Annotated in this window: 37 protein-coding genes and 2 tRNA genes (2 of these 39 only partly in view); 24 read left to right on the top strand and 15 right to left on the bottom strand. The window is 60.6% G+C overall.

Going from position 1 to position 57671, the window contains the following annotated elements; all coding sequences use genetic code 11:
* From QWI20_RS06435 to QWI20_RS06415, 5 genes are all read left to right on the top strand, one after another.
* Positions 1-474: the 3' portion of a class II glutamine amidotransferase gene (locus QWI20_RS06435; RefSeq protein WP_192170911.1), read on the top strand. Its footprint begins 300 nt before the window's first position; 474 of the gene's 774 nt are visible here — the last part of the coding sequence; its start codon lies beyond the left edge, outside the window; the stop codon is at positions 472-474.
* Between the two features lie 13 nt (positions 475-487).
* Entirely contained in the window at positions 488-1012 is a 525-nt protein-coding gene (locus QWI20_RS06430) for a DUF2937 family protein (RefSeq protein ID WP_369304717.1), read from the top strand.
* Between the two features lie 253 nt (positions 1013-1265).
* Entirely contained in the window at positions 1266-2030 is a 765-nt protein-coding gene (locus QWI20_RS06425) for a 5-oxoprolinase subunit PxpA (RefSeq protein ID WP_369304716.1), read from the top strand.
* The gene (locus QWI20_RS06420) at positions 2027-2731 is read left to right on the top strand and encodes an allophanate hydrolase subunit 1 (protein WP_369304714.1); all 705 of its coding nucleotides are present in this window, start codon (positions 2027-2029) and stop codon (positions 2729-2731) included. The genes QWI20_RS06425 and QWI20_RS06420 overlap by 4 nt, the downstream gene beginning before the upstream one ends.
* Positions 2728-3654: a biotin-dependent carboxyltransferase family protein gene (locus QWI20_RS06415; protein ID WP_369304713.1), complete on the top strand. Its 927-nt coding sequence runs from the start codon at positions 2728-2730 to the stop codon at positions 3652-3654. The genes QWI20_RS06420 and QWI20_RS06415 overlap by 4 nt, the downstream gene beginning before the upstream one ends.
* Before the next feature lie 211 nt (positions 3655-3865).
* On the opposite strand, the gene QWI20_RS06410 is transcribed toward QWI20_RS06415, so the two are convergent.
* Both QWI20_RS06410 and QWI20_RS06405 read right to left on the bottom strand, forming a co-directional pair.
* Positions 3866-5044, bottom strand: coding sequence for a VWA domain-containing protein (locus QWI20_RS06410; RefSeq protein WP_369304712.1), 1179 nt, complete (start codon positions 5042-5044; stop codon positions 3866-3868).
* A 46-nt stretch (positions 5045-5090) separates the two neighbouring features.
* Positions 5091-5936, bottom strand: a complete 846-nt coding sequence (locus QWI20_RS06405; protein ID WP_369304711.1) for an AAA family ATPase — start codon at positions 5934-5936, stop codon at positions 5091-5093.
* 206 nt (positions 5937-6142) lie between these two features.
* Between QWI20_RS06405 and QWI20_RS06400 the strand changes: the two genes are divergently transcribed.
* Both QWI20_RS06400 and QWI20_RS06395 read left to right on the top strand, forming a co-directional pair.
* Positions 6143-6373, top strand: coding sequence for a DUF4160 domain-containing protein (locus tag QWI20_RS06400; protein ID WP_369304710.1), 231 nt, complete (start codon positions 6143-6145; stop codon positions 6371-6373).
* The gene (locus QWI20_RS06395) at positions 6370-6918 is read left to right on the top strand and encodes a hypothetical protein (RefSeq protein ID WP_369304709.1); all 549 of its coding nucleotides are present in this window, start codon (positions 6370-6372) and stop codon (positions 6916-6918) included. Before QWI20_RS06400 ends, QWI20_RS06395 begins: the two co-directional genes overlap by 4 nt.
* A gap of 103 nt (positions 6919-7021) precedes the next feature.
* Here QWI20_RS06395 and QWI20_RS06390 read toward each other — a convergent pair whose 3' ends face one another.
* Positions 7022-8095, bottom strand: a complete 1074-nt coding sequence (locus QWI20_RS06390; protein ID WP_369304708.1) for a DUF748 domain-containing protein — start codon at positions 8093-8095, stop codon at positions 7022-7024.
* 126 nt (positions 8096-8221) lie between these two features.
* Here QWI20_RS06390 and cysK point away from each other — a divergent pair, with 126 nt between their 5' ends.
* The 4 genes from cysK to QWI20_RS06370 all read left to right on the top strand — a co-directional run bounded on the left by cysK (position 8222) and on the right by QWI20_RS06370 (position 13054).
* Positions 8222-9196 carry a cysteine synthase A gene (gene cysK / locus QWI20_RS06385; protein WP_369304706.1) on the top strand — a complete coding sequence of 325 codons (975 nt, stop codon included), beginning with the start codon at positions 8222-8224 and terminating at the stop codon, positions 9194-9196.
* Positions 9197-9354: 158 nt separating this feature from the next.
* Positions 9355-10293 (top strand): aspartyl/asparaginyl beta-hydroxylase domain-containing protein, encoded by a 939-nt coding sequence (locus QWI20_RS06380; protein WP_369304705.1) that lies wholly within the window; start codon positions 9355-9357, stop codon positions 10291-10293.
* A 186-nt stretch (positions 10294-10479) separates the two neighbouring features.
* Positions 10480-11802, top strand: coding sequence for an OprD family porin (locus tag QWI20_RS06375; protein ID WP_369304704.1), 1323 nt, complete (start codon positions 10480-10482; stop codon positions 11800-11802).
* 397 nt (positions 11803-12199) lie between these two features.
* Positions 12200-13054 (top strand): DMT family transporter, encoded by an 855-nt coding sequence (locus QWI20_RS06370; RefSeq protein WP_369304703.1) that lies wholly within the window; start codon positions 12200-12202, stop codon positions 13052-13054.
* Positions 13055-13270: 216 nt separating this feature from the next.
* Here the strand turns inward: QWI20_RS06370 and QWI20_RS06365 are convergent, their stop codons facing one another.
* The gene (locus QWI20_RS06365) at positions 13271-16744 is read right to left on the bottom strand and encodes a NahK/ErcS family hybrid sensor histidine kinase/response regulator (protein WP_369304702.1); all 3474 of its coding nucleotides are present in this window, start codon (positions 16742-16744) and stop codon (positions 13271-13273) included.
* A gap of 468 nt (positions 16745-17212) precedes the next feature.
* Here QWI20_RS06365 and QWI20_RS06360 point away from each other — a divergent pair, with 468 nt between their 5' ends.
* Positions 17213-18361: a TDT family transporter gene (locus QWI20_RS06360; RefSeq protein ID WP_369304701.1), complete on the top strand. Its 1149-nt coding sequence runs from the start codon at positions 17213-17215 to the stop codon at positions 18359-18361.
* A gap of 122 nt (positions 18362-18483) precedes the next feature.
* Positions 18484-20355, top strand: a complete 1872-nt coding sequence (locus tag QWI20_RS06355) for an MFS transporter (protein ID WP_369304700.1) — start codon at positions 18484-18486, stop codon at positions 20353-20355.
* Between the two features lie 241 nt (positions 20356-20596).
* On the opposite strand, the gene QWI20_RS06350 is transcribed toward QWI20_RS06355, so the two are convergent.
* Both QWI20_RS06350 and rdgC read right to left on the bottom strand, forming a co-directional pair.
* Complete coding sequence (locus QWI20_RS06350) at positions 20597-21559, bottom strand: bile acid:sodium symporter family protein (RefSeq protein WP_369304699.1); 963 nt, start codon at positions 21557-21559, stop codon at positions 20597-20599.
* Between the two features lie 81 nt (positions 21560-21640).
* Complete coding sequence (gene rdgC, locus QWI20_RS06345; RefSeq protein ID WP_122537474.1) at positions 21641-22561, bottom strand: recombination-associated protein RdgC; 921 nt, start codon at positions 22559-22561, stop codon at positions 21641-21643.
* Between the two features lie 158 nt (positions 22562-22719).
* Here rdgC and QWI20_RS06340 point away from each other — a divergent pair.
* Positions 22720-22795, top strand: a tRNA-Val gene (locus tag QWI20_RS06340).
* A gap of 19 nt (positions 22796-22814) precedes the next feature.
* A tRNA-Asp gene (locus QWI20_RS06335) sits at positions 22815-22891 on the top strand.
* 476 nt (positions 22892-23367) lie between these two features.
* Here QWI20_RS06335 and nirD read toward each other — a convergent pair.
* Entirely contained in the window at positions 23368-23745 is a 378-nt protein-coding gene (nirD, locus tag QWI20_RS06330) for a nitrite reductase small subunit NirD (protein WP_369304698.1), read from the bottom strand.
* A complete protein-coding gene (nirB, locus tag QWI20_RS06325; RefSeq protein ID WP_369304697.1) occupies positions 23742-26303 on the bottom strand; it encodes a nitrite reductase large subunit NirB in 2562 nt (853 codons plus the stop codon). The genes nirD and nirB overlap by 4 nt, the downstream gene beginning before the upstream one ends.
* Before the next feature lie 595 nt (positions 26304-26898).
* Between nirB and QWI20_RS06320 the strand changes: the two genes are divergently transcribed.
* From QWI20_RS06320 to QWI20_RS06300, 5 genes are all read left to right on the top strand, one after another.
* A complete protein-coding gene (locus QWI20_RS06320) occupies positions 26899-30699 on the top strand; it encodes a molybdopterin-dependent oxidoreductase (RefSeq protein ID WP_369304695.1) in 3801 nt (1266 codons plus the stop codon).
* Between the two features lie 192 nt (positions 30700-30891).
* A complete protein-coding gene (locus QWI20_RS06315) occupies positions 30892-31680 on the top strand; it encodes an FKBP-type peptidyl-prolyl cis-trans isomerase (protein ID WP_237254062.1) in 789 nt (262 codons plus the stop codon).
* Between the two features lie 428 nt (positions 31681-32108).
* Complete coding sequence (locus tag QWI20_RS06310) at positions 32109-32558, top strand: YkvA family protein (protein ID WP_369304694.1); 450 nt, start codon at positions 32109-32111, stop codon at positions 32556-32558.
* A 145-nt stretch (positions 32559-32703) separates the two neighbouring features.
* Entirely contained in the window at positions 32704-33066 is a 363-nt protein-coding gene (locus tag QWI20_RS06305) for a multiprotein-bridging factor 1 family protein (RefSeq protein ID WP_369304692.1), read from the top strand.
* Positions 33063-33437, top strand: coding sequence for a hypothetical protein (locus tag QWI20_RS06300; RefSeq protein ID WP_133773105.1), 375 nt, complete (start codon positions 33063-33065; stop codon positions 33435-33437). Before QWI20_RS06305 ends, QWI20_RS06300 begins: the two co-directional genes overlap by 4 nt.
* A gap of 303 nt (positions 33438-33740) precedes the next feature.
* Here the strand turns inward: QWI20_RS06300 and QWI20_RS06295 are convergent, their stop codons facing one another.
* Both QWI20_RS06295 and QWI20_RS06290 read right to left on the bottom strand, forming a co-directional pair.
* Positions 33741-35531 (bottom strand): bifunctional diguanylate cyclase/phosphodiesterase, encoded by a 1791-nt coding sequence (locus QWI20_RS06295; RefSeq protein WP_369304691.1) that lies wholly within the window; start codon positions 35529-35531, stop codon positions 33741-33743.
* Between the two features lie 120 nt (positions 35532-35651).
* Positions 35652-37733 (bottom strand): carboxy terminal-processing peptidase, encoded by a 2082-nt coding sequence (locus QWI20_RS06290; protein WP_175514174.1) that lies wholly within the window; start codon positions 37731-37733, stop codon positions 35652-35654.
* Between the two features lie 145 nt (positions 37734-37878).
* Between QWI20_RS06290 and QWI20_RS06285 the strand changes: the two genes are divergently transcribed.
* The 4 genes from QWI20_RS06285 to QWI20_RS06270 all read left to right on the top strand — a co-directional run bounded on the left by QWI20_RS06285 (position 37879) and on the right by QWI20_RS06270 (position 45942).
* Positions 37879-38841 (top strand): NAD(P)H-quinone oxidoreductase, encoded by a 963-nt coding sequence (locus QWI20_RS06285; RefSeq protein WP_369304690.1) that lies wholly within the window; start codon positions 37879-37881, stop codon positions 38839-38841.
* A gap of 259 nt (positions 38842-39100) precedes the next feature.
* On the top strand, positions 39101-40357 hold the full coding sequence (locus QWI20_RS06280) for a hypothetical protein (protein WP_369304689.1): 1257 nt from the start codon (positions 39101-39103) through the stop codon (positions 40355-40357).
* Between the two features lie 60 nt (positions 40358-40417).
* Positions 40418-42448 (top strand): hypothetical protein, encoded by a 2031-nt coding sequence (locus QWI20_RS06275; RefSeq protein WP_369304688.1) that lies wholly within the window; start codon positions 40418-40420, stop codon positions 42446-42448.
* 269 nt (positions 42449-42717) lie between these two features.
* Positions 42718-45942, top strand: coding sequence for an autotransporter outer membrane beta-barrel domain-containing protein (locus tag QWI20_RS06270; protein WP_369304687.1), 3225 nt, complete (start codon positions 42718-42720; stop codon positions 45940-45942).
* A 39-nt stretch (positions 45943-45981) separates the two neighbouring features.
* Here QWI20_RS06270 and QWI20_RS06265 read toward each other — a convergent pair whose 3' ends face one another.
* The 5 genes from QWI20_RS06265 to QWI20_RS06245 form a co-directional block, all read right to left on the bottom strand.
* On the bottom strand, positions 45982-50472 hold the full coding sequence (locus QWI20_RS06265; protein WP_369304686.1) for a hypothetical protein: 4491 nt from the start codon (positions 50470-50472) through the stop codon (positions 45982-45984).
* Between the two features lie 218 nt (positions 50473-50690).
* Complete coding sequence (locus tag QWI20_RS06260) at positions 50691-53222, bottom strand: hypothetical protein (RefSeq protein WP_369304685.1); 2532 nt, start codon at positions 53220-53222, stop codon at positions 50691-50693.
* A gap of 358 nt (positions 53223-53580) precedes the next feature.
* Entirely contained in the window at positions 53581-56100 is a 2520-nt protein-coding gene (locus QWI20_RS06255) for a hypothetical protein (RefSeq protein WP_369304684.1), read from the bottom strand.
* 159 nt (positions 56101-56259) lie between these two features.
* Positions 56260-56913: an HAD family hydrolase gene (locus QWI20_RS06250; protein WP_369304683.1), complete on the bottom strand. Its 654-nt coding sequence runs from the start codon at positions 56911-56913 to the stop codon at positions 56260-56262.
* Between the two features lie 135 nt (positions 56914-57048).
* On the bottom strand, positions 57049-57671 hold the 3' portion of the coding sequence (locus QWI20_RS06245; protein ID WP_369304682.1) for an ABC transporter ATP-binding protein. It continues 364 nt past the right edge of the window; the window shows 623 of its 987 coding nt (coding positions 365-987); its start codon lies off the right edge, out of view — the gene reads right to left on this strand; its stop codon occupies positions 57049-57051.

Raw genomic sequence — 57671 nt, 5'->3', positions numbered from 1 at the left:
CGCAACTGGTGTTTCGCCCACAACGGTCAGCTCGCGGATTTCAATCCCGGCGCAACGTTTTATCGGCCGGTGGGCGATACCGACAGCGAAGCGGCGTTCTGCGATCTGCTTAACCGGGTGCGCGAAGCGTTCCCCGAGCCGGTCGAGATCGAGCAATTGCTGCCGACCCTGGTCGAGGCCTGCAACGAATACCGCAGCAAAGGCGTGTTCAATGCGCTGCTCAGTGATGGCGACTGGCTGTTTTGCTACTGTTCGACCAAGCTGGTGCACATCACCCGCCGCGCCCCGTTCGGGCCGGCGCGCCTGAAAGACGTCGATGTCATCGTCGATTTTCAGGCGGAAACCACGCCCAACGATGTGGTAACGGTGATTGCCACCGAGCCGCTCACCGAAAACGAGACCTGGAACCGTTACGAGCCGGGTCACTGGAGTCTTTGGCGCCGCGGCGAATGCGTTGCCGAAGGCTCGGCCTGAAAGAGAGGGATCTATGCTGCGCAGCTATATACGACTGGTGTTGTTCACGGCAGGCCTGTTGGTAGGCGTGCAGATTCCAGGCTTCATCAGCGATTACAGCAAGCGCGTCGAAGCGCACATGCTGGAAGCGCAGCAAAGCCTGCGCGGCTATAACGAGACCGCCCTGCGGTTCTTCAATGGCGACGTCCAGGCGTTGATCCAGCACTACCGCACCAGCGACGACCCGGTGTTCCGTACCGACGCCGACAACATCAATAATTTGCTCAGCCGCAATCAGACCCTCGACCGCGAATGGCTGGCCCTGCAAGGCCCGTGGTATGCCCGCGCCTGGCATGTGCTGACCGCCGCCGACACCAACATCCGCACCGAAACCTGGAATGGTTACACCTGGCAGGTGCTGCTGTCGCCGGAAGTCATCGGCTGGGGCCTGATGTGCGCGCTGCTGTTCTCGCTGGTCATCGAAAGTATTGTGGTGTTCATTGATTGGGTGTTCGTCGGTCGACACCATGTGCGACCGGTGGGGCGCGACTGGCGCTGAGGCGGGTTGCCCGGTCACCGCGTTACCAGTGGGACCGGCTTCAGCCGGGAAGGGGCCGTTCCGGTCAGCAAAGATTCCCCGCACCGTTCACTTTTTCTTATCCTGCCCCCGCGCTTTAATTAGTTGGACGCTCGAGCCATTCCCGCCGAAGAATGCTCCCAACGCACAGCCCTGTGTTCCCGCGCTGCCAACCTGACAACCCCGCGCGTACACTCGAGCTTCTCCCCGTTTCAATCGCACAGGAGTCACGCCCTTGAGCCGCCTGTTATTGAATTGTGATATCGGCGAAAGCTACGGCGCCTGGACCATGGGTCTGGACGCCGAGGTCATGCCCTACATCGATTGCGCCAATATCGCCTGCGGCTTTCATGCCGGTGATCCGAGCATCATGCGCAAAACCGTCGCGCTGGCCCTGGCCAACAATGTCACCATTGGCGCGCACCCGGCTTATCAGGATCTGGTGGGTTTCGGCCGTCGCTCGATGGCCTGTTCTGCGCAAGAGATTCAAGACCTGCTGCATTACCAGATCGGCGCACTCGACGGCGTTTGCCGAGCCCAGGGCGGTCACGTCAGCTACGTCAAACCACACGGCGCGATGTACAACGACATGATGGCCAACCCGACGCAGTTGCGCGCGGTCATCGAAGCCATCGCCCGTTACAACCCGGAACTGCCGCTGATGCTGCTGGCCATGCGGGACAACTCGTCAGCGCAGGCCATTGCCGATGAATTCGGCGTCACGCTCTGGTTCGAGGCCTTCGCCGATCGCGCCTACGACAGCGTCGGGCGTCTGGTCTCCCGCAATCTGCCGGGAGCTGTGCATCACGATGCGGAAGTCATCATCGCCCAGGCCATGACCTTGTCCCGAGGCGAAGCGTTGATTGCCAGCGATGGCAGCGAGCTGCGACTGCACCCCCACACCCTGTGCGTGCACGGCGACAACGCCAGCTCCATCGACGCGGTCCAGCGCATTCGTCAGGCGTTGAACAGCGCTGACACCGGACCATCCCCACTGTGAACCTGCGCATTGAAGTCGTCGCCATCGATTGCCTGATGGTCCGCCTGTTCGACGTCATCGACGAGGCCAACATGCCGTGGATGCTCGCCGCGACGTTGCGGTTGCGTGAGGGTTTCGCTGCGCATTTGATTGATCTGGTGCCGTCCTACACCACGCTGATGGTGCATTACGATCTGTTGGCGCTGAGTCCCACACAGGCTCGGGCCATCATTACCGATGCGCTGACTGATCTTGCACCCGACGCCGCCCAAAGCGGTCGGCAGCATGTGTTGCCGGTCTGGTACGACCTCAGCGTCGGGCCCGAGTTAAACCTGCTATCGACGCGCAGCGGGTTGTCGGTCGACGAAGTGATTCGCCGCCACAGCCAGCGAGAGTATCAAGTCTTCGCGCTGGGCTTCGCGCCGGGGTTCGCGTTCATGGGGCTGGTGGAAGAAATCCTCGCCGCGCCGCGTATCAAGACGCCCCGCAAGCGCGTGGCGGCGGGAAGTGTCGGCATCGCCGAACGGCAAACCGCGGCCTATCCGCTGGCGTCGCCCGGGGGCTGGAACATCCTTGGCCGCACCCCCGCCAAACTCTTTGACCGCGAAATCGACGGCTACAGCCTGATGCAGCCCGGCGATACCGTGCGTTTTGCCGCCGTTGATCACGCCGAGTTTATTCGTCTGGGCGGCGACGATACGCCGCTGGAGGGCTTGGCATGAGCGCGTTGACGGTAAAAAGCAGCACGCCGCTGTGCCTGTTGCAGGACGCGGGGCGGTTTGGCGTGAGACACCTCGGCGTCACCCAGGGTGGCGCGCTGGATTGGGTGTCGATGTCGTGGGCCAACAAGCTGCTGAATAACCCGCTGAACGCTGCCGTTATCGAAGTGACGCTGGGCGGCCTGACGCTGCTGGCCGAATCCGACTGCTGCCTGGCGCTGGCGGGTGCGGATCTGGGCGTTATGCTCGACGACCGACCGATTGCGCCGTGGCACAGCTTCTTCGTTCGCAAAGGCCAGCAGCTGCGTTTTACCCGGCCCATCACCGGTGCCCGCGCATATCTCGCTGCCCCCGGCGGATTTGCGGCGGTCGATGTGCTCGGCAGCTGCGCCACCGTCACACGCGAAGGGCTGGGCGGGCTCGAAGGAAGCGGCAAAGCGCTGGCTGAAGGCGATCAACTGACTTATTCAGGGACGTCATTTGCGCTTCACGCGCTTCCCGGTCACCTCATCCCCGACTTTTCCGATCAGCGTCCGCTGGACGTGGTGCTGGGCGCGCAGATCGGGCAGTTCAGCGGCTTGAGCCTGTTCGACGCGTTCAACAGCGAGTGGACCCTCGACAGCCGCGCCGACCGCATGGGCATGCGCCTGCTGGGGCCGGAGCTGGTTTATCAGGGCAAACCGATGATCTCCGAGGGCATCCCGCTCGGCGCTATCCAGGTCCCGCCGGACGGCCAGCCGATCATCCTGCTTAACGACCGTCAGACCATCGGCGGCTATCCAAGGCTCGGCGCGCTGACGCCGCTGTCACTGGCCCGGCTGGCGCAGAAACTGCCGGGGAGTGTGGTGCGGATGAGGGCAGTGGTGCAGGAGGTAGCGCATCGGGAGCAGGTGCGGTTTTTGAAGCTTGTCAGCGGTCTTCTTTAGGAGGTTTCAGTTGTCCAGGCGCCGCGCAATCATGCGGCAAACACCGTCCGTGTGGGAGTGACCGGGGTGGCGCTCCACCTTGCTCACGAAGGCGGCATTTCAGTCGCTAAAGATTCAGTGAATGTACTGGCCTCTTCGCGAGCAAGCTCGCTCCCACAGTCTGCCACCTGCGGGAAGATCCGCGACGTCGCCCTTAGTTGAGATTTCAGCATCACTTCGCCAGATACCGCATGCCTTCCTCCAGCCCGCGCAGCGTCAGCGGGTACATCTGATCTTCGATCAGGTCGCGCACGATGTTGGTGGAGGTGGTGTAGGCCCAGGCGTCTTTTGGGTGAGGATTGATCCAGATGATCTTCTTGAACTTGGCCATGAACCGCTGCATCCAGACGTAGCCCGCTTCTTCGTTCCAATGCTCCACGCTGCCGCCCGGTTGGGTGATTTCGTAGGGCGCCATGGCGGCGTCGCCGATGAAGATCACTTTGTAATCCGCACCGTATTTATGCAGCAGGTCTTGGGTGGCGGTGCGCTCGGAGGTGCGGCGCTGGTTGTTCTTCCACACCGACTCGTAAACGAAGTTGTGGAAGTAGAAATACTCCATGTGCTTGAACTCGGTCTTGCAGGCCGAAAACAGTTCTTCGCAGATCTTCACATGGGCGTCCATCGAGCCGCCGATGTCGAACAGCAGCAACAGCTTGATGGTGTTGCGGCGTTCGGGGCGCATCTGGATGTTCAGCAAGCCGGCGTCGCGAGCGGTGTGGTCGATCGTGCCGTCGATGTCCAGTTCGTCCGCCGCACCCTGACGCGCGAACTTGCGCAGACGCCGAAGGGCCACTTTGATGTTGCGCGTGCCCAGTTCAACCCCGTCATCGAGGTTCTTGTACTCGCGCTGATCCCAGACCTTCGCGGCCTTGCCCTGACGTTGGCCGGCGTCACCCACCCGGATGCCCTCGGGGTTGTAACCGCCTGAACCGAACGGGCTGGTGCCGCCGGTGCCGATCCATTTGTTGCCGCCGGCGTGGCGCTCCTTTTGCTCTTCCAGACGCTTCTTGAACTCTTCGATCAGCTTATCCAGGCCGCCCAAAGACTGGATTTGCGCGCGCTCTTCAGCCGTCAGCGAACGCTCGAACTCCTTGCGCAGCCAGTCTTCGGGGATCAACGCCTGCAGGTGATCGTCGAGCTTTTCCAGGCCATTGAAGTACGCGCCGAACGCCCGGTCGAACTTGTCGAAATGGCGCTCGTCCTTCACCAGAATCGTGCGCGACAGGTAATAGAACTCGTCCATATCAGCGAACGTCACGCGCTGCTTCAGCGCGTTGATGAGGTCGAGCAGTTCACGCAACGAAACCGGCACTTTGGCAGCGCGCATTTCGTTGAACAGGTTGAGCAACATAGTCGGCGTCCCGCGCTTGATCTAAATAAGCTTGACCAAAAAAGGCTCAGCGATTGCCGCGACGGCTCATGAACGCCAGGCGTTCAAGCAGATGCACGTCCTGCTCGTTCTTGACCAGCGCGCCGGCCAACGGCGGGATGGCCTTGGTGGGGTCGCGCTCGCGCAGTACCGCTTCGCCGATGTTGTCGGCCATCAGCAATTTGAGCCAGTCCACCAGTTCGGAGGTCGAGGGTTTTTTCTTCAGGCCCGGGACTTTGCGCACATCGAAGAACACGTCCAGTGCTTCGCTGACCAGGTCCTTCTTGATGTCTGGATAGTGCACGTCGACGATCTTTTGCAGCGTGCTGCGATCGGGAAATGCGATGTAGTGAAAGAAGCAGCGGCGCAGAAAGGCGTCCGGCAGTTCTTTTTCGTTGTTGGACGTAATGATGATGATCGGGCGCTTTTTGGCCTTGATCGTCTCGTCGATCTCGTAAACGTAGAACTCCATTTTGTCGAGTTCTTGCAGCAGGTCGTTGGGGAATTCGATGTCTGCCTTGTCGATCTCGTCGATCAGCAGAATCACCCGCTCTTCGGATTCAAAGGCTTCCCAGAGCTTGCCCTTCTTCAGGTAATTACGCACGTCGTGGACTTTGTCGACGCCCAGTTGCGAGTCGCGCAGGCGGCTGACCGCGTCGTACTCGTAGAGGCCTTGGTGCGCCTTGGTGGTGGACTTGATGTACCAGGTGATCAGCCGCGCACCGAAGGATTCGGCCAGTTGCTCGGCGAGCATGGTCTTGCCGGTGCCGGGCTCGCCCTTGACCAGCAGCGGGCGCTCCAGGGTGATGGCGGCATTGACCGCAAGCTTCAGATCGTCAGTGGCGACGTAGGCGTGGGTGCCTTCGAATTTCATCGGGAAAATCCTCGAACAGCGCGAACAGGCCGTAGGCCTTAACCGCGCAAGATAGGGCGCAAAGAGTGCAGCGACTATACCGCGCACCCCGCGCGACTGTGAACGCAGACGCTTTATTCAGTATCTGAATGGGGCGTCACGACCTGACCGGCTAAAATTTGTAACGACCGTTGAGGTATCGCCAAAATAGCGATACCTTATTTTCCATGTCGACCAAATACAGATTCAGGGACAAATACAGGATTCAACTGCGGGAAAAGGATCACCTGCCGCCCCACGTACACCTGACCGGTGGCGGGCTGAACGTGTTGATCTGTCTGCAGTTGGTTGAACCCATGCTCGGCCACGCCCCGGCCGCCGTACTCAGGGAGGCGCTCGACTGGGTAAGAGCCCACCAAACAGAATTGCTGGAGGAATGGAAACGATGGCATCCATGAAACGTCCGCGCCTCAAAACCGTAGAGGCGCTGGCTCATCAACAATTGGCGCTGACATTCATCAACGACGTGAGATACGTCCTCGACCTGAGCAGCGACATCGCTGCATTTCCGGGGCTGCAACCGCTCAAGGACCCGAACGTGTTCAAGCAGGCGCAGATCGGCGACGACGGCTGGACCGTCGAGTGGGCCGAGCCCGACATCCAGATCGGCGCCGACACCCTGTATCTGGACGCCAAGGCGCAGGCCGCCACCGACGAGAACACGCGGATATTCATCGGCTGGCGTGCGCGCACCGGCTTGCCGCTGGCCATGGCGGCCGAGGCGCTGGGCGTCAGCACCCGCAGCATCACCCGCTACACCAACGGCAGCGAGGCGGCACCGCGCACCTTGGCGCTGGCGTGTCTGGGGTGGGATGCGTTGCAGAATCAGTCAGGCAGCGGCGTGTTGCTGGCCGAGAAGCGTGCGGCTTACGGAGTTGACAAAGGGAGCGGCGTTGACAAGACGAGCGGCGTTGGCAAGGGGGCAGGCGAAGATGGCGAGTAAGCTGACTCGCGAGCGAGGAGTGTCAGCGATCAAGGTCATCGCTGACTAAACGCTTCGCGAGCAAGCTCACTCCTACAGCGCTGTGCCAGTCAAAACGCTACGCTCACTTCGCCTCGTCCTTGCCACTGTCATAGCGCGTATTGAATGCCTTCACGAAGGCGTTACGCAGGATCTGCAAAAACGCTTCGAACGCACTGATGTCCTGTTTGTGAACACTGCCGCTGAGTTCCACGCGGGTGGCGAACTGGTTCTTCCCCTGGTTCTTCAGCACGGTTTCGCTGCCGCCGACCACGGCTTCCCAGATCGAACGGAAGAAGCCTTTGTTCTGGTTCTCCACGTCCTGCTGCCAGTCAAATACATCGACGTTACGCAGCAGGGGCTTGATGTAGCCACTGAGCTGGCCGTTGGTGGCCTGGGCTTCGATGACCACATCGCCGTCGCCCGCGTTGAAGTCGAATTTGCCATACGCCGACGCGAAGTCGTTCAGGCGCTTGAGCTGGATACCGGTCGCGCGCAGCTTGAAGTCGAAGTCCTCCAGGCTGAACGGGTCGAACGTCGCGGTGCTTTCCAGTGGCGCATGGCCCAGCAGCATGGCCTTGCCCTCGAAGCGGGCATCGCGCTTGCCGGCTTTGTCTTCGACGTTGGTCAGGTTGTAGATGCTGGCGTTGATGTTGTCGGCATCGATTTTCACTTTCGGCGTGGAGTTGAAGTTGTTGAAGGTAATCTTGCCGTCCTGGATGCGCATCTCGTTGAGGGTGATGGGCAGCAGCTTGTTCAACTGGGCGCGCCAGTCAGTGCCCGCACCGGTCTGGGACTGGCGCTTGTCCGGGCCACCGTCGACGAAGTTGAGTTCGGGGCTGGCAAACGCGACCTCTGCGACCACGGCATGGTCGTACCAGAGCGAATGCCAACTGACAGCAATGTCGATGACCGGCGCGTTCAGCAGTGGCACCGGCACCTTGCCATCGACCTTGACGATTTTCAGGCCGTTGATCCGGTACGCCCCGCGCCACAGGGCCAGGTCCACATCCGTGACCTGACCGCGGTAGTCGCCCATGTCGGCAAGTTTGTCGTTCAGGTAATTGCGCACCACATACGGCAGCGCGATATGGACTGCGATCAGCAACACCACCAAGCCAACAATTGTCCATAACGGCCAGCTGTAACGACGTTTCATGTTTCAACCCTCCAGTGACGTAGTTTTGTTGACTGCTGGCGATGTGATCGGTTCGCTTCGACTGGACGTTGCACCGGCTCAAGGCATAGGCTTTGAGCTTTTCCAAACCTGCACAAGGACCCGGTCATGAGCCGTATTTACGCAGATAACGCCCATTCCATCGGCAACACGCCACTGGTGCAGATCAACCGAATCGCGCCGCGCGGGGTCACCATCCTGGCCAAGATCGAGGGGCGTAATCCGGGGTATTCCGTCAAGTGCCGGATCGGCGCGAACATGATCTGGGACGCCGAAAGCAGCGGCAAACTCAAGCCCGGCATGACCATTGTCGAACCCACTTCCGGCAACACCGGCATCGGCCTTGCGTTTGTTGCCGCGGCCCGTGGCTACAAGCTGACCCTGACCATGCCGGCCTCCATGAGTATAGAGCGGCGCAAGGTCCTCAAGGCCCTGGGCGCCGAACTGGTGCTGACCGAGCCGGCGCTGGGCATGAAAGGCTCCATCGCCAAGGCCGAGGAACTGCTTGCCAGTGATCCCGCCACGTACTTCATGCCGGCGCAGTTCGAGAACCCGGCCAACCCGGCCATTCACGAGAAAACCACCGGCCCGGAAATCTGGAACGACACCGACGGCGCCATCGACGTGCTGGTCGCGGGCGTCGGCACCGGCGGCACGATCACCGGCGTCTCGCGCTACATCAAGAACGCCATGGGCAAGCCAATCATTTCGGTGGCCGTCGAACCGCTGGGCTCGCCGATCATCACCCAGGCGATGGCCGGCGAAGAGATCAAACCCAGCCCGCACAAGATTCAGGGCATTGGCGCGGGTTTCATCCCGAAAAACCTCGACCTCTCGATTGTCGACCGCGTCGAGCTGGTGAGCGATGAAGAAGCCAAGGCCATGGCCCTGCGCCTGATGCAGGAGGAGGGGATTCTCTGCGGTATTTCCTGTGGCGCCGCCATGCACGCAGCGGTGCGGATGGCCGAGAAACCGGAAATGCAGGGCAAGACCATTGTGGTGGTACTGCCGGATTCCGGTGAGCGCTACCTGTCGAGCATGCTTTTTAGCGACCTGTTTACTGAACGCGAGCTGACTCAATAGTCGTGTCCGCGGCCGCTTCGGCTTTTTACCCGGCGGACTAAGGCTTATGATGGCCGCCATTCGAAACCCGCCGGAAGATTGTCCCAGGTCATCCGGCGGCGGTTTCAGCAGCGTAAGCTTCGGGCCGCGCGGTTCGGCCCTGTTCCAAGGAGAGTTTCATGACCCTTTCTTTTGCTGTCAAAGCAGCGATTCTGCTGTTGTTTGTCGGCAGCACGCTGTACGTGCATCTGCGCGGCAAGGCGCGTTTGCCGGTATTGCGCCAGTTCGTGAATCACTCCGCACTGTTCGCCCCGTATAACGCCTTGATGTACCTGTTTTCCAGCGTGCCGTCCAAGCCGTATCTGGACCGCAGCAAGTTTCCCGAGCTCGATGTGCTGCGCGACAACTGGGAAACCATCCGCGATGAAGCCATGCACCTGTTCGACGAAGGCTATATCCGTGCGGCCGCCAAGGACAACGACGCGGGTTTCGGTTCGTTCTTCAAGAAAGGCTGGAAGCGTTTTTACCTGAAGTGGTATGACAAACCGCTGCCGTCCGCCGAGGCGTTGTGCCCCAAGACGGTGGAACTGGTCAGCCGTATTCCCAACGTCAAAGGCGCGATGTTCGCCCTGTTGCCCGGCGGTAGCCACTTGAACCCGCATCGCGACCCGTTCGCCGGCTCCCTGCGTTATCACCTGGGCCTGTCAACGCCGAACTCCGACGATTGCCGCATCTTCGTCGACGGTCAGGTGTACGCCTGGCGCGACGGTGACGACGTGATGTTCGACGAAACCTACGTGCATTGGGTCAAGAACGAAACCGACGTCACCCGCGTGATTCTGTTTTGCGACATCGAGCGGCCGCTGAGCAATCGTTTCATGATCGCCGTCAACCGCCGCGTCAGCGCGTTTCTGGGCCGGGCCACCGCGCCGCAGAACACTGATGACGAACGCGTCGGCGGGATCAATCAGGTCTATGCGTTCAGCAAGCGGTTCAGCAACAGCTTCAGCGGCAAGGTCAAGCAGTTCAAACGCGCCAACCCCAAGGCCTATCGCATCCTGCGTCCGGTGCTGGCGGTGATCGTGCTGACGCTGCTGGGCTACTGGCTGTTCGGCTGAATACCCGCAGTTATCCAGGCGCCGCTGCACCTTGTGCAGCGGCGCTTTTTTGTTTCTGGCGGACGGCCATTCACGGCTAATAGCACGCCCATTCAATCCCGCGAACCACCCTGCGCCGACCATTGATCGCCCCTGGTTGTCGTCATCACGCCTTTTTGCCAGGAACACTTTGAAGAAGGCAGATCCATGGCAAGCCGAATATCCCTGTTGTCCCTCGCGTTACTCTCGTGCTCCAGCAACCTGATGGCGGCCACTGCCGATGAGGAACATGGTTTTCTCGCCGATACCTCGCTGAATGTGCTGGCGCGCAACTTCTTTCTGGATAACGACTACCGCACAGGGCACTCCGGGCAGAGTTACCGCCAAGAGTGGGCGCAGGGGTTCATCGCCAATCTGCAATCGGGGTTCACCCAAGGCACTGTCGGGTTCGGCGTCGATGCGCATGCGTTCTACGGCCTGAAACTCGACAGCGGAAAGGGACGGGCCGGAACCGGACTGTTGCCGCTGGGCGATGACGGGCGAGCTGCCGACGATTATTCCGATGCGGGCGGCGCGCTCAAACTGAGGATTTCAAAGACCACGCTGAAGTTTGGCGAAATGGAAGTGGAAACCCCCGTGCTCGATACCGGCGACAAGCGCCTGCAACCGGAGTACGCCACGGGGTTTTATCTCGACAGCCGCGAAGTCGATGGCCTGAAGCTGGTGGCCGGGCACTTTACCGCCTTCAAGAACGAAAACGCTTCGACAGCCAAGGGCGACTTCGATGGCTACGGTGCCAGCACGCGCGGTTCGTCGCTGAGTCTGGTGGGCGTCGAGACCACTGACGATTCCGCATTCGGCGGCTCGGTGTACGCCTCACAGCTCGCTGACACCTGGCGGCAGTACTACACCAATCTGCATCACTTGAGCGTGCTGTCGGACAACCGTTCGTTTTTGCTGGACGCCAATCTCTACCGCACCCTGGATCAGGGCGACGCAAAGGCAGGCGCGCTGAATAACACCGCTTACAGCCTGCTGGCCAAGTACAGCGTTGGTCCGCAGGGATTCTCCCTTGGTTGGCAGAAAATCGACGGCGACACGCCGTTTGACTTTGTGGGGGGCGACTCGATCTACCTGGCCAATTCGATCAAATACGCCGACTTCAACGGCGCGCACGAGCAGTCGTGGCAAGGGCGCTACGACCTTTCGTTCGCCGCCCTTGGCATTCCCGGCCTCACGTTCATGACCCGCTATGTGCGCGGCAGCGGCATTGATGGCACCCATGCGCCACGGGGCGCGGTGTATCAGCCGTTAGATGACGTCACCGGACGTTATCAGCCGATTCAGGGCAAGGACGGACGTCACTGGGAGCGCGACATCGACCTGAAATACGTCGTTCAGTCGGGACCGGCCAAAAACCTGTCGTTCGACGTGTCCCATGTTTCGCACCGGGGTAACGACGCTCAGGGGGGCGACGATATCGACCGCTTGTATATCGTGATGCAGTATCCGCTGAAGCTGCTGGACTGAGTCGTCCGGTCAAATTGGCCGACGTGCAAAACGCTGTTGCGCGAGACCTCGTCGGCTGTTTATAGTCGGCCTCAGTGTTGCAACATACTGCAACGCTGAGTCATTCCTCCTTGAGAAGACGAGCACGATGCCTGCATCCAGCCCACATTTCGCGTTCCGTGCAACAGCCTGTGCTGTCGCTGAACCGCGCGGTTGCATGCAAATCGCCTTCATCACGCGTTACCCGCCACCCCCACCTGTGAACAGCCCTGTCGTGTGCGCCGTTGCACCGCCAGGGGTCGTTGCGCTCGGCTGATCGACTGCGTCAACGCTGTCGACCGAAGCCTGCAAGCGCTCGCAAAACATCCGTGAATCCGGTTCGTGCCGGGTCCGATTTTGTCTGAATCACAGGTGACTCATGTTCGCTAATAAAGCCTTGGCCTCAATGGCCACGACGACGCTTTTCGTCCTGCTCTGGAGCAGCGGCGCAATTGTTTCCAAGTGGGGCCTGACCCACGCCTCGCCGTTTGCGTTTCTGCTGTTCCGTTTCCTGCTGGCGCTTGTGGCGCTGGCAATCCTGATCCCGGCCTTGGGTTACAAGCTTCCCGCCACCCGCGCGTCGATGGGCTTCGCGTTAATGACAGGCGCCGTGCTACTGGGGGCTTATCAGATCTGCTACCTGCTGGCGCTTGACATGAAAGTCGCGCCCGGCGTCATGGCCACGATCATGGGCGTGCAACCGATACTCACGGCCGTGCTGGTCGAACGCAGTCGCTCGGGGTCCCGCATGTTTGGCCTGAGTCTGGGGCTGGCCGGCCTGGTGCTGGTGGTCTGGCAAGGCATCGGCGACGGCGGATCGCTGGCCGGCATGGCCTTCGGCGTACTGGGCATGTTGAGCATGACCGGCGGCTCGATCATGCAGAAACGCATCACCGAGAACCCCCTCGGCACGTTGCCGGTGCAATACCTCGCGGGGACGGTGGTGTGTGCCGTGTTCGTGCCGTTTCAGCCCTTTCATTTCGAGCACAGCGTCGGCTTCTACGTGCCGGTGCTGTACATGGGGCTGGTGGTGTCGGTGCTGGCGACGTTTCTGCTGTATCGCCTGATCGCCCAGGGCAATCTGGTCAATGTCACCAGCCTGTTTTACCTGGTGCCCGGCGTCACCGCGATCATGGACTACCTGATCTACGGCAACCGGCTCGCGCTGATGAGCTTGCTGGGGATGGTGCTGATTGTGGTGGGGTTGGTGTTTGTGTTCAGGAAGGTTGAATAGAACCGTCCACGGCTGCGGCGAATGCTGCGGGCGATGCGGATGAAAACTGTAGGAGTGAGCTTGCTCGCGATCTGGCACGCAGAGGCAGCAAACCGGTGCATGCCGTGTGTCAGGCATTACCGGGGTGTCGGGTTTCACGACTGCTTCGCAGCCGATCGCGAGCAAGCTCACTCCTACAGTGGATCATCGTTCCCATCGTGACGATACCGGCCAGCCTCAACCCAACCGCACATGCCGGCTCAACAACGCCCGCAGCGCGGCGGGCTTCACCGGTTTGGCCAGATACTCAAGGCCGGCGGCGTGTACCTGGGCGATCAGCTCCGGGCGGCCGTCGGCGCTGATGACCACGCCAGGGACCGGCTCGCCCAGTTGCGTGCGCAGCCAGGCCATCAATTCGGTGCCGATTTCGCCGTGGTCCAGGTGGTAATCCACCAACGCCAAGTGCGGGCGAATGCCGTCATTCAGCAAGGCCTGGCATTCCTCACGATTGCGCGCCGTCCAGACCTGACACCCCCAGCGGCTGAGCAGGCTGTTCATGCCGATCAGAATGCTGTCTTCGTTATCGACGCAGAGAATCTGCGTGCCGTTGAGCGCAGCACGCGAAGGTTCGGTCGGCGCAGCGGCCGGCGTTGGCAACGCAGGCGCCAGCGGCACCGTGACGCTGAACACGCTGCCCTGGCCCGGCCATGAACGCACTTCCAGCGAATGACTAAGCACGCGGCACAGACCATCGGCGATCGCCAGCCCCAAACCCAGGCCCTTTTCGGCGCGGGTCTGATGGCTGTCCAGCCGCTTGAACTCCTCGAAAATCACCTGGCGCTTGTCCTCGGGAATGCCCGGTCCACGGTCCCAGACTTCCAGACTCAGCTGCCCGTTGCGGCGCCGGACCCCCAACAGAATCGGCCCTTTGGCGTAACGAAACGCATTGGTCAGGAAATTCTGCAGCACCCGCCGCAGCAGCTTGGCGTCGCTGGCCACGCGCAACGTGCTGCCGCGCACTCGGAAATCCAGACCCTGCTCCTGGGCGATGGCCTTGAATTCGGCGCCGAGGGTTTCAAACAGGTTGTTCAGCGCGAACGGCGTGATGGTCGGCGTGAACTTGCCGTTCTCCAGCCGCGAAATATCCAGCAGGTCGCTGATCAGGTCTTCGGCCGAACGCAGCGAGCTGTCCAGATGCTGGATCAGCTGTTTCGCTTCCGCCGGCACGTTGTCGTCGTTGTGCAGCAGGGCAGCGGAGAACAAACGCGCGGCGTTCATGGGCTGCATCAGGTCATGGCTGACGGCGGCGAGAAACCGCGTTTTCGACTGATTGGCGGCTTCCGCGTGGGCCTTGGCTTCGCTCAACGCCGTGTTCAGCTGCGACAGCTCCCGCGTGCGTTCAGCTACGCGCTGCTCAAGACTTTCGTTGGCGCCCTTGAGCGCATGCTCGGCCTCGCGGAACGCGGTGATGTCAGTGAAGCTCATGACGAAGCCGCCGCCGGGCATCGGGTTGCCGATCAGCTCGATCACCTGCCCATTGGGAAACAACCGCTCGGACGTATGCGCGCGGCCCTGACGCATCCAGTGCAGGCGCCGGGCGACATGCACTTCGGCCTCGCCGGGGCCGAGCAAACCGCGCTCGGCGTTGTAGCGGATGATGTCGGCGATGGGCCGGCCCACGCTGATCAGGCCTTCGGGGTAATTGAACAGCTCCAGATAGCGCGCGTTCCAGGCCACCAGCCGCAGGGATTGATCCACCACGCTGATGCCCTGAGTAATGTTCTCGATGGCGCCTTGTAGCAGCGCGCGATTGAACTGCAGCACCTCGGAAGCTTCGTCGGCGATGCGCACCACATCTTCGAGCTGCATGTCGCGGCCTTCGATGGCCGCCTTGACCACCGCCCGCGTCGACGACGTGCCCAGCACCCCCGCCAGCAACCGTTCGGTATGGGCGATCCAATCGCCGTTGGCGTTCTGGTTGGGGTTGAAACCTTTGCCCTGCCGGTAGGCGAAACGGATGAAGCTCTGTTGCGCCCGTTCCTCGCCGACGAAACGCGCCGAGAGCTTGAGCAAGTCCTCGATCTGTACCGCCAGCAGCGAGCGATTGTTGGGCCGCGCCTGCAACTCCTGACCGATGAAACGGCCCGCCTGCCAGTGTTCGGACACCCGCGTTCGCGACAGCAGCGAGACCCACACGAACAACGCCAGGTTGCCGAGCATCGACAAAACCACCCCTTGGGTCAGCGGGCTGATCGGCAGATTGAAGGGGTTGCTGTGCAGCCACGCCAGCAGTGGAAAACTGCTCAGCGACCAGCCCATGCTGTGGGCAGTGATCGGCAGCACCAGGGTGTAAAACCAGATGAACACCCCGGCAGCGAGCCCTGCAAACACCCCGCGCCGATTGGCCGGCTTCCAGTACAGCGCGCCGATCATCGCCGGCATCAACTGCGTGATGGCGGCGAAAGCGATCTGGCCGATGGTCGCCAGGCTGGCCGTAGAGCCAAGCAGCCGGTAGCTGACGTAGGCGAGCAACAGAATGACGACGATGCTGACCCGGCGTACCGAGAGCATCCAGTGGCGGAACACCTCGAACGGGCGCTCGGCGGTTTGGCGCCGCAGCAGCCACGGCAGCAGCATGTCGTTGGAGACCATGGTCGACAGCGCGACGCTGGCGACGATCACCATCCCCGTGGCGGCCGAGGCGCCGCCGATGAACGCCAGCATGGCCAGCGCCGGGTGCGCGTGGGCCAATGGCACGCTGATCACGAACGAGTCCGGCAGCACCGAGGCGGGCAGCAGCATCTGCCCGGCCAGCGCAATCGGCACCACGAACACCGCGGCCAGCAGCAGGTACGCCGGGAACACCCACTTGGCCAGGCGCAGGTCCTGAGGCTCGATGTTTTCCACCACGGTGACGTGAAATTGCCGGGGCAGGCAGATGATCGCCATCATGGCGACGCCGGTCTGCACCACCATCGATGGCCAGTTGACCGTTTCTTTCCAGTACTCCTCCAGACGCGGTGCGAGCATGGCCTGGTTGAACAGGTCATCCACGCCGTCGTACAGGCCGAAGGTCACGAACGCGCCGACGGCCATGAAGGCGAACAGCTTGACCAGCGACTCGAACGCAATCGCCAGGACCATGCCCCGGTGGTGCTCGGTGGCGTCGAGGTTGCGCGTACCGAAGACGATGGTGAACAGCGCCAGCACCAGCGACACGATGAGCGCGGTGTCCTGGGCGCGAGTCCCGGTCGCGTCGGCGCCGGCACCGATCAGAATGTTCACCCCCAGCACGATGCCTTTGAGTTGCAGCGCGATGTAGGGCAGCACGCCGATCAGGCAGATCAGCGCGACGACGACGGCGAGGGTTTGCGACTTGCCGTAGCGGGCGGCGATGAAGTCGGCGATTGAAGTGATGTTTTCCTGTTTGCTGATCAGCACCATTTTCTGCAGCACCCACGGCGCCAGCAGCATCAGCAGAATCGGCCCCAGGTAGATCGGCAGGAACGACCACAGTTGTTCAGCGGCCTGGCCGACTGAGCCGAAAAACGTCCAGCTGGTGCAATAAACCGCCAGCGACAGGCTGTACACCCAGGCGCGCAGGCACGGCGGCAGCGGTTTGCTGCGACGGTCACCGTAAAAGGCGATGGCGAACATGATGGCCATATAGGCCAGGGCGACGGCAGCGATCAGCCCGCTGGACAGCGACATGGGAACTCCAGAGACAAACGGCTAGCGGTTTCGGTGGCGATCCCTCGCCGGCCGGACAGTCTCGCACGCCAAGTGGGGTTCGTCTGTTACGACCAAGGTCTGAGCGGCGGGGTGTCGCAGGGCCGACAAGCATCCGCCGGCAAGCGTGTTGTCAAAACACGACAACCCCACAGATGTACTTGCCCACAGCTGCATTGTGGGAGCGACCGGAGTGGCGCTCCACCTTGCTCGCGAACGGGTGGGTACAGCCGCCCTATTTTCAGCGGCTGATATACCGTCTTCGTGAGCAAGCTCACTCCCACAGTGACTGTGTTTCCTGCGTAACAGCGCGGCGTCCGACAACGAGGTAACGCTCGCAAGGCGGTTTATATCGGGGAAATCTATGAGGTATAGCGAAATTACCCGCTTAGTCGATATCAGCTCCCGATCTACTATGGGGACCACCTCACACGAGGACAGGAGCAAGCCATGACCCACGCCATGTTCATCCCGCAAAGACCCTTCAGCCAACTGAGCCATCCACGGGAAGTCATCCGCCAATTCACCCCCAACTGGTTCGCCGCGACCATGGGCACCGGCATTCTTTCGGCCGTGCTGGTGCAGCTTCCGGTGACCATCCCCGGTGTGTTCCAACTGGCCGAAGCCTTGTGGATGCTGAACATCGTGCTGTTCCTGACCTTCAGCGCCCTCTACATCGCCCGCTGGGTGATGTTTTTCGACGAGGCGCGGCGGGTGTTCGGGCATTCAACGGTGTCGATGTTTTTCGGCACGATTCCCATGGGGCTGGCGACGCTCATCAATGGGCTGCTGACTTTCGGCCTGCCACGCTGGGGCGACGCCGTACTGCCGATTGCCGAGCTGTTGTGGTGGCTGGACGTGACGATGTCCCTGGCCTGCGGCGTGGTCATCCCGTTTTTGATGTTCACCCGCCAGGACCACCGTATCGATCAGATGACCGCCGTCTGGCTTCTGCCCCTGGTGGCCTGCGAAGTGGCGGCGGTGAGCGGCGGGCTGCTGGCGCCGCATCTGGCCGACAGCCACAGCCAGTTCAGCGTTCTCATCACCAGCTACGTGTTGTGGGCGATGTCAGTGCCGGTGGCGTTCAGCATCCTGACCATTCTGTTGTTGCGGATGGCCCTGCACAAATTGCCCCACGAAAGCATGGCCGCGTCGAGCTGGCTGGCTCTCGGGCCGATCAGCACCGGCGCATTCGGTTTGATTGTGCTGGGCGCCGATTCACCGCTGATCTTCAACGCCAACGGCCTGCCCGGCGTCGGCGAAATCGCATCGGGCCTTGGCCTGATCGGCGGCGTGATTTTATGGGGTGTCGGCGTGTGGTGGTGCCTGATGGCGCTGCTGATCACCGCGCGTTACCTGCGCAACGGCATCCCCTTCAATCTGGGCTGGTGGGGTTTTACTTTCCCGCTGGGCGTGTTCGCGCTGACGACCCTGAAGCTGGGGGCAGTGCTTCATCTCGGGTTCTTTGCGGTCCTCGGCAGCGTACTGGTCGCCGCGCTGAGTATCCTATGGCTGGTGATCATGAAGCGCACCGTGAGCGGGGCCTATAAAGGCGAGCTGTTCGTTTCGCCCTGCATCGCCGGTTTACGTACGCTCTAACGAGCTATGCGTTCGAGCCTGTGCTCGACTTTGCCGGCGGTGTCGTCTTCAATGTGGCCCGGAACCGCCGTTCGGCGTTCCCATCCGAAAGCCGGCACCGGCGCCTCTCAGGACCAGGGAAGATGAGTCAGTCGCAGTTCAGTTTGTTGGGTAAGCGGCGCTTTTTGCCGTTTTTCGTGACCCAGTCCCTCGGGGCGTTCAACGACAACATCTTCAAGCAGTCGCTGATCCTCGCCATTCTCTACAAGCTGAGCATCGACGGCGACCGCTCTATCTACGTCAACCTCTGTGCGTTGCTGTTCATCCTGCCGTTCTTTCTGTTCTCGGCGCTGGCCGGGCAGTTCGGCGAGAAATACCCCAAGGACAAGCTGATCCGCATGATCAAGGTCCTGGAGATCGTGATCATGGTCGTGGGGGCAACCGGTTTTCTCTTCAATCACCTGTCGCTGATGCTGGCCGCACTGTTCGCCATGGGCACACACTCGGCGTTGTTCGGGCCGGTGAAGTACTCGATCCTGCCCCAGCACCTGCATGAGAACGAACTGGTGGGCGGCAACGGCCTGGTGGAAATGGGCACGTTTCTGGCGATCCTGGCCGGTACCATCGGCGCCGGAGTGATGATGTCGGCGACCCATTACGCGCCGATTGTCGCGGCTGCGATGGTCTCGGTGGCCTGTCTGGGGTATCTGGCCAGCCGGGGCATCCCGCCGGCAGCCGCCGCTTCGCCGGACATGCGCCTGAACTGGAACATCTTCAGCGAATCCTGGGCGACCCTTAAACTTGGCCTGGGGCAGACCAAAGCGGTATCCCGCTCCATCGTCGGCAACTCGTGGTTCTGGTTCGTCGGAGCGATTTATCTGACGCAGATCCCGGCCTACGCGAAGGACTTTCTGTACGGCGATGAAACCGTCGTCACCCTGATTCTGACCGTGTTCTCCATCGGCATCGCCGCCGGTTCCATGCTCTGCGAGCGGCTGTCCGGGCGCAAAGTGGAGATCGGCCTTGTGCCGTTCGGCTCCATGGGCCTGACCGTGTTCGGCTTGTTGTTGTGGTGGCATTCCGGTGACTTCCCGCAGAACGTGCAGGCCAACAACTGGCTGGCGATTCTGGGGTACGGGCAGGCATGGTGGGTGTTGCTGGACATCCTCGGCATCGGCGTCTTCGGCGGGTTTTACATCGTGCCGCTGTATGCGCTGATCCAGTCACGGACGCCGGAGAAGGAGCGCTCGCGGGTCATTGCGTCCAACAACATCCTCAACGCGCTGTTCATGGTGCTCTCGGCGATCGTCTCGATCATCCTGCTAAGCGTGGCGAAGCTGTCGATCCCGCAGCTGTTCCTCGTCGTGTCGTTGATGAACATCGCGGTCAACACCTACATCTTCAAAATCGTGCCCGAGTTCACCATGCGTTTCATGATCTGGCTGCTCAGCCATTCCATGTACCGCGTGGAGCATCGCGACCTCGACCTGATCCCCGATGAGGGCGCGGCGTTGCTGGTCTGCAACCATGTGTCGTTCGTCGATGCGCTGTTGATTGCCGGCTCCGTCCGCCGGCCGATCCGCTTCGTCATGTACTACAAGATCTTCAACCTGCCGGTGCTGAATTTTGTGTTCCGCACGGCGGGCGCGATCCCGATTGCCGGCATCAAGGAGGACAAGGCGGTGTTCGACAAAGCGTTTGAGCGCATCGCCCATTACCTCAAGGAAGGTGAGCTGGTGTGCATCTTTCCGGAAGGAAAGCTGACCACCGACGGCGAGATCGACACCTTCAAAAGCGGCATGACCCGGGTGTTGCAGGAAACTGACGTGCCGGTGATTCCGATGGCATTGCAGGGGTTGTGGGGCAGCTTCTTCAGCCGCGACCCGAACAAGGGCGTGTTCCGTAGGCTTTGGTCGCGAGTGACGTTGGTGGCAGGGCCAGCGTTGACGGGGGAGGAATCGCAACCGGCGCGGGTGCGTGAGCGGGTTGCGGAGTTGCGGGGGGCGGTGCGTTAGTCAGAGGGGCGATCCGTCAGTCAGAATCCAAGATTTCAGACTGCTAAATAGCCTGTAGGAGAGTGCTATCTGACCTGTGACAGAGGACCTGTGGGAGTGAGCTTGCTCACGAAGAGGCCGGTACAGCTGCTAAATCTTCAGCGGCAGGAATACCGTCTTCGCGAGCAAGCTCGCTCCCACAGGGCCGCATTTGATGTGCGACTTGTGACCGATCGGGAGTTTCGTACTTAAGCCAAACCGATCAACCCACCACCGGCTTCTCTTCCGCAACCACCGCATCCGGCGTCATCTTGCGGAAATACGTCGAAAGCAACGCGCCCGAAATGTTGTGCCAGACGCTGAACAGCGCGCTCGGCACCGCCGCCAGTGGCGAAAAGTGCGCGGCGGCCAGGGCGGCGCCGAGGCCTGAGTTCTGCATGCCGACTTCCAGGGACAGCGATTTGCGCTGGGCCAACGGCAGTTTGAACAGCTTGCCGGTGAAGTAACCCAGCAGAAAGCCGAAGCTGTTGTGCAGGATCACCACGGCCATGATCAACAGGCCTGATTCGGCAATCTTCGCCTGACTCGCCGCCACCACCGCGCAGACGATCATCACGATGCTCACCACCGACACCAGCGGCAGCACGTCGACGGCAAAACTCACCTTGGCGCCCAGCAGGCGTTGAGCGACAACGCCGAGCACGATCGGCAGCATCACCAGTTGCAGGATCGACCAGAACATTTCCATGAAGGACACCGGCAGCCACGCTGACGCCAGCAGCCAGATCAGCGCCGGGGTCAGCAGCGGGGCGAGGAGGGTGGTGACGGCGGCGATGGCCACCGACAGCGCCAGGTCGCCTTTCGCCAGCCAGGTCATGACGTTGGACGAGGTGCCGCTCGGGCAGCAGCCGACCAAAATCACGCCCACGGCGATTTCCGGCGGCAGGTGAAACAGCTGGCAAAGCAGCCAGGCCACGCCGGGCATGATCACGAAATGCGCGACCACCCCCAGAGCCACGCGCCAGGGATGGCGCACGACTTCAGAAAAATCATCAAGCTTGAGTGTCAGGCCCATGCCGAACATCACCAGCCCCAACAACGGGACGATGTAAGACTTAAGGCCAATGAACCAGGACGGGAACAGGAACGCCAGCACGGCGAACAGCAGCACCCAGTACGCGAAGGTATTACCGACAAAACGACTCAACGCAGCCAGGGCACGCATGGCCTGCTCCTTCTTATTGGTATGAAGTGGACGCGGAAAATGTAGGAGCCAGCAAGCCGGCTCCTGCGCCGTTAGGCAAAATCAGATCCCTTGGGGAATCTCTTCGCCGCCCAGCGCTTCCATCAGCTCCGGCAGGAACTCGCCGAACGTCAGCATCATCAGGGTGAAGCTGGCGTCCTGCTGACCCAGCGCATCGTCGCCGCCGTTCTGCTCGGCTTCATCCTGCAGCAGGTCTTCGAACTTCAGGCGTTTGATGCCGAGCTTGTCGTCCAGCACGAACGACAGCTTGTCCTGCCACGCCAGCGACAGCTGAGTGACGACTTTGCCGGTGCTCAGGTGCAGCTGGATTTCGTCGCTGGTCAGGTCCTGACGTTTGCATTTCACAATGCCGCCGTCTTCGTGGGTGTCGCGCAGTTCGCACTCGTCCAGCACGAAGAAGTGCTCGGCGGTCTGGCTGGTCTTGACCCATTCGGTCATGACCGCGGTTGGCGCGGTCTTGACGGTGACCGGACGCACCGGCAACGAGCCGACCACTTCACGCAGGGTCGACAGCAGGTCTTCGGCGCGCTTCGGGCTGGAAGCGTTGACCAGAATCACGCCTTGCTTGGGGGCGATGGCGGCGAAAGTGGCCGAGCGGCGGATAAAGGCGCGGGGCAGGAAGGCCTGGATGATTTCATCCTTGAGCTGGTCGCGTTCCTTCTTGTAGACCTTGCGCATCTGCTCGGTCTCGATCTCTTCGACTTTCTCTTTCAATGCATCGTTGACCACGCTGCCGGGCAGGATGCGTTCTTCCTTGCGCGCCGAGATCAGCATGAAATCACCACTGACGTGCACCAGTGGCGCGTCTTCGCCCTTGCCGAACGGGGCGATGAAACCGTAAGTGGTCAACTCCTGGCTGGCACAGGCACGTGCAGGCTTGGTCGCCAACGCGGTTTCCAGCGCCTCGGCGTCAAATGGCAGGTCCTGGGTCAGGCGATAGACAAGCAGGTTTTTGAACCACATGGGGTACATCTCTCCTTTATACAAAGGGGGGCATTATTCGCTGCTGTGACCCTGCGGCCAACCCTGATGTAAGCCTTTGGAAGGATTATAAAATTATTTCAAAAAGTGCTTGCCAGCTTTTTGATCGCTCCGTAGAATGCGCGCCACACCGAAGCGAAGGGTGATTAGCTCAGCTGGGAGAGCGTCTGCCTTACAAGCAGAATGTCGGCGGTTCGATCCCGTCATCACCCACCATTCGTTTCAAGTGTTACGCGCAGCGGTAGTTCAGTCGGTTAGAATACCGGCCTGTCACGCCGGGGGTCGCGGGTTCGAGTCCCGTCCGCTGCGCCATATTGAGTTACGAGGCCCTTGAACTCCTCGTAACGACAAAGAGAGCGACCTTAGGGTCGCTTTTTTTGTGCCTGGGATTTGGTGGGTGCCTACAGGACGCAGAGCGTCCGGGCTGCATTACCACGCGGAGCGTGGGAACGATCGAACGTCAGCGCCTGAGCTGGCCTCTTCCCGGCTAAAGCCGGTCCCACAAAAGCGACGCGTGCACCCCGTCGGATGGGCTCCGACTGTAGGACCGGCTTCAGCCGGGAAGCTTTTGATCTGCTTTTTATTTTCGTACACAAAATGCTCAAACACCGCCAATCGCGACTTGGGTGCAGGCTGAACGCAGGGCCCACGGAGCGAGACCGGAGTGAAGGAACCCCGACGCAGGAGGGGCCCAACCAGGAGCACAAGCCCTTGGTTACTTGGGGCTTTATCAAGTAACTCGCCGAAGGCGAAACAGTCTGCCCCCAAGGCAGACGCTCTTGATCCTCTCACCCCACATTTACTTCCACCACATCCCCCACCAGCCGCACCGGCCAGGTCCGCAGCCGCAACGCTGCATCCTCCAGACACGTGCCGTCCTTGAATCGGTAATGCTGCTTATACAAAGGCGAAGCAATCACAAGATCCCCGCCCAAACTGCCAACCAACCCCCGCCCAATCACATTCACCCCCGTGACCGGATCGCGGTTGTCCACTGCGAACAACTGCGGCGCGCCACCGATAGACGCCACATAAAATAGCGCCACCTGCGCAGTGCCCACCAGCGCCACCACGCCGGAATTCAGCACCAGATCCTCACGCGTACAGACCGCGCGCCACACCTGAGTGTTCGGCAACTCCATCATTGCCGCATTCGCCTGGCTCATCGTGCAACCTCCACTGCGGCAATCAGATTCAACTCTTCAGCGCGCGCCGGACGACGCTGGCTGCGCTCCTTGACGAAATGAATGTCCGGGTCAGCGCCCTTGTCATTGACGAAGGTGCGGAAACGCTTGAGTTTCTCCGGGCTCTTCAGCGCGTTCGCCCACTCGCATTCATAACGGTCGACCACCAACTGCATCTGCGCCTCCAGCTCGGCGGCGAGCCCCAGGCTGTCGTCGATCACCACCGCTTTCAGAAAATCCAGCCCGCCTTCAAGGGACTCGCGCCACACCGACGTTCGCTGCAACTTGTCAGCGGTGCGGATGTAAAACATCAGCACGCGGTCGATGTAGCGAATCAGCGTCTCGTCGTCCAGATCGGTGGCGAACAGCTCGGCATGGCGCGGGCGCATGCCGCCGTTGCCGCACACGTACAGATTCCAGCCGTTCTCCGTGGCAATCACGCCGATGTCCTTGCTCTGGGCCTCAGCGCATTCACGGGTGCAACCGGACACTGCGAACTTCAGCTTGTGCGGCGAGCGCAGGCCTTTGTAGCGGTCCTCGATGTTGAGCGCCATTTGCACGCTGTCCTGAACGCCGTAACGGCACCAGGTGCTGCCGACGCAGGACTTCACCGTCCGCGTCGATTTGCCGTAGGCATGGCCGGTTTCGAACCCGGCGGCGATCAGCTCGGCCCAGATGTCCGGCAGCTCGTGCAACTGCGCGCCGAACAGGTCGATGCGCTGGCCGCCGGTGATCTTGGTGTACAGGTCGTATTTCTTCGCGACCGCGCCAATGGCGATCAGGCCGTCCGCAGTGATTTCCCCCGCCGGTATGCGCGGTACAACGGAGTACGTGCCGTTCTTCTGCATGTTGGCCATGAAGGTGTCGTTGGTGTCCTGCAGCGGCACCAGCGACGGGTCCATGATCGGTCGGTTCCAGCACGAGGCGAGGATCGACCCGACAGTGGGCTTGCAGATGTCGCAACCCAGATGGCCTTTGCCGTGGCGGGCCAGCATCTCGTCGAAGCTTTCGATGTTTTCCACCCGGGCGAAGGCATACAGCTCCTGCCGCGTGAAGGGAAAGTGCTCGCACAGGCTCTTGTCGACGGCGACGCCGCGGCCAATCAATTCGTGCTCGAACACGCTTTTCAGCAGCGCCGTACAGCCGCCACAACCGGTGGCTGCTTTGGTGCAGGCCTTGAGCCCGGCAAGATCGGTGCAACCGCCGTCGATGGCCGAGCAGATCGAGGCTTTGCTGACGTTGTGGCACGAGCAAATGGTTGCCGTGGCGGGCAGGGCATCGGCACCCAACGTCGGCGCGCCGTCGCTGTGGGGCAGGATCAGGCTCGATGGATCGGCGGGCAGCTTGATGCCGTTCTGCGCGTATTGCAGCAGCGTGTCGTAATAGCTGTTGTCACCCACCAGCACCGCGCCGAGCACTTTTTTGCCATCGGCCGACACCACCAGACGGCGATAACTGCCGCTGGCCTCGTCGATAAACCGGTAACTGCGCGCACCCGCCAACGCACCATGGGCATCGCCGATGGAGCCGACGTCGACGCCGAGCAGTTTGAGTTTGGTCGACATGTCGGCGCCGAAGAACGGCTCGGCCGCCAGGTCGCACAATTGCGCCGCGACGTTACGCGCCATTTGATAACCCGGCGCGACGAGGCCGAAAACGCTGCCGTTCCAGGCGGCGCACTCGCCGATAGCGAAAATGTCAGCGTCGCTGGTGCGGCAATGTTCGTCGATGGCGATGCCGCCGCGCGGGCCCAGCGTGAGTTCACACTGGCGGGCGAGGGCGTCTTGGGGGCGAATGCCGGCGGAGAAGACGATCAGGTCGGTTTCGAGGAAGTCATCGCCGGCGAAGTTCATCCGGTAGCGGTATTCCTCCCCCGCGCTGATGGATTGCGTCGCGCGGGACAGATGCACGCCAACACCGAGTGCTTCGATGCGCGCCTTCAGGGCGGCGCCGCCGTGGTCATCCAGCTGCACCGGCATCAACCGCGGCGCGAATTCCACCACATGGGCTTCCAGGCCTAGCGACTTCAGCGCGTTGGCCGCTTCCAGTCCCAATAGCCCGCCGCCGACCACCACGCCGCGTTTCGCCTGACGGGCCGCGGCGCGGATGGTGTCGAGGTCGTTCAGCGTGCGGTAGACCAGCCGTGAATGGCCTTCGGCGCCTTCGATGGGCGGCACAAAAGGGTAGGAGCCCGTCGCCAGCACCAGCTTGTCGTACCCAAAGCTGCCCTTGGCGGTGATCACTTCGCGCCGCGCCCGGTCGATTTCCAGCACCGGCACACCCAGGTGCAGCGCAAGCCCGGTCTGCTCATATAAAGAAGCAGCGCTCATCGCCAGTGACTCGGCGTCGCGACCGCCAAAGTACTCGGACAGATGCACGCGGTCGTAGGCGCGCTGGCCTTCCTCGCCGAACACATGAATGCGGTAGCGCTCAAGGGCGCCGGCGGCGATCAACTGTTCGACGCAGTGGTGACCCACCATGCCGTTGCCGATGACGATCAGGGTTTGGACGTCGTTGAGTGGGGCGACTGTGGTGGTCATATCGAGTCCCGGCCAAGGCCAATCAGGTTTTTCGAAAGCAAAAAAAAGGCGCCCGGAACCTTTCGGTTCCAGGCGCCTTTGCCTGTTCTTTTAGGGGTTGCCGCGCGACCACAGTGTCGACGCCAACCTGGTGAGCCCGATGCCGTGACCGGCTGGCGGTCCGCGTTGACCGGCCAGGGCTGCCAACCGCGTATTCAGGCTGGACTTGATAAAGGACATAGCAATGGATGTGCCAGTGGGGAATATCAAGGCGTCGGACGCGCTTAGCTCCGGTCACATGCTTAGGCTTGTCGGGCCATAAGCGTGATCGTAAGCCGATCTCATCACCCTCTAGAACAGACGGTTCCAGCCCGAAAAGGGTGCGATTTACCCTGGTGCGCCCCACGGTGAAGCTCAGCGTCCAATCATCACATCAGTAAAATCCACTGGAAACCTCCGCTGCACGTCCCTCGGCCAGGCTGGCCTGCCGTTTGCAACACCGTGTCCACAGGCAATCAACGCCGATTGCCATATTCACGACAAAGGCGCCGTGTGCTCTCCGTTTTTTTAAACGGCTGAGAACAGGGCGTCTTTTTTTGCTTTCAGGAAACGGAATATGGCGAGCAACAGCGTAAAGAGCGTGTGTCCTTATTGCGGCGTCGGCTGCGGTATCGTCATGCAGGTCGAGTATAACCGGGTCATCAAGGTCGTCGGCGACAAGACGCACCCGAGCAATTTCGGCCGTCTGTGCACCAAAGGCACCACCTGCGGCCAGGCGATTGCCGAGTCCGGGCGGATGGAGTCGGCGTACGTCCGCCATCAGCGCAGCCACGAGCCGGTGCGGGCGGAAATGGACGCCGCGATCAGCGAAACCGCCCGGCGCTTGCGTGGGGTTCTGGACCGCGACGGCCCCGGCGCGCTGGCGTTTTACGTCTCGGGGCAGATGTCCCTGGAGGCGCAATACCTGGCCAACAAACTCGCCAAAGGCTTCGTGGGCACGGCCAATATCGAGTCCAACTCACGGCTGTGCATGGCCAGCGCGGGCAGCGGCTACAAGCTGTCGTTGGGCGCGGACGGGCCGCCGGGCTCTTACGATGACTTTGACAAAGCCGACCTGTTTTTCGTGATTGGCGCCAACATGGCCGACTGTCACCCGATCCTGTTCCTGCGCATGATGGACCGGGTCAAGGCCGGGGCGAAGCTGATCGTTGTCGATCCCCGACGCAGCGCCACCGCCGACAAGGCCGGGCTGTTCCTGCAAATCAAGCCCGGCACCGACCTCGCGCTGCTCAATGGCCTGTTGCACTTGCTGGTGGAGAACGGCGACACCGACGCCGAGTTCATCGCCTCCTTCACCCAGGGCTGGGAGGTCATGCCCGACTTCCTCGCCGCGTACACGCCCGCTCATGTCGCGCAGATCACCGGCCTGGCTGAAGCCGACATCCGTCAGGCGGCGCGGATGATCGGCGCGGCGCCCGAGTGGATGAGTTGCTGGACCATGGGCCTGAACCAGAGCACCCACGGCACCTGGAACACCAATGCGTTGTGCAACCTGCACTTGGCAACCGGGGCGATTTGTCGGCCCGGCAGTGGTCCGTTTTCCCTGACCGGCCAGCCGAATGCCATGGGCGGAAGGGAAATGGGCTACATGGGCCCGGGACTTCCCGGACAGCGCTCGGTGCTGGTGGACGCTGACCGCCGCTTCATCGAAGACCTTTGGAACATCCCCCAGGGCAGCATCCCCCACCAGCCCGGCGGCGGCACCATCGACCTGTTCGAACAGATGCGTGACGGCGTGATCAAGGCCTGCTGGATCATCTGCACCAACCCGGTGGCCAGCGTGGCCAACCGCACTTCGGTCATCGACGCCCTGAAGACTGCCGAACTGGTCATCACCCAAGACGCCTTCCTCGACACCGAAACCAATCGCTACGCCGACATCCTGTTGCCGGGCGCGCTCTGGGCCGAGGCGGAAGGGGTGATGATCAACTCCGAACGCACCCTCAACCTGACGCAGAAAGCCGTTGATGCGCCGGGGCAAGCGTTGCCGGACTGGCAGATCATCGCCAGGGTTGCTTGTGAAATGGGCTTCGCCGAGGCCTTCAGTTACGCCTCGGCAGAGGAGGTGTTCGAAGAAATCAAACAGGCGTGGAACCCCGCCACGGGCTACGACATTCGCGGCGCCAGCTATGCGCGGCTGCGGGATCAACCGGTGCAGTGGCCGTGCGCGCCCGATGACGAGCGCACACGCAACCCGATCCGTTACCTCAGCGATACCGACGCACGACCCGTTGACGCAGCGACACGTCCCGCGATCCTTTTTCCCACCGTAAACGGCAAAGCGGTATTTTTCCCACGCCCGCACATGCCGCCGGCTGAACTGCCCAACGATACATTTCCCATGGTGCTCAACACCGGCCGCCTGCAACACCAGTGGCACACACTGACCAAGACCGGGAAAGTGCCGACACTGAACGCCCTCAATGCGCTGCCGTTCGTCGAGCTGCACCCTGACGATGCTCGTGCGCTGGGCATCCGCGAAGGCGATGGCGTGGAAATCCGTTCCGCCCGGGGGCTGGCGGTGTTGCCCGGGATGATCAGCGACCGCGTGCTGCCGGGCAACTGCTTCGCGCCCTTTCACTGGAACGACGTGTACGGCGACAAGCTGGCGATCAACGCGGTGACCAACGACGCCGTCGACCCGATTTCCCGCCAGCCCGAATTCAAGTGCTGTGCTGTCGTCTTGCGCAAGGTCGAACTGATCGGCCATCGTTTTCTCGACCTGCCCAAAGCGGACACCCAGACGCAAGCCTCCCCTGACCATGCGCCGCTGTTGACGCTGCTCTGGGCATCACAGACCGGAAATGCCGAAGCGCTGGCCCGGCAATTCGGCGACCGGTTGAAGACTGCCGGCGTACCGGTTCAGGTGGCGGCGATGGACAGTTTCCCGCCGGAGCGTCTCGACCATCTGCAGAACGTCGCGCTGATCAGCAGCACCTTCGGCGACGGCGAATCCCCCGACAACGGGCGACGATTCTGGCAGTCACTGGCTGGCCGGCAAGCGCGTTTCGAGTCCCTGCGCTACGCCGTTCTGGCGCTCGGTGATTCAAGTTACGACCGCTTTTGCCAGCACGGCAAGAATCTCGACCAGCGCCTGCAACACTTGGGCGCTTCGTCACTGCTCCCCAGAGTCGAGTGCGACGGCGAATACCAGGCCCACGCAGACAACTGGTTCACCGGGTTGCAGCAGGCCCTGTCGCTGAATCTTCCTACTCCTCCAATCGTCGGCACCGCACCGGTTTTTGGAAATCAGCCGTCACGGACGCAGCCCCATCACGCGCGTTTGTCCCTCAATCGGCGGCTGAACGCAGACGGTGCTGCCAAGGACACGCGGCAACTGGCGCTGACCCTTGAAGGCTCGGGCATGACCTATGAAGCCGGCGACGCCTTGGGGGTCTGGCCGCGCAATTGCCCTGAGTTGGTGAACGAGTGGCTCGAACTCACCGGACTCAACGCCGAGCAACCGGTGCGTGGCGTAAAGACGAGCGACGTGCCGCTGCGTCAGGCGCTGGCCGAGCAATTCGAGATAGCACGCCCGAGCGCAGACACCCTGGCATTCATCGCCGAACGCAACGGCAGCAATGACCTGAAAACACTCCTGACCGAGCCGTTCAAAAGCGAGCTGAAGGACTGGCTGTGGGGCCGGCAGTTGGCCGACGTCTTGCGCGAGTTCCCCATCGCCTGCTCTGTGCAGGAATGGCTTGACCACCTCAAGCCGCTGCAGCCGCGGCTTTATTCCATCGCTTCGAGCGCAAAGGCGCATCCCGATGACGTTCACCTGACGGTTTCGGCCGTGCGCTACGGAAACCGCAAAGGCGTTTCATCGACCTTTCTGGCCGATCGGGCGGGGGAGTGTGAGGTGCCCATTTTCCTGCAACCCACGCGGCATTTTCGCCCGCCGGTCGATGGCGATGTGCCGATGATCATGATCGGCCCGGGCACCGGGGTGGCGCCGTTTCGGGCGTTTCTGCAGGAGCGGCGCGCCCGGGGCGATCGGGGCCGTAACTGGCTGTTCTTTGGCGAGCAGCATCAGGCCACCGACTTTTACTACCGCGAGGAGCTGCAAGGCATGCAGCAAGACGGCCTGCTGACCCGGCTGAGCCTGGCGTTTTCCCGGGATCAGGCAGAGAAGATCTACGTCCAGCAGCTCATACAGGAACAGGGCGCCGAACTCTGGCGCTGGCTGGAGGAGGGCGCGCACCTGTATATCTGCGGCGATGCCTCGCGGATGGCGCAGGATGTCGATCAAGCGCTGCGTCGTGTGATCAGCGAACAGGGCGGCATGAGCCTGGAAAAAGCCGCCGAGCAGTTGCGCTGTCTGACCGAGCAAAAGCGCTATGTGCGGGACGTGTATTAGCCGCGTTCGCTCACCCTGTGGCTGGCCGCTGAACCCCAACTGAACGGATTTCTCGATCAAACAAGAAAACCTTTGGATACCTGAACTTATCTGCCTTTTCTCCCTCTCATGCCGGTAGCCATTGATCGCGGCAGCCTGATAAGCTCGCGGCTTTACTCGTTTGCCCTATTGGCGCATGAACAAGGAAACAGAATGAAACAGCATCGGTTGGCAGCGGCGATTGCCCTGGTCGGTCTGGTACTCGCGGGCTGTGACAAGCAAGCCAGCACCGTTGAGCTGAAAACCCCGGCCCAGAAAGCCTCTTACGGTATCGGCCTGAACATGGGCAAAAGCCTGGCTCAGGAAGGCATGGACGATCTGGATTCCAAAGCGGTAGCGCTGGGTATCGAAGACGCCGTTGGCAAGAAAGAGCAGAAGCTCAAAGACGAAGAGTTGGTTGCAGCGTTTGGCGACCTGCAAAAACGCGCTGAAGAGCGCATGGCCAAGATGAGCGAAGAGTCGGCATCCGCTGGCAAAAAGTTCCTCGAAGAAAACGGCAAGCGTAAGGAAGTCACCACTACCGCTTCCGGCCTGCAGTACGAAATCATCAAGAAGGCCGACGGTCCAGTACCGAAGCCGACTGATGTCGTAACCGTTCACTACGAAGGCAAGCTGACTGACGGCAAAGTGTTCGACAGCTCTGTTGAACGCGGCAGCCCGATCGATCTGCCGGTCAGCGGCGTGATCCCGGGTTGGGTCGAAGGTCTGCAGCTGATGCACGTCGGCGAGAAGGTCAAACTCTACATCCCTAGCGAATTGGCCTACGGCGCACAAAGCCCTAGCCCGATGATTCCGGCGAACTCGGTTCTGGTCTTCGACCTGGAACTGCTGGGCATCAAGGACCCTGCAGCTGCAGGCGCCAATGATGCTGCTGCCGGTGCTGATGAAGAAGAAGAGGCTGCCCCGGCAGCCGAACCGGCCAAGCCAGCCGCCAAGAAGTAATCGTTCGAAAGACTGATTACCGCTTGAAAGAAATGCCCCGTCTCGACGGGGCATTTTCATTTCCGGGCCGATTTGATCGAACCGGCTTCGACGGCCAGAGTCCCATGTCGGTCAGTCAGCGTGCTTTAAGCCGGGATTTGTCGGAGGCTGCGGGGCGTTCACTGGGGCGTTGATTCGTCCTTGGCTAGCGCCACAGGTCCGTTGAGTCAACGGTTTTCGCGGGTTTTTATGTGTGTAAAAAACGCGCGATCTAAGTCCGGACCCGGCAGGACGGGCGTTACGGCCCCGAAAAACGGGTCTGTTCACAAGGTTATCCACAATTTGTGTGGATAACCTTTGGGCGCGGAATCGGCCTACGCCTTGGTAGGCTGCCGCGACAGACGCAGTCAGCCAGCAGGCCGATTTTTATCGGTAATCGTGGAGTGGATATGAAAGCACCCTGGAATCTCATTCGTTATCTGCCCATGGCCAAGCGCTTGATGGCGGCAGGTCGCTTGCCCGCATTGCTGTTTGCCGTTGCAGGCAAAACGGCCAGTGAGGGCGGTCGGCTGGGCAAGATCAAGGACGATTTGAAACTGCTTCAAGCGTTGTGCCTGGCCTACTGGCGCGGGGAATATCGCGCCATCAGCGGCAAGGCGATTCTCTCGATCGTGGCCGGCCTGATGTATTTCCTCAGCCCTCTGGATGCGATTCCTGACTGGATTCCGGGCTTGGGGATGCTGGACGATATCGCCGTGCTGGCGTGGGTGATGAAGCACCTTGAAGCGGAACTCAGCGCATTCCGTGCCTGGCGCGCGTTGCAGAGCCCGGAAAAGCTCGCGGTGGTTGAGCGTTTGCCGGCGACGCCTGTGTTGCTGGAGCACGAGAAAAAGATTTGAAGGCGGATTTGTGCGGCTCTTCCATGACGCCGCCAGCGCTCCAGTGATTCCACACACGCAAGTCGTAGCCAACCGCTGTTAAGATGCCGCCCATACTTAGAAAAAGACTACGTAAAAGCTTGTTTTAGTCCTACAGGGGGGTGGTATGGATCTTCAGGTTATTTCGCGCGATGGAGAGCCGGAATATGCGGTGGTCCCATGGGCGCAGTATCAGGCCCTGTTGCGCGCAGCGGGTGTTGCGCGTGGTCCGGAGTCCGGGGCGGCGATCCACACCGAGACCGAGTCTGAACAGTCCTCGTCCGCTGCCGCTGCAGACCTTCCTTCTTTATCTCAGCTGGGTGCATTGCGCGAGGCCAAGGGCCTGGAAGTGGCGCAACTGGCGCGCACGGTCGGCATCAGCCCCTCTTACCTGGACCTGATTGAAAGCGGCGCCCGTGAGCCGGACGCGGCCATTCGCCGGAGTCTGGCGTGGGAGCTGGGTGTTGCTGGCTGGCGGGGTGAAGCATGAGCGTGCGCATCAGTCGCCAGCACTGGGACGGGTTGCTCGCCGAACTGGACCTGGCCCGCCGCCAACGTCATCTGGTGACGTATCGCGCGTTGCTGGAGCGCTTGCAGTTACCCACCCCCGCCATGCAAACCCTGACCGCGGCCCTTGAACACCTCGCCGCCCTCGACGCCCGTGCCGAGCAGCCGTTGCGCAGCTCGTTGGTGATCAGTCAGGGCGCCAGCCGTCTGCCCCGCACTGGATTCTTTGAATGCGTCGAACGTTTGGGCCGTTTCTCTGGCCCCTCAGACGGCATCGCTGCTGCCTCTTGGCACGCCTCGGAAGTCGCCCGGGTGTTTGAGTTCGAGTACCCGCAGCCGTCAAAGCCTGAGTAGAGCAGGCGTCTGATTCCCGGTTCGCCGGGCTATCGCCTTCGCGAGCAAGCTCGCTCCCACATGATCTGTGTCGCACTTGGTATTTCAGACTGATCTCGGACCTGTGGGAGTGATCCGCCCACCCTCGGGTTTCCGGGCTGAACGCGGGCCTGTGGGAGTGAGCTTGCTCACGAAGAGGCCGGGACATCCACCGAATATTCAGCGGCTGAAATGCAGTCTTCGCGAGCAAGCTCGCTCCCACAGGATCAGTGTCGAACCCGGGATTCGAGATTGCCCCCAAACCCCTCCTGTAATGCCGGCATCTCACCCCAACACCGCCTGATTCAACACCGCCATAACCTCCGCCTCCCGCGTGTCAATCACATGCACACTCGCACCTATCACCTCTTTGGCGTGGTGCTTGGCCTGGGAGGCGAGTTCGGCAAGCTGGCTGGCATTGAGGGTCGTGCAGACTTCAGGATGCAGGTGCACGACGCCGATGGACAACGACAGCAACGGAAATTCCTGACGCTGGCCCTGGCGGTTGAGTGCGACGAAGCAGCCGGCTTCCAGATGCTCGGCGCGGTAGAAGCGTCGGCACTGGTTCTGGAAATCTTCCAGCAACAGGTTCAGGCGTTTGCGCCAGTCGTCCGAGCCCAGCACCATCAGAAAGTCATCGCCGCCGATGTGGCCGACGAAGTCGCGGCTCGGGTCAATTCGGTCATTCAGGCATTGCGCCAGACACAGCAGAACCTCGTCGCCGCGCCCGTAGCCATAGATGTCGTTGAAGGGTTTGAAGCTGTCGATGTCCACGTAGCAGATCATCGACTCGCGGCCCTGCTGCAACAACCGGGTCAGGCACTGCTGGATCGGCACGTTGCCCGGCAGCAGGGTCAGCGGGTTGGCGTAGCGCGCCTGCTGGATCTTCACCTCGGTGATCAGCTTCAGTACATCGATCACCCGGCCCAGCCCAAGGTAGGCGCCGTTCTGCATGATGATGAAATCTTCTTCGATGCGTTGCCGTGCGCGGCTGGTAATCAGCCGGCTGACCTGCTGCAGCGACTGGCTCAGCTCGACCGCCAGGAAGTCATCGCTCATCAACCGGCTGATCGGCTTGCGCGCGTACAGCTCGGTGGCGAACGGCTGCAGCAGCACGTCCGACAGCGAGTGGCGATGGACGATGCCGATGGGCTGATGCTGCTCGTCCAGCACCGCCAGCGAGTTGAGATTGGCCTGCTTGCGAAACGCTTCCAGCACCGTCGCGGTGGGCGTGGTCTGCACCACCGCCGGCTGCTCGTTGAGCAGGGCGCTAAGGTCACTGGTTTCTTCGGTGAGGGTCGCGGCAGCCGGATCGATTTTCGGCAGCAGCGCACGGGCGTCACGGGGCGGAAACTCCTGCGGCCGACACAGCAAATAGCCCTGAACCAGCTCGACGCCCATGTCGATCAAGACCGCCAGCTCTTCCTGCAACTCGATGCCTTCAGCGATCACCAACGCTCGCGACGCCTTGGCCATCTGCAGCATTGAGCCGACGAACTCGCGCTTGACCGCGTCCTGATGAATGCCATCAATGAAATGCCGGTCGATCTTCACGTAATCCGGGCGCAGTTCGGACCACAGCCGCAGGCTGGAATACCCCGCGCCCAAGTCATCGAGGGCGATGGAAAAGCCCATGTCCCGGTAGTGATAAAGCGCGTTGTACAACAGGCCGAAGTCATCCGTCGGCGTCTGCTCGGTCAGCTCGATGACCACGCGGCTGGGCGGTATGCCGTAGCGCTGCAACAGCTGCAAGGTGCGGCCCGGCGGGTGCGAGGCTTCCAGCAGGGACTCTGGCGAGATGTTGAGAAACAGCTTGCCCTCCAGCTTCTGTTGGCTGAAGCGACGGCAAGCCGACTCGCGGCAGGCGAGTTCCAGTTCGCTCAGGCGCCCGGCCTGGCGGGCCACGGCAAACAGGCTGAGGGGGGAATGCAGCGCGCTGTTGGAAGGACCGCGAGTCAGGGCTTCGTAGCCGAGAATGCGCCGATCCGATAGCGACACAATCGGTTGGAACAGGCTGTGCAAGTCGCCGTGAGTCAGGATCGAACTCAGAGCGCTCAGCTGTTCAGTCACGGTCATGGCAATCTCGGGGCAAGAAAAAGGGGCTGGACGCTTGTGGCGTCGAGCCCCGCTATTTCACGACAGATTCATGACTGTTTGATGACTATTTGCCATCATTTCGTCACGTTTCATGCTGTTTTACTTTTTCGCCACCGAACCGCTCAAGCCCAGATAATCGAGCAGGATGCGCCCGGTTTCAGCCAGGTAGGCGTCGTCCTCTGGCTTGGTCTTGTCGTCATCCGAAGGCAGCGCGTCTTCGTCTTCTTTCTTAAGCTCTTTCAGCGGCTCTTCGCCTTTGGCCTTGCGACGCACGTTCTCCATCGCCAGCTGCTGGCTCTCAATGTCGGCGTGTTGCTTGCGGCGCTCGGCTTCGTTAAGGCTGACGGTTTTTTCGCTCATCAGCTTCTTCGCCAGCGCGAGTTTTTCTTCGATGAAGACAAACTCGGCGTCCTTGGCTGAACGCACGTCGTGACGCGATTGCAGCTGGGCGAGGAACGGTTTGAACGGATCCACCGCAGGCTTGATCGCCGGCTTGATGGTGTCGTAGGTCATTGCCTCAGGCAGCGCGCTTTCGCCGATTTCCTTGGTGTCGATAATCGACGGATAACCGATGTCCGGCAGCACGCCCTGATGCTGGGTGCTCTGACCGGAAACCCGGTAGAACTTCGCCAGCGTCAGTTTCAGTTCGCCATGGTTCAGCGGCTGAATGGTCTGCACGGTGCCCTTGCCGAAGGTCTGGCCACCGATGATCAGCGCGCGGTGATAATCCTGCATGGCGCCGGCAAAAATCTCCGAAGCCGAGGCCGAGAGGCGGTTGACCAGCAACGCCATCGGGCCTTTGTAGAACGCACCGCTGTTCTCGTCTTCCAGCACATCGACCTTGCCGTCGGCGTTACGCACCAGAACGGTCGGGCCCTTGTCGATGAACAGACTGGTCAGCTCGGTGGCTTCCTGCAGCGAACCACCGCCGTTGTTACGCAGGTCGATGACCACGCCGTCGACTTTCTCCGACTGCAATTCGGTGAGCAGCTTTTTGACGTCGCGTGTCGTGCTCTTGTACTCGGGATCGCCGGCGCGGTAGGCCTTGAAGTCCAGATAGAAAGCAGGAATCTCGATGACGCCCAGCTTGTAATCCTTGCCGTCCTGATTCAGGTGCAGGATCGACTTCTTCGCCGCTTGCTCTTCGAGCTTCACGGCTTCGCGAGTGATCGAGACGATCTTGGTGGTCTGGTCGCTTGGGGCATTGCTGGCCGGGACGATTTCCAGACGCACGACCGACCCTTTCGGACCGCGAATCAGTTTGACCACTTCATCCAGACGCCAGCCAATCACGTCGACCATCTCTTTGTCGCCTTGGGCGACGCCGATGATCTTGTCGGCAGTTGCCACTTGCTTGGTCTTGGCGGCAGGGCCGGCCGGAACCAGGCGGACGATCTTGACGTTGTCGTTGTCGCTCTGCAGGACAGCGCCGATCCCTTCAAGAGAAAGGCTCATGTTGATGTCGAAGTTTTCCGCGCTGTCAGGTGACAGATAGTTGGTGTGCGGATCGTAGGACATCGCGAAGGTGTTGAGGTATGCCTGGAACACGTCCTCGCTGCGGGTCTGGCCCAGACGCGCGAGTTGGTTCTTGTAGCGCTTGGTCAGGGTTTCCTGAATCTTCGCCGGGTCTTTGCCGGCGATCTTCAAGCGCAGAACCTCGTCCTTGACGCGCTTGCGCCACAGGTCGTCGAGTTCGGCTTCGTTCTTGGCCCATGGCGCATCCTTGCGATCAACCAGCAAGGTTTCCTGGGTGTTCAGGTCGATCTTGTCGACGCCCTTGCTCAGCTGCGCCAGGGCGAAATCCAGACGCGACTTGATGCGGTCCAGATAACGCTTATAGATGGTGAAGCCTGGGGCCAGGTCGCCGCTTTTAAGAAAGTCGTCGAACTGGAAACGCCACTTGTCGAACTCGGCGATGTCGCTGGCGAGGAAGTAGCTGCGCGCAGGATCGAGGAGTTTTAGGTAGCTCTGATAGATGATTTCCGAACGCTTGTCGTCCAGCGGCGGCTTGCTGTAGTGGTGGCGCTTGAGCAGCTCCACGACATTCAGACTGGCGATGACTTCATCGCGATCAGGTTGAAGATTATCCCAGCTGTTGGCGGCAAACGAACTGGCCGACATTGGCAGGACAGTCAGGCCAATGAGTAATGCAAGGGTGGTGCTGGGTAAAAAATGCTTCATGCTGATTCGACGCGGGGACAATTGATAACGCATATTAGGCCGTCTTTGGAGGTCGCCGGTTCGGTCAGAACACGGTCGCATAATGCAAAAAGCCCAATGGCCGTGAGGCACATCGGGCTCAGTCAAGACTCACTATGGAGGCACCGTGAAAGCATTGCAAGGCGTTGAAGGTCGTGTGGAATGGGTTGAAGAGCCATCGCCTACTCTGGATGTAGGACAAGTCCGCATCAAGGTCGCAGCCGCCGGACTCAATCGTGCGGATTTGCTGCAACGCTCGGGGCATTACCCGCCGCCGCCGGGTGTCACGGAAATCCTCGGGATGGAATGTTCAGGGGTGATTGCCGAGGTCGGCCCGGGCACCGCCTGGGAAGTCGGCGACCGCGTATGTGCGCTGGTTGCAGGCGGGGCGATGGCCGAAGAAGTGGTGGTCGATGCGCGGCATGTGCTGCCGGTGCCCGAGGGGATTTCGCTGCACGAAGCGGCGGCGATTCCTGAGGTGTACGCCACGGCCTGGCTAAACCTGTTCCAGCTGGCCGGCCTCCAGCCCGGCGAAAAAGTGTTGCTGCACGCCGGGGCAAGTGGAGTTGGTTCAGCTGCCATTCAGCTATGCAAGGCCTTCGGCAACCCGGTCTGGGTCACCGTCGGCTCGGCGGAGCGGCTGGCGTACTGCGAATCCCTCGGCGCCCAGGGCGGTGTGCTGCGCAACGAGAACCTCGATGCGCTGAACGACTTTGCGCCGTTCAACGTCATCCTTGACCCAGTGGGCGCCAATTACGCGGCGCTGAACCTCAAGGTGCTCGGCGTTGACGGTCGTCTGGTGCTGATTGGTTTGATGGGAGGACGCAAGTCCGAGCTGGACTTCGCTCAGGTGCTGGGCAAGCGCATTCATATTCTGGGTTCGACCCTGCGCAGCCGCGACGACCAGTTCAAGGCCGACCTGCTTAGCGATTTGGGCCAACACGTCATGCCGCTGTTCACCGAAGGCCGCTTGAAGCCCCAGCTGGCCCGCAGCTTTCCGATCAGCGAAGCGGAAGCGGCCTACGCCGAGCTGGCGACCAATCAGGTGTCGGGCAAGGTCGTGTTGGTGATCGACGAAAGCCTGGTGTGACCCTGCTTTTAGCCTTTTGATGTTCGGTATAGCCGTGCCTCGTCAACCGACCGGCGGTGCCCCGAACTGTCATTTCTGACAGTAGTCAACCTGGCCCATTCGGTTCTCAATAAAGCCTCGTTGCGTTGCTTGGTCGGCGAGTGCCGGCTGAGAACGCTTCATCGGACGAGGTGAGGACGGGATGGCCAGGGATCGGAAAGCGCAGTCGATAACACGACGGACAGGGGATGGGTCGAAGGCACTGCTGGCAATGCCTGTAGTGCCGGCAATCATTGATCCAAACGATCCCGAAGGCTTGGTTTCCACTGGAACCCAAAGCAATGATCTAGAGGTGCGGGTGCCGCTTTGGCCGTTGCCGGCCGAGTTGGGAGATACCGACCGGCTGGACCTGTTCTGGAGCGGTGTGAGCAGCGGTACACCTGTGGCCACTGCGGATTTTATTGGACCGGTCGATCCCGCAACATTTCCTTTTTCTCTGAGGATGGACAAGCAGTTTCTGCAGGCGGACGGTCAGTACCAGCTCTGGTACACGGTCACTACTGAATCGGGTGACACGGCGCCTTCCGAGCGCCGTACCGTCACCCTCGACACCCGCCCGCCGAGCTATAACCAGCAATTGATGCCCTTGTTGTTGCCAGATGATCTGGTGGGCGGGGTGATCAACGAAGCGTACCTGGCCAGTCATGGCGATCAGGTAGAGCTGCGTCTGCCGAGCCCGGTGTACCTGGACGCGAAAGAAGGCGATGTCGTTGACCTGTACTGGTCACAGGACAACCCACCCACGACATCGGTTGTGGCCAGTGTGACGGTAACCCAGGTGCAGATCGACGCTGATGATATTCGCATCGTCCTGCCCGGCAGCGCCGTGCGTGCGCCTGATCGGGATAGCATTTTCTACGCGACGTACAAAGTGCGGGACCGGGCCGGTAACGAGACCGACTCGTTTTCTCGCGAAACCCCTGCCACCGTCGCACTCAAGCCATTGCCAGGGGGCGATTTGCCCGAGCCGGAGTTCCCGGAGGCAGACATCTACGGCTACATCAATTGCGACGACGCGCCTTGGAACGGGATCGGGGTGCGCATCGCTTTCGACCGCAATCTGTTCGAGTACCAGGACCAGATCACGCTGTATTGGCAGGGTTATCACACGTTCAACGGCGTGGATCCGATTCCCGGTACCGAAGGCGTGTTTACCCGGACGGTCAGTGCACAGAACCTGACTGACGGTTACATGGACGTTTTGATCGAGCCTTTCATTCCCTACATCGAACCCATCATCGAAGGATCGGCGCTGGCCAGTTACCGGTTGACGAAAGTCAACGGGCAGTCGGGCGCCTCGGCTGAGGGGCTGGTGAAGATCAATCGCAAGTTGCCCGGCGGCGAGATTTGCGGCCCGGTGATGCAGGCCGCGCGGTCTGGCTCGCCAATGGCGGGCGGATGCAAGGTGTGTCGCTTATTCAGTCGATTCATCGCCCGCGTGTTGCAGACGCTCGGGCGTGGTGGCAAAGGGCAGTAACGCTGGAAACCCAGGACGCGCCAGGCGGGATCGGCGCGAGTCAACTCAAGGAGAAAAGACATGAGCAACTTATCAAGCAAGCAGACCCGTGTGCTGGCCAGTGCACTGGCGCGTGCCGTCAACCAGCAGGACCAGGCCAGTAAGAAACGCCTGTCTACACGAGCGAACCTGAGTGCGCCGATTGCGCCGGTCTGGTGGGACGGCGATCCTGACTTCGCTGGCCTGGTGCCTCGGGATGAGCAGGAAAAGGACATGCCTATCAAGATTCCCCAGTGGCCCGAAGGCGCAAAACTGGGTGAGAGCGACTACCTTCAGTTCGAGTGGAGACTGTCAAGCTCGGAGACGTGGCAGAGTGCCCAGCCCCAAATCGAGATTCCAGGTCCGTTGCTACCCGGTGACTTCCCCATAGAGCTGAAGTTGAACAAATCCAACTTTGCTGATCCAGGCACCTTCGACTTGCGCTACACCGTCTCGAACGAGGCGGGCAATACCGCCCCATCGGATATTACCCAATTCATCATTGACAAGGTCGCACCCAATTATGGTCAGCCGCCAACGCAGGCGACGTTCGTAGACGCTGTCGTCATCACCGACGGCATTACACAGGCTTACCTGGATGCCAATGGCGGTCTGGCTCTGGTCATCCCGACCTATCTAGACGAACAGCCGGGCGATAGCCTGGAAATTTACGTTTATAAAGAAACGGCGAATCCGACCATTCCGTCGTTTAAGGGTGAGCTGGATTCGAACCGGGAGATCACGGTGCCGGCTGCTGTTTTCGCCGATTTGCCGGATGGCCTGATCTATGTGACCTATCGACTGGTGGACAAGGTGGGTAACAGAGGTGATAGCGCTGATAACGTGGCAGCGGGCCTCTTTCTCAATCCGCTTCCGACGCTTCCACTGGCCGCACCCCGCGTACCTAAGATCGCGGATGACAGCACGCTCCAACTTGTCGACACTGACTTGACAAATACAGGCCTGGTTGAAATTGATGCGTACCCGAACGCGCTTGAAAACGATCTTGTAACGCTCACTTGGGGTACTGCGCCAATTCCGGTCACTCACAGGATCACGGACCCGGCGGCCACGATCTTGCTCAATGTTCCCTACAAGACCATTTTGCAGCCTGCCTATGGCGCGGCGACCGGAGTGCTGCCGACCCAGGTGAGCTACGTCGTCCAGCGTGGCACCAAGACGTTCGACTCGAACCCAGCCACCATCAATGTGGATTTCTTCGTCCCTGGGCCCGTGAACCCGGACCGGCCGAATCCGGTAAACCCCAACCTGCCGAGAGTAACGGTAAAGGGCGCGGCTTCCCAAGTCGATAACGTGCTGACGTCTGCCGATGTCGACGGCGACGTTACGGTAGCGCTCAAGCTGTACGCCCCTATCGGCACGAACGAGGAGATGGTCCTGTATTGGGGTGACCTCACGAAAGAGGTCAAAAGGTTCAGCCCTGTAACGGGGACGGCGGGTGATGACTATGCATTCGTTCTGAAGTGGGACCAGATCAAGGACCTGCCCAGCAGCACGGCAGTGCCGGTGTTCTATACCGTTGGGCGAATCACCGGAGGTACTACCCCCCCAGGCAACATTGAGTCCTGCGTGCCGACGCTGGTAGATGTCAGCGCAGCCCTGCCGATCAAGCTCGCCAACCCCGACTTTCCCCTCGCGGTCCCGGCGCCGGACGGAACGCCCGTTCTCAACTGCAGTACGCACTTCGGCCCTAATCAGTTGGTTCGTGTGCTCATCCCTGCAAATCCTAACCTGAAGGGTGGTGAAACGCTTGACTTCACTTGGCAGTGCTACACCGACAGAGCAGGGACACAACCGGCGGCCCCAGCGTCGACATTCTCGAAGCCCATCACTGCGGATCAGGCCGCTGAAGGTTTTACATTCGATCAAGGGCCGTTTAATGAGTACGTCCTGCCAACCGGCCTGAACGGGTCGATCAGAGTGACATATGTGTCTGATACCACGACGCCGATGAAGGGGGAGACGCTGATCAGAGCATCGGGTCAGAACGCAGCGGGCACTTGTCCGCCTAATACCCTTCGTGCATTTGGGGCGGGTGGATGCAACTGCTAAGTGAGTAAGCTCAACTTGAGATTGAATGTACAGATGCTTTAGTTGGGGTAATAAAAGACAAGGCCGCGCCAAACGGCCTTGTCGTTTTTCAGGCTTATTGCCGCATTTTTACGATGAGCGGTAGTAAATACGAATTGTAAGAAACTACGCTCAATACGTTAGGAAACTTCCTACACGAATGCCAATTTGAAGAATGTAGTCTTCGCGCCTTTGTCCTGCGGAGCTTCTTTGTACTCCGTGGGAATGGCGATATTCCCAAGGAGCTAAATATGGCTGCGTCGCGTTTCACACCCTCCCGTTATTTCAACCCCTCAACCTTTATTTCCCTCGCGCTGTGCATAAGCGCCGCCGCCCAGGGCCGCACACTGTCGCCTGACGAATCTGCGGTGGTTAACCAGGGCGACACGCCCGAAGCCTGGACGTTGGCGTCCGGTTCCTCGCTGACGGTGAGCAGCGGCGCCCAAGCCCTGACGATTTTCGGCGGTGGCGCAGGCGCCGTGGTCAATTTCAATGAGGGCAGCTCAACCACAGGCATCAATCTCAGCGCGGCGGGCGCCGTGGCGAACGTCAACGGTGCCAGCGTTAATGCCGCCGGCAACTCGACCGCCTTGATGCTCGGTGACAGCCAGGCAGTCCTGACGAACGCTACCATTACCAGCGAGACCGGCCTCGGTCTCAGTGGCACACAGTTTCAGGGCGGCACTGGCAGCGCGTTCCAGATCAATGGGGGCACCATCAGCGGTGGGGCGGGGGGCGCGACGCTTTCCTCCCGCAGTACGCTGGACGCGACGGGCGCCGTGATCACCGGCACCGGCGCAAACAGCTACGGGGTCCGCGGTTTCGGCTCGGACATTTCCCTGCGCGGCAGTACCGTCACCGGCGGCTTGAACGGCCTCGTCTATCGGGTGGATACGGCCAATGTGCGCGAGGGTACGGTCAATATCGAAGGCTCACATATAGAAGGCACCACGGGTGCCGCGATTCTGGTCAATGGCCAGGGCGGCGGTCTGGTCGCCAACCTCAATCTGCTCAATGGCACAACCCTTACCGGTGGCAACGGCAACGCGCTGGAAATTACCAACGCGGCGATGGCGAATGTGCTGCTGCAGAGCAGTGAAGTGACCGGCAACTTCGCCCTCTCCAACGGCAGCAGTGCCAGCCTGACCTTCGATCAGGGCCGGTTGATCGGTAACGTTTCGGCGGATGCCACCAGCAGCGGCACCCTGGCGCTGAACAATAACTCGGCGCTCACGGGCGATGTCACCGGTATTGATACGGTTAATCTGAATGCGAGTTCCATTACCGGAAACGTGACCTCGGCCAGCAACGCAGGCGTGGTTTCGCTGGCTAACGGCTCACTGCTGGAAGGTAACGTAACCAGTGACAACGTCAGCCTGAATGCCAGTCAGATGAAGGGCGACATCACTTCGATTGGCAGTGCAGGCGTCGTATCGCTCGTCGGCAATTCGGCCCTGGAAGGTAATGTCATCAGCGACAACGTGAGCCTGAGCGGCAGTCGGATGACCGGCGACATCACGTCGATGAGCAGCGCGGGCGCGGTATCGCTGGTGGAGGGATCGGCGCTGCAAGGCAATATCAGCAGCGATAACGTCAGCCTGAACGCCAGTTCAATGAAGGGTGATATCACGTCGGCCAGCAACGCCGGTGTTGTATCGCTGGTCGGGGGGACGGTAGTGGAAGGCACGGTCATCGGCGACAACGTCAATCTCGACGCCAGCTCGATTACCGGCGATGTCACTTCGGCCAGCGGAGCAGGTGCCGTCAAACTGGTTCGCCGCTCTGTGGTGAGAGGCAATGTGAACAGCAACAACGTCAGCCTCGACGCCAGCTCGATAGCGGGTAACGTCACCTCGACCGGTAACGCAGGCGTCGTGTCCCTGGCGGCGGGCTCTGTGCTGGAAGGTAATGTCAGCAGTGACAACGTCAGCCTTGATGCCAGTTCTATGGTCGGCAATGTCACGTCGACCGGCGGCGCAGGTGTGCTGAGATTGCTGGGCGGCTCAACGCTGAAAGGCGATGTGAGCAGCGGTAACGTCAGCCTGGATGCCAGTTCGATGTCCGGCGATATCACCTCCAGTGCCGGCGTTGTTTCGCTGACCAACAACTCAGTGTTCACCGGCAACTTGATCAACGTCGACAGCGCCACCCTCGCAGGGTCTTCCACCTGGGATATGGTGGGTTCCAACACCCTCAACTCACTTGCAGTGAATGACAGTACGGTGCGGTTTGGCGCGACCAACGCGTTCTATCAGCTCAACGTTGGCACGCTGTCGGGTAACGGCACCTTCATCATGGACGCCGATTACCTCACCAACGAGCATGACCTGCTCAACGTTACCGGTTCTGCAACGGGCAGCCATACCTTGCTGATTGCAGGCTCCGGCGTCGACCCGACTTCACCACAGCCCTTGACCGTTGTGCAAACCGCGGGCGGTAACGCGACCTTTGCCCTGGCGGGTGATCGTGCGGTGGACGTGGGGACCTATTCCTATCAACTGGCGTCGGCCAGCAATGGGGCAGGCGGAACCGACTGGTTTCTGGACCCGAATACCGCGACGATCAGCCCCGGCACGCGCTCGGTGCTGGCGCTGTTCAACACCGCGCCAACGGTCTGGTACGGCGAGCTGACGTCGCTGCGCAGTCGCATGGGCGAGCTGCGCTTCAACGGCGGCAAGGCGGGCGGATGGGTGCGCACGTACGGCAACAAATACAACGTCGATGAAGCGTCCGGGGTCGGCTATCAGCAGACACAGCAAGGCTTTTCGCTGGGCGCCGATGCACCGCTGCCGATGGGCGACGGGCAGTGGCTGGTGGGCGTACTGGCCGGGCACAGCAAATCCGATCTTGACCTGAATCGCGGGACGTCGGGCACGGTTAACAGTTATTACGCCGGGATTTACACGACCTGGATGGATCAGGCCAGCGGCTACTATTTCGACGGGGTGTTGAAGTTCAACCGTTTCCGCAACGACTCGAAGGTCAGCATCAGCGATGGCACCCGTGCCAAGGGTGATTACGACAACTCGGGCGCAGGTGGCTCGGTGGAGTTTGGCCGACACATCAAGCTGAACGACGGCTATTTCATCGAACCGTACAGCCAGTTGTCCGCCGTGGTGATTCAGGGCAAGGATTACGAGCTGAACAACGACATGCGTGCCGAAGGCGACCGCACCCGTTCGCTGCTGGGCAAGGTAGGCATGACGGCAGGTCGCAACTTCGAGATGAGTGACGGCAAAGTGGTGCAACCCTATGTGCGGGTGGCGGGCGTACACGAGTTCGCGAAGAACAATGAAGTGCAGGTCAACAACAACACCTTCAATAATGACCTTTCCGGTTCACGCGGTGAGCTGGGTGCCGGTGTAGCGGTGGCGTTCTCTGACAGCCTGCAGGTGCATGCTGATTTCGATTACTCCAACGGTGAGAACATTGAGCAGCCGTTTGGGGCGAATGTGGGATTGCGTTATAGCTGGTGATCAAAAAGGGGGAGAGCCTGAATGGCTCTCCCCCTTTTCTCATATCGCCATCACGAAGCAGTAACCGCCGGGCACTGTCGTACGAGCTGTACCTTCACCGCCAGTAAACAGGTCCTTCGTTCTATTCATGAACAGCCCTGCAGAGTCGGTGGACCAACATGGATGACTCCCCATTGGGAAGTTGCTGCCATACAGATTGTAGATTTGCCGCAACTGGTCCATGTTCATCATCCTCCGTCCGGCACCCGAAGCCGTATTATTTGCATCTGGCCAGTTTCGATTGCCCATTCCATGCACCAGAATCACATTTGAAACTGTCACGGTGTAACTGCCTTGGCGACCCTCCTTATCCCGCACCGTGATTGTTGCCGTGCCGTTCGAAGTCGAATAGATACTGCCATTTTGATCGACGCGTACCGTTGAGTCATTACTGGACGAGTACGTGTAAGGCGGGACACCGCTGGTAGGTGTTTTCACTATCGTGGTACCGGCCGGCCAACTCAGGGGGAGCGTGCCGGGATAATCAGCAAATGCGTAGAATCCGCCATTCAGCGACACGGACGACGGATCGAGCACAAACGGCGGTATCGCAGGAATCACTGAAAACTGGCGAACAGGCGATGTAGGGTTTTCAGCGTATTGCCCCACGGCTTTGAGACTGTGGGCGCCCAGTGCCACCCCCACAGACAAGCTCCAGCCACCGTTACCCGCTACTGCGGTCTTCCCTTTGGAGGTGTTCACGTCGAAGACCTCTACTTGCTCGTTCGGCGCAGCCGTGCCCGACGCCGTCACCGTGGTCTCCGTGGTGGTACCTCCCTGACTGATCTCGCCTTTTGAGTCGCGTACGCTCAGGGTTGGCGCCGTTGCAGCCTGGACATTGAACGTCCACGGTGAGGACACCGGATTACTTGCGTACAGCGCCTTGGCAGTCAGGCTATGGGCGCTGACCGAAAGGCCACCGACCGACCGCGACCAGTCACCGTTGCTGTCCACCCCGACAGTGCCTTTGGAGGTCGTGCCGTCGAACACCTCCACGGACTGACCGATCGATGCCTTGCCCGACGCGGTGACCGTATTGGCGTAGGTTGAACCGCCATTGGTCACCGCCGTTCCATCGGGTTCTACAACCCTGGTGATGGTCGGGGTCACCAAGGCTGTGATGGTGAAGCTACGCACCGGTGATTCCGGGTAGCTTGCGTAGTCGGCTTTGGCTTTCATCTTATGGATGGCCGCGTTCAGGCCGGTCAGTGGCAATGTCCATTGTCCGGCCGCGTTGGCGCTGACTTTGCCGAGGCTCGCCATACCGTCGAAAATCTCGACCTGCAGGTTCGCACTGGCACTTCCCGTCAGCACTACATCGGTGGCCACGGTAAATCCGTCGGGCGGAATCTCGACGTTTTTCGAGTCTTTGATGCTGGTGATTGTTGGGGTAACGGCAGCCGCGACGATCACTGTCCAGATCGCTGACTCAGGCAGTGTTCCATACAACGCTTTAGCTTTGAGTGGATGCGAGGCCACCGCGAGGCCGGAAAGGGTCAACGACCAGGTGCCCGCGCTGTTTGTACGCGCCGTGCCTTTGGAGGTCTGGCCGTCGAACAGTTCGATCTGCTGATCGGGACTGCCTTGGCCGGACACCGTGACGCTGGTCTCGACGGTCGATCCGCCGTTGCTGATCGGCCCGTTGGAGCCCAGCACCTGAGTAATGGTCGGTGTCAGGTTGGCCACCACCTGAAAGCCACGGGGCGGTGAAACCATTCCGCTTCCATCCAGCGCGTTGGCCTTCAGGCTATAGTTTTTCACGGTCAATCCCGGCAGGGATCCGCTCCAGGCGCCGCTGCTGTTGGCTTTGACTGTCACCAAACGATTGCTGCCATCCAGGATATCCAGCTCGGTTTCGACGGTGGAGGTGCCGTTGATGCTCAGCGTGGTATCGAACGTGATGCCCCCGTCAGCCACCTCACCCTTGCTGTCCCTGATACTGACAATGTGTGGGCTGACCCAGTCATGGTGCAGCTTGAAGGTGTAAGCCGTTCGCGGAAACTGCACGGCAGTGCTCTCGCTGGCCACGCCGTCGAAGGCCACGTTGCAGACCACGGTCAGGCGGGTGTCCTGGCCGAGTTTCTCGAGCTCGGTTCGCGGGACGGAGATAGACAGTCCGGCGGAGGCTTGAGCGACCGTGAGCGCGACGCCGTCCAGGAGCGTGATCGTGTAGGAGCCACCGGTGCCGGTTTCCCCCTCAAGGCGCAGCCACACACGCTGGCCGTCGAGGATGAAGGGCCATTTGGCAACGGTTGCGGTGCCATTGCCGGTGAAGGTTGCCAGGTTAAGCGTCAATGTCTGGCTGTCGGCCTGAGTGATGGCGGGATGCGGCAGGTCCTTGTCTGGGTCGGCAAAGGGCAGTACAGGGAGCAGCAAGGCGTCGGACTGCTTTTCTGAGGTGTAACGTTTGACACGATAGGACACGCTGACATCACGGCCAATATTCGCACCGACCACCGTGGCGGGTACCGTGAAATCAACTTGCCCACTCACGGCGCCGGGCTTCTCCTGATCAGCAGGTGAGCCAATGCCCGGACTGCCCAGCCACATCAGAGTGATGAGGTCCTGCGGTTCCATGCTGGCGTAGTTCACCCGTACGGTCGCGCCGGCCAGCGCGTTGAGCGGGTCAAGCACCCCGGCTCCGGCCTCCAGCACAGTAGGGGCGGGCAGTTCACCGATGAGTTTGCCGATCACCAGATTCAGCGTTGCCGAGTATTGAAACGTGCCGGTGGCGCCGCGCTCGAGGGTGTACAGCACCCTCACTTCATCGTTGATGTTGAGCTCGACCAACGACCGGGGAATGGTGAAATCGAGCGGTTTGCCGGCAATGGCAGTGGTGATGGGGATCCAGTCGCTGCCGCTGCCCTCCAGCGGATGGCCGAGCCAATACCAGGTCAGCGTATCGCCGGCGACGGTACCGGGGTAATTGACCCGTAGCGTGACATCACCGCGGTTCACCTCGGGGTCAAGCACGCCGTTCACGGCTTCAACGATGATCGGCGCGGGCAGCTCCGCCACATGCTGGCCGACTCTGACGAGCAAGTGCTCCGATACCCGCACATCCAATACGTGCCAGGCGTCGTTGGATACCCGATAGCTGACGTCGAGTGTGCCGTTTTCAAGCAAGGCGATGTGTTCGCCCATTACAGGGATATACACGACGTTGCCTACGTCGTTGGTTGTCACGATGTGTTGGGTTTCATACAGATAAGGCGCGTTATCCACGCGGGTGCCCAGCCAGGCCAGATCAATCAGATCGCCGTTGGCCATGCCGGCGTAGACCGGGATTTCTACATGGGCGCGTTCTTCAAGTGGGTCGAGTACATCGCCGATCAGTTCCAGAATGCGCGGGATCTGCAGCGGTGCCACGCCGGTAATCCGCACGGCTGCCCGTTTCGACGACTGTGACGGGGCATGGTTGAATTTGGTCAGGACATAAGATGCCTGAGCGGTCCCGTTGATCATCTGTCGCACGATTACATTCGGCACGGTGGTGTCATAGATTGCCGGGCTCGTTATGGTGACCGATTGGGTGTGCTCCACCTTGGCGCCTGCCGCCGTGGTGCCGAGCCAGGTCATGGTCACTGTGTCGCCGCGCTCGAACGGGTCTCCGTCGACAGGGATTTTCACCGTGACGTCCGCGCTGCCCAGAGTGCCCAGGTCGATCTCGCCGTTGAAAGCCTCCTGAATGATCGGTGCCGGCAGCTTCCAGCCGCCGGCGTCTACCGGCACGAAGGTCTGCAGCGACCATTCTTCGGAGAAATTCCAGACCTCGTCGTACACCTGATAGTGAACCAGCAGGTTCGTAGAGTCGCCTGCCGCGAGTATGGCGGCCTGGTCAACCGTGATGACGACGGGGTCATCGCCTGCTGCCTCCAGCTCGGTGATAAGCCGACTGATCGACACCACGCCCCAGCGCAACTCGACGGTGTCGCGCGCGGCGCGCCCCGGGTAGGTGGCGATGGTCACCGGGACGCCTTTTTTCGCCCATTCGGCATCCACGCCGTTGGTGACGACGTCCTGAGGCAGTTGCGGCGCCGCGAGTTCCGAGTGGCCAGGCAGATGCGGATCGCGATCCTTGCCTCCCGGCCGGTCGAGCTTGACCCGCAGGCGCAACGGCACGGAGTCGTCCGTCTCGCCCGAGCTGGCGTGGGTCAGGCTGTAAAAGACTTTTTCAGCCCAGTCGGGCTGGATCAGATCAGTTGGCAGATAGAAAAACATGCGTTCGTTGACGTCGGCGGCAACGACCTCGCGCCCTTCTGCGAACACGTCGCCCCAATAGATGTCGACACGGTCGCCGATCTCCATGTGCGGCCAGGGGTCAACGAGCGTAAACATACCCTCCGGGTTGTCCTCGACCATGCTGATGTTGACCCCGCCGTCGCCGCCTACGACGGGGGTAACCAGACCGCTGATCAGCAAAGGGCGCAAAGCCAGCGTTGAGTAGTTGTGGTCCAGTGGGGGAAAGAGGGTGCGTGAGTAACGTTTCATGGTGAGCTTCCTTGTTCAGGGGGATGCTGACCGGGGATTTCCAGCGAAGCGTTTGTTCCTGCTGCCGTCGACTCCCCAGCCGGAGGTTTAACCTGGAGCTCGATTCACAGGGTCGGCCTTGGGCTGGCCTTACCTGTGTCGCGCTTCAGATTGATAAGCACTTTCGGGTTAAAGGTTTCATTGCGGCGTGAGCCCCATGCCCGCGCCGCACTCTCTTTTCATCTCAAGGTGAAATAGCGGACGCGGGATGGCGCCCCATTGCCCAGGATCCATACTTGATGCGAAGTGCGTTCAGGAACGGCGAGCTTTGATTCCCACTGGCCGTCAGCATTCGTCAACGCAGTACCGATCAATTCGCCGCCTCCACTATCGGTAGCGGCGTCGTAGATTTTCACCTCCGAGTTTGGATAAGACGTGCCAGCAAAGGTCAATGCTCGGTCGGAGGTATTGCCGTGATCGGGTATTTCATTTCCCATTGAGTCTTTGATACTGATAATGACCGGATAGGCGGAATTGACCATGACGTTGACGGTCCATGCCGCCGACTCTGCTTGATCGCCATACAGTGCTTTGGCTTTTATTGCGTGGGATGAAACAGTCAGCCCACCGATGCCCAAACTCCACTGTCCACTTGGGTTAGCCGTGGCATTGCCTTTGGAGTCATCGCCGTCAAACACTTCGACGCCCTGGCTGACTGCCGCGGTGCCACTCAGGGTTACGCTGGTATCAAACGTGGAACCGTTGTTGGCAATCTCCTGCCCTTTTGAGTCCCTGACACTGCTGATCACGGGAGGGTCAAGCACCACCGGCTGGCCGACACTGAACGCCAGCACATCGGAGTCGCTGCGAATTCCGCTCGCACGCATCACCCAGTACGAGGCCTCAACGGTGCCACCGTCGTTGGCTGAAATGTTTTTGGAAGCAATCTCGAACACCACGGGTCTGTTCAGGGTCAATGAGTTGATCGTCAGCGAGTCCTCCACATTGCCGCCGACGCTGCCATGCCACAGGTAATGCACGTCATCGCGTATGGCCATTTCCATGTAAACCGGTACGGTCAGTGTCGTTGCTCCATGATCCGGGTCGATTACCCCTTCTACTACGCCATCGACCAACGGCTTTGTCAGCTCGGCACGGGGCTCGCCGATGTTCAGCGTTGTGGCGCGGGCAGATTCGCGGTTGACGATCGTGCCGCCCACGTCTTTGGCGAGGATGAAATACAGCTCGAGGGTGCCGCCCTCAATCGGTTTGAGGTGCATCCCCGGGACCGTGAAATTGATCGGATCCTTGCGGGTCGCTTCCCCCTGGGAGATGTTGTGCGCCGTCAATTCCGGGTCGTAAATGGAGAAGTTAGACCGGGTGCCGAGCCATTTAAGAGTCAGTTGATCCCCCGCCGCCATGCTGTCATCCCACGGGATCTGCACAACGGTGCTTGGCAGGGCTGGATCGATCGCACCCTGCTGGGCATCAAGGGCGACGGGCGCGGCCATGCGCACAGTTTCACCGATGACGTTGATGAATGCGCCCTTGGACACGGCTTTCGACGCCCCTGATGAGTCCTTCAACGTGTAGGCAAATACTGCCTGGGTTTTGGCCAGTTGCCTGATCTGCGCATTGGGCATCGATATGTCGAAGACATGTCCCAGGCGGTCGATCGTCACCGGCTCCGCTTCGTACCGAAGGGCGTCGCCGTCTGCCGTGTTTCCCGTCAATGTCACGAAAATCTGGTCGCCCACCGCGAAGTCGGCTTTGAGGGGGGCAAGACCTTTGAGCGCGCCCTTGCCCAGGGAGGCTTCCAGCTGTGCGGTCAGTTTCTTGCCCAGCAAAGCGCTGAATTGCGCCATAAATTGCAAGCGACTCCCAACCGCGACCTGAACGGTCACCGCGTTGTTGCCCAGCGTGTCGAGGTCGAGCACATTGTCGATGGCCTCATTGATAAAGGGAGCGTCCAGACGTGAGTTGCCGGTGTCCACCACAATACGGGTCTCTGCGGCCCAGTCTTCAGAGCGGTTATCCACCACGTCGTAGACCTCAAACGTCACGGCCAGGCCATTTGGGCCTGAGTCTCCCCCCGCGAGAATGACCGCTTCTTCGACCGTGATCTCGATCGATTGGCCCACGTCGTCCGCGGTCACCTTGTGGTGCACAAACTCCCCGCCCCAGGAAAGCTTGATATCGTCCCCTTCAACCATGTTCGGATAAGGCTTAATGGTGACCGGCACGCCAAGTTCGGCGATGTCTTTATCTACACCATTGTCGATAATGTCCTGAGGCAGCGTGAATGTGAGTGCCGAGTGACCAGGGGTTTCACCGTTCTGATCCTGTCCGCCGGGACGAGCGAGTTTGACCAGTACCTCGGTGTCCGCGGACGACTCAGGAACCTGGCCTATCCGCGCCACGCGGTACTGGAGCGTGTGCTTGCCCTCAGTGAGGCGCACTGCGTCGACAAAGGCAGTCACCCGCTGATTGACCTCGGCCGGGTCGTCGATGACCGCCGTCGTCACCGCAGTGTCCTCGAGCAACACGGACACGCTGTCACCCATAAGCATGTTGGACCATGCCGGGATGTACAGTTGGAGGCCACGTTGCGGGAAGTTATCCAGGGCGGCGCCGTGGTTGATGCCCCATAACGTCTCGCCGGGCGCAGCCGGTGGCTCGGGGAGAGGACCAACGCGACCGGGGATTTCCAGCTCGATCAGCGAGTTGGGGGCACTGGAAGTGAGGGACGGATCTTGCGGGGATAAGGCCATGGCTGTTGACTCCTGTCGATGGGTTCCAGGAGTCATTGAGCGCCGGATCGGGTGGATTGACTACTGTCAGAAATGACAGGTCTGATCAAAAAACGATCAATCTCGGGGGCCGCTCATCGGATGCTGAGGCGCAGCTATTTGACCGCGTGATTGGGGGAGTGCAGGACTAAATTGTCATGAAGGCAGTATCGGATTGGCACTTGAGAATTGCGGTTGAAGAAATAGGAAGCAGAAAATTTCACGTGAGATGGGATTTGGCTAGATCAAGGGCTAACAAAAGCTTCCTCACTTTCGACATCTGTCGCAAGTGAGGAAGTTTGTGAGCGCACTGTATGCCTAATGGCTCTTAGTGAAAGGGTTATATATAGTAAAAGAAATGGCGAATCTCCGACTCCTGGGTCTCGTTTCGGCAATAGATGCCATTCTCTGTCTCTGTAGGAGAAAGGTAGTAAATTACCGCCCACCTGCTATTAGCGTCAGTCCCGACATCCGCAATTACAATACTTTTATTAAGCACAGTAAGCTTCTCTCCCGCATGAGTTCCAAAGCCAGTAATGGTTACCTTGGGATGGTTCGTGATGCCGCCCTCAGGAATTTCGCTTCCATATACGTCCGTGATGCTGGAGATGGTCGGTATCACAGTCGCATTGACGGTGAAAGTCCATACCGCCGATTCGGCATCGCTGCCATCGAGCGCTTTGGCTTTCATTGCATGCGTGGTGAGGCTCAGATTCGAGACCGTCAAGGTCCATTTCCCGCTTGCATCCACGGAGGCGCTACCTTGCGAGACGCTACCATCAAAAAGCTGGACATTCTTACCAGGCGACGCTGTACCGCTCAGAGTTACGCTGGTATCAAACGTTGAACCGTTGTTAGCAATTTCCTGCCCTTTCGAATCCCTGACACTGCTGATAACGGGAGGGTCAAGCACCACCGGCTGGCCGACACTGAACGCCAGCACATCGGAGTCGCTGCGAATTCCGCTCGCACGCATCACCCAGTACGAGGCCTCAACGGTGCCACCGTCGTTGGCTGAAATGTTTTTGGAAGCAATCTCGAACACCACGGGTCTGTTCAGGGTCAATGAGTTGATCGTCAGCGAGTCCTCCACATTGCCGCCGACGCTGCCATGCCACAGGTAATGCACGTCATCGCCTATGGCCATTCCTGGGTAGACTGGAGCGGTCAGGGTGGTGCCCGCCAGATCCGGGTCCATTACGCCTTCCACCACGCCATCGACCAATGGGGCTTGCAGCTCGGCACGGGGCTCGCCGATGTTCAGCGTTGTGGCGCGGGCAGATTCACGGTTGACGATCGTGCCGCCTACGTCTTTGGCGAGGATGAAATACAGCTCGAGGGTACCGCCCTCAATCGCTTTGAGGTGGGTACCCGATACGGTGAAATTGATCGGATCCTTGCGGGTCGCTTCCCCCTGGGAGATGTTGTGTGCCGTCAATTGCGGGTCGTAAATGGAGAAGTCAGACCGGGTGCCAATCCATTTCAGGGTCAGTTGATCGCCCGCCGCCATGCTGTCATCCCACGGGATCTGCACGGTGGTCTGCGGCAGGGCTGGATCGATCGCACCCTGCTGGGCATCAAGGGCGACGGGCGCGGCCATGCGCACAGTTTCACCGATGACGTTGATGAATGCGCCCTTGGACACGGCTTTCGACGCCCCTGATGAGTCCTTCAACGTGTAGGCAAATACTGCCTGGGTTTTGGCCAGTTGCCTGATCTGCGCATTGGGCATCGATATGTCGAAGACATGTCCCAGGCGGTCGATCGTCACCGGCTCCGCTTCGTACCGAAGGGCGTCGCCGTCTGCCGTGTTTCCCGTCAATGTCACGAAAATCTGGTCGCCCACCGCGAAGTCGGCTTTGAGGGGGGCAAGACCTTTGAGTGCGCCCTTGCCCAGGGAGGCTTCCAGCTGTGCGGTCAGTTTCCTGCCCAGCAAAGCGCTGAATTGCGCCATAAATTGCAAGCGACTCCCAACCGCGACCTGAACGGTCACCGCGTTGTTGCCCAGCGTGTTGAGGTCGAGCACATTGTCGATAGCCTCATCGATAAAGGGAGCGTCCAGACGTGAGTTGCCGGTGTCCACCACAATACGGGTCTCGGCGGCCCAGTCTTCGGAGCGGTTATCCACCACGTCGTAGACCTCAAACGTCACGGCCAGGCCATTTGGGCCTGAGTCTCCCCCCGCAAGAATGACGTCTTCATCGACGCTGATTACGATCTGTTGACCCACATCCCCAGCGGTCACCTTGTGGTGCACAAACTCCCCGCCCCAGGAAAGCTTGATATCGTCCCCTTCACCCATGTTCGGATAAGGGTCAATGGTGATCGGCACGCCATTGCTGGCAGCATCGGCATCCACACCATTGTTGATAATGTCCTGAGGCAGCGTCAGTCTGAGTGCTGAATGGCCGGGGATGTCACCGTTCTGATCCTGTCCGCCGGGACGGTCGAGTTTGACCAGTACGTCGGTGTCAGCGGACGGCTCGGCATTCTGGCCCGGCCGCGTCACGCGGTACTGGAGCGTGTGCTTGCCCTCAGTGAGGCGCACTGCGTCGACAAAGGCAGTCACCCGCTGATTGACCTTCGCCGGGTCGTCGATGACCGCCGTCGTGACCGCAGTGCCCTCGAGCCACACGGACACGCTGTCACCCATAAGCATGTTGGACCATGCCGGGATGTACAGCTGCAGGCCCCGTTGCGGAAAGTTATCCAGGGCGGCGCCGTGGTTGATGCCCCATAACGTCTCCCCGGGTTCAGCCGGTGGTTCGGGGAGAGGGCCCACGGCACCGGGGATTTGCAGTTCGATCAGCGCGTTGGGGGCAGCGGAAGCGAGGGACGGATCTTGCGGGGATGAGGCCATGGCGGTTGACTCCTGTCGGGGAAATTCCAGGAGTCATTGAGCGCCGGATCGGGTGGATTGACTACTGTCAGAAATGACAGGTTTTGCCGCCTTTGGTCGGCTTTAACGGCGTGCCAGAAAGTCAGCTGTCACAAACGTGGTCTGGCCCTCTGCGGGGTGCTATTTCCAGCTGTGGATGGGCCATCCGGCGTTTTCTGCCGCTTCTCGCAGCACGGGGTCCGGATTCACTGCATGGGGGAAATCCACTTGCTCCAGCAGTGGCAGATCATTGCGCGAATCCGAATAGAAACTCGCCCCCTCAAGGTTCTCGCCCTCCTGATCCAGCCATGCCATCAAGCGGGTGATCTTGCCTTCGCGGTAGGTGAGCACGCCGGTGGTCTTGCCGGTGTAAACGCCGTGGGCGACTTCCAGGTCAATGGCCAGCACTTCATCGACGCCGATGCGCTCGGCAATCGGCTTGACCAGGTGCACGCCCGACGCCGAGATGATCAGGATGCGATCCCCGGCCGCGCGGTGCTCGGCGATGGCCTTGGTGGCGTCACTGAAAATGATTGGCTCGATGTAATCCTCGACCCAGGGGCCCACCAGAAAATCCACTTCCTCCGGCGTGCGCCCGACCATCGGGTCCAGGCTGAACGCCATGTAATCTTCCATGGCCAGTTCGCCCTTGCCGTAGGCTTCCATTAGTTCGTGATCTTTTTTCATGAACCACTCGGGATCGACCCAGCCCAGCCGCCCCATTTGCTCGCTCCACAAACTGGAACAGTCACCGTGGATCAGGGTTTCGTCCAGATCGAAAATTGCTAAAGGCACCGCGCCCTCCATTAATCAGTGTTGGTTCTGTTGGTGTCCGGCGCGCAGCGGCAAGTTCCGAGCCGCAAGCTGCAAGAAAAAGCTGGATCACCGCCGCGCCCTCTTGCAGCTTTTAGCTTGAAGCTTGCGGCTGCTTCAAACGGCACACAACGCCGACGCTTCGATGTGCAGGGTGACGCGCTGGCCTTTCGCGTGCAAGTCGCTGGCCGAACGGTTGAGCACGTCGACCACCAGTTCCACGCCCCGGGCCTCGACGCGATAGCGAATCACGTTGCCCAACAGGCTGTGGCTGCGCACTTCGCCTTCCAGTGAACCGGTCAGGCTTAATTGAATGGCTTCCGGGCGAATCGCTACGCGACTGTTGATCGGGCGTTGCATCAGGCGGCTGGCGGCGTCCGCCTCCAGCAGGTTGTAGTTGCCGATAAAGCCGGCGGCGAACGCATCGACCGGTGCGGTGTACAGGGTTTCGGCGTCGCCGCTCTGCACGATCCGGCCCTGATTCATCAGGAAAATCCGGTCGGACATGGTCAGCGCTTCTTCCTGATCGTGGGTCACGAAAATCGTCGTCAGGCCCAGCTCCTGCTGAATCGCGCGGATCTGCTCGCGCAGGTGTTTGCGGATGCGCGCATCGAGGGCCGACAGCGGTTCATCGAGCAGCAGCAGGCGAGGGCGGGTCACCAGCGATCGCGCCAATGCCACACGTTGACACTGCCCACCCGAGAGCTGATGCGGATAGCGGGCGGCGAACTCGTTCAGCT

The organism is Pseudomonas sp. W2-17 (genome assembly GCF_041060445.1).
GTDB lineage: Bacteria > Pseudomonadota > Gammaproteobacteria > Pseudomonadales > Pseudomonadaceae > Aquipseudomonas.
The sequence above is the reverse complement of the archived record's forward strand: the minus strand, read 5'-3'. Positions and strand labels throughout refer to the sequence as shown.

What these genes read in the sequence shown, in the direction of transcription:
- QWI20_RS06430 (WP_369304717.1), top strand. Translation starts at nt 488, where the DNA reads ATGCTGCGCAGCTATATACGACTGGTGTTGTTCACGGCAGGCCTGTTG.
- QWI20_RS06415 (WP_369304713.1), top strand. Translation starts at nt 2,728, where the DNA reads ATGAGCGCGTTGACGGTAAAAAGCAGCACGCCGCTGTGCCTGTTGCAG.
- QWI20_RS06410 (WP_369304712.1), bottom strand. Translation starts at nt 5,044, where the DNA reads ATGTTGCTCAACCTGTTCAACGAAATGCGCGCTGCCAAAGTGCCGGTT.
- QWI20_RS06405 (WP_369304711.1), bottom strand. Translation starts at nt 5,936, where the DNA reads ATGAAATTCGAAGGCACCCACGCCTACGTCGCCACTGACGATCTGAAG.
- QWI20_RS06400 (WP_369304710.1), top strand. Translation starts at nt 6,143, where the DNA reads ATGTCGACCAAATACAGATTCAGGGACAAATACAGGATTCAACTGCGG.
- QWI20_RS06395 (WP_369304709.1), top strand. Translation starts at nt 6,370, where the DNA reads ATGAAACGTCCGCGCCTCAAAACCGTAGAGGCGCTGGCTCATCAACAA.
- QWI20_RS06390 (WP_369304708.1), bottom strand. Translation starts at nt 8,095, where the DNA reads ATGAAACGTCGTTACAGCTGGCCGTTATGGACAATTGTTGGCTTGGTG.
- cysK (WP_369304706.1), top strand. Translation starts at nt 8,222, where the DNA reads ATGAGCCGTATTTACGCAGATAACGCCCATTCCATCGGCAACACGCCA.
- QWI20_RS06380 (WP_369304705.1), top strand. Translation starts at nt 9,355, where the DNA reads ATGACCCTTTCTTTTGCTGTCAAAGCAGCGATTCTGCTGTTGTTTGTC.
- QWI20_RS06375 (WP_369304704.1), top strand. Translation starts at nt 10,480, where the DNA reads ATGGCAAGCCGAATATCCCTGTTGTCCCTCGCGTTACTCTCGTGCTCC.
- QWI20_RS06370 (WP_369304703.1), top strand. Translation starts at nt 12,200, where the DNA reads ATGTTCGCTAATAAAGCCTTGGCCTCAATGGCCACGACGACGCTTTTC.
- QWI20_RS06365 (WP_369304702.1), bottom strand. Translation starts at nt 16,744, where the DNA reads ATGTCGCTGTCCAGCGGGCTGATCGCTGCCGTCGCCCTGGCCTATATG.
- QWI20_RS06360 (WP_369304701.1), top strand. Translation starts at nt 17,213, where the DNA reads ATGACCCACGCCATGTTCATCCCGCAAAGACCCTTCAGCCAACTGAGC.
- QWI20_RS06355 (WP_369304700.1), top strand. Translation starts at nt 18,484, where the DNA reads ATGAGTCAGTCGCAGTTCAGTTTGTTGGGTAAGCGGCGCTTTTTGCCG.
- QWI20_RS06350 (WP_369304699.1), bottom strand. Translation starts at nt 21,559, where the DNA reads ATGCGTGCCCTGGCTGCGTTGAGTCGTTTTGTCGGTAATACCTTCGCG.
- rdgC (WP_122537474.1), bottom strand. Translation starts at nt 22,561, where the DNA reads ATGTGGTTCAAAAACCTGCTTGTCTATCGCCTGACCCAGGACCTGCCA.
- nirD (WP_369304698.1), bottom strand. Translation starts at nt 23,745, where the DNA reads ATGAGCCAGGCGAATGCGGCAATGATGGAGTTGCCGAACACTCAGGTG.
- nirB (WP_369304697.1), bottom strand. Translation starts at nt 26,303, where the DNA reads ATGACCACCACAGTCGCCCCACTCAACGACGTCCAAACCCTGATCGTC.
- QWI20_RS06320 (WP_369304695.1), top strand. Translation starts at nt 26,899, where the DNA reads ATGGCGAGCAACAGCGTAAAGAGCGTGTGTCCTTATTGCGGCGTCGGC.
- QWI20_RS06315 (WP_237254062.1), top strand. Translation starts at nt 30,892, where the DNA reads ATGAAACAGCATCGGTTGGCAGCGGCGATTGCCCTGGTCGGTCTGGTA.
- QWI20_RS06310 (WP_369304694.1), top strand. Translation starts at nt 32,109, where the DNA reads ATGAAAGCACCCTGGAATCTCATTCGTTATCTGCCCATGGCCAAGCGC.
- QWI20_RS06305 (WP_369304692.1), top strand. Translation starts at nt 32,704, where the DNA reads ATGGATCTTCAGGTTATTTCGCGCGATGGAGAGCCGGAATATGCGGTG.
- QWI20_RS06300 (WP_133773105.1), top strand. Translation starts at nt 33,063, where the DNA reads ATGAGCGTGCGCATCAGTCGCCAGCACTGGGACGGGTTGCTCGCCGAA.
- QWI20_RS06295 (WP_369304691.1), bottom strand. Translation starts at nt 35,531, where the DNA reads ATGACCGTGACTGAACAGCTGAGCGCTCTGAGTTCGATCCTGACTCAC.
- QWI20_RS06290 (WP_175514174.1), bottom strand. Translation starts at nt 37,733, where the DNA reads ATGAAGCATTTTTTACCCAGCACCACCCTTGCATTACTCATTGGCCTG.
- QWI20_RS06275 (WP_369304688.1), top strand. Translation starts at nt 40,418, where the DNA reads ATGAGCAACTTATCAAGCAAGCAGACCCGTGTGCTGGCCAGTGCACTG.
- QWI20_RS06270 (WP_369304687.1), top strand. Translation starts at nt 42,718, where the DNA reads ATGGCTGCGTCGCGTTTCACACCCTCCCGTTATTTCAACCCCTCAACC.
- QWI20_RS06265 (WP_369304686.1), bottom strand. Translation starts at nt 50,472, where the DNA reads ATGAAACGTTACTCACGCACCCTCTTTCCCCCACTGGACCACAACTAC.
- QWI20_RS06260 (WP_369304685.1), bottom strand. Translation starts at nt 53,222, where the DNA reads ATGGCCTTATCCCCGCAAGATCCGTCCCTCACTTCCAGTGCCCCCAAC.
- QWI20_RS06255 (WP_369304684.1), bottom strand. Translation starts at nt 56,100, where the DNA reads ATGGCCTCATCCCCGCAAGATCCGTCCCTCGCTTCCGCTGCCCCCAAC.